At 69.6% G+C, this 57,671-nt stretch carries 51 protein-coding genes and 4 tRNA genes (2 of these 55 only partly in view); 36 read left to right on the forward strand and 19 right to left on the reverse strand.

Annotated elements, in window-relative coordinates; genetic code table 11:
• Positions 1-687 carry the 5' portion of a lipoyl synthase gene (lipA, locus tag HUJ41_RS05765; RefSeq protein WP_179873715.1) on the reverse strand. It extends 315 nt beyond the left edge of the window, so only the first 687 of its 1,002 coding nucleotides appear in the window; it begins with the start codon at positions 685-687; its stop codon lies beyond the left edge, outside the window.
• The gene (gene lipB / locus HUJ41_RS05770) at positions 684-1,337 is read right to left on the reverse strand and encodes a lipoyl(octanoyl) transferase LipB (RefSeq protein WP_179873716.1); all 654 of its coding nucleotides are present in this window, start codon (positions 1,335-1,337) and stop codon (positions 684-686) included. Before lipB ends, lipA begins: the two co-directional genes overlap by 4 nt.
• A 73-nt stretch (positions 1,338-1,410) precedes the next feature.
• On the opposite strand from lipB, the gene HUJ41_RS05775 reads away from it, so the two are divergent.
• Positions 1,411-1,812 carry an RDD family protein gene (locus HUJ41_RS05775; protein WP_179873717.1) on the forward strand — a complete coding sequence of 134 codons (402 nt, stop codon included), beginning with the start codon at positions 1,411-1,413 and terminating at the stop codon, positions 1,810-1,812.
• 45 nt (positions 1,813-1,857) lie between these two features.
• On the opposite strand, the gene HUJ41_RS05780 is transcribed toward HUJ41_RS05775, so the two are convergent.
• Entirely contained in the window at positions 1,858-2,571 is a 714-nt protein-coding gene (locus HUJ41_RS05780; protein ID WP_179873718.1) for a DUF4191 domain-containing protein, read from the reverse strand.
• A 131-nt stretch (positions 2,572-2,702) separates the two neighbouring features.
• Here HUJ41_RS05780 and HUJ41_RS05785 point away from each other — a divergent pair, with 131 nt between their 5' ends.
• Positions 2,703-4,196 carry a serine/threonine-protein kinase gene (locus HUJ41_RS05785; protein WP_179873719.1) on the forward strand — a complete coding sequence of 498 codons (1,494 nt, stop codon included), beginning with the start codon at positions 2,703-2,705 and terminating at the stop codon, positions 4,194-4,196.
• Here HUJ41_RS05785 and sucB read toward each other — a convergent pair.
• The 3 genes from sucB to HUJ41_RS05800 all read right to left on the reverse strand — a co-directional run bounded on the left by sucB (position 4,193) and on the right by HUJ41_RS05800 (position 8,693).
• Positions 4,193-5,656 (reverse strand): 2-oxoglutarate dehydrogenase, E2 component, dihydrolipoamide succinyltransferase, encoded by a 1,464-nt coding sequence (gene sucB, locus HUJ41_RS05790; RefSeq protein ID WP_179873720.1) that lies wholly within the window; start codon positions 5,654-5,656, stop codon positions 4,193-4,195. The genes HUJ41_RS05785 and sucB overlap by 4 nt on opposite strands.
• A 56-nt stretch (positions 5,657-5,712) precedes the next feature.
• The gene (gene lpdA / locus HUJ41_RS05795) at positions 5,713-7,086 is read right to left on the reverse strand and encodes a dihydrolipoyl dehydrogenase (RefSeq protein ID WP_179873891.1); all 1,374 of its coding nucleotides are present in this window, start codon (positions 7,084-7,086) and stop codon (positions 5,713-5,715) included.
• 110 nt (positions 7,087-7,196) lie between these two features.
• Positions 7,197-8,693, reverse strand: coding sequence for a leucyl aminopeptidase (locus HUJ41_RS05800; protein WP_179873721.1), 1,497 nt, complete (start codon positions 8,691-8,693; stop codon positions 7,197-7,199).
• A 113-nt stretch (positions 8,694-8,806) separates the two neighbouring features.
• Between HUJ41_RS05800 and HUJ41_RS05805 the strand changes: the two genes are divergently transcribed.
• The 4 genes from HUJ41_RS05805 (at position 8,807) to HUJ41_RS05820 (ending at position 13,440) form a co-directional block, all read left to right on the forward strand.
• Positions 8,807-9,733, forward strand: coding sequence for a proteasome assembly chaperone family protein (locus tag HUJ41_RS05805; RefSeq protein WP_179873722.1), 927 nt, complete (start codon positions 8,807-8,809; stop codon positions 9,731-9,733).
• 49 nt (positions 9,734-9,782) lie between these two features.
• Positions 9,783-11,108 carry an MFS transporter gene (locus HUJ41_RS05810; protein ID WP_179873723.1) on the forward strand — a complete coding sequence of 442 codons (1,326 nt, stop codon included), beginning with the start codon at positions 9,783-9,785 and terminating at the stop codon, positions 11,106-11,108.
• A 156-nt stretch (positions 11,109-11,264) separates the two neighbouring features.
• Positions 11,265-12,716 carry an RNA polymerase sigma factor gene (locus HUJ41_RS05815; protein ID WP_179873724.1) on the forward strand — a complete coding sequence of 484 codons (1,452 nt, stop codon included), beginning with the start codon at positions 11,265-11,267 and terminating at the stop codon, positions 12,714-12,716.
• 13 nt (positions 12,717-12,729) lie between these two features.
• On the forward strand, positions 12,730-13,440 hold the full coding sequence (locus HUJ41_RS05820) for a coenzyme F420-0:L-glutamate ligase (RefSeq protein ID WP_179873725.1): 711 nt from the start codon (positions 12,730-12,732) through the stop codon (positions 13,438-13,440).
• A gap of 12 nt (positions 13,441-13,452) precedes the next feature.
• Here the strand turns inward: HUJ41_RS05820 and HUJ41_RS05825 are convergent, their stop codons facing one another.
• The gene (locus HUJ41_RS05825; protein WP_179873726.1) at positions 13,453-14,475 is read right to left on the reverse strand and encodes a sugar-transfer associated ATP-grasp domain-containing protein; all 1,023 of its coding nucleotides are present in this window, start codon (positions 14,473-14,475) and stop codon (positions 13,453-13,455) included.
• On the reverse strand, positions 14,476-14,703 hold the full coding sequence (locus HUJ41_RS05830; RefSeq protein WP_152582935.1) for a DUF7455 domain-containing protein: 228 nt from the start codon (positions 14,701-14,703) through the stop codon (positions 14,476-14,478).
• Between the two features lie 285 nt (positions 14,704-14,988).
• Here HUJ41_RS05830 and HUJ41_RS05835 point away from each other — a divergent pair, with 285 nt between their 5' ends.
• A complete protein-coding gene (locus HUJ41_RS05835) occupies positions 14,989-17,070 on the forward strand; it encodes a DNA gyrase/topoisomerase IV subunit B (protein WP_179873727.1) in 2,082 nt (693 codons plus the stop codon).
• 226 nt (positions 17,071-17,296) lie between these two features.
• Here HUJ41_RS05835 and HUJ41_RS05840 read toward each other — a convergent pair whose 3' ends face one another.
• On the reverse strand, positions 17,297-19,762 hold the full coding sequence (locus HUJ41_RS05840) for a DNA gyrase/topoisomerase IV subunit A (protein ID WP_179873728.1): 2,466 nt from the start codon (positions 19,760-19,762) through the stop codon (positions 17,297-17,299).
• A gap of 12 nt (positions 19,763-19,774) precedes the next feature.
• Here HUJ41_RS05840 and HUJ41_RS05845 point away from each other — a divergent pair, with 12 nt between their 5' ends.
• Positions 19,775-20,905 (forward strand): alkaline phosphatase family protein, encoded by a 1,131-nt coding sequence (locus tag HUJ41_RS05845; protein ID WP_224744599.1) that lies wholly within the window; start codon positions 19,775-19,777, stop codon positions 20,903-20,905.
• Between the two features lie 31 nt (positions 20,906-20,936).
• On the opposite strand, the gene sepH is transcribed toward HUJ41_RS05845, so the two are convergent.
• Positions 20,937-22,004: a septation protein SepH gene (gene sepH / locus HUJ41_RS05850; protein WP_179873730.1), complete on the reverse strand. Its 1,068-nt coding sequence runs from the start codon at positions 22,002-22,004 to the stop codon at positions 20,937-20,939.
• 205 nt (positions 22,005-22,209) lie between these two features.
• Here sepH and HUJ41_RS05855 point away from each other — a divergent pair, with 205 nt between their 5' ends.
• The gene (locus HUJ41_RS05855; RefSeq protein WP_152582930.1) at positions 22,210-22,497 is read left to right on the forward strand and encodes a DUF4193 domain-containing protein; all 288 of its coding nucleotides are present in this window, start codon (positions 22,210-22,212) and stop codon (positions 22,495-22,497) included.
• A gap of 27 nt (positions 22,498-22,524) precedes the next feature.
• On the opposite strand, the gene HUJ41_RS05860 is transcribed toward HUJ41_RS05855, so the two are convergent.
• A complete protein-coding gene (locus HUJ41_RS05860; RefSeq protein ID WP_431356478.1) occupies positions 22,525-22,974 on the reverse strand; it encodes a DUF3093 domain-containing protein in 450 nt (149 codons plus the stop codon).
• A 39-nt stretch (positions 22,975-23,013) separates the two neighbouring features.
• Between HUJ41_RS05860 and dut the strand changes: the two genes are divergently transcribed.
• The 5 genes from dut (at position 23,014) to dxs (ending at position 29,849) form a co-directional block, all read left to right on the forward strand.
• Positions 23,014-23,481, forward strand: coding sequence for a dUTP diphosphatase (dut, locus tag HUJ41_RS05865; protein ID WP_179873732.1), 468 nt, complete (start codon positions 23,014-23,016; stop codon positions 23,479-23,481).
• A complete protein-coding gene (locus tag HUJ41_RS05870) occupies positions 23,478-24,113 on the forward strand; it encodes a DUF3710 domain-containing protein (RefSeq protein ID WP_152582927.1) in 636 nt (211 codons plus the stop codon). The genes dut and HUJ41_RS05870 overlap by 4 nt, the downstream gene beginning before the upstream one ends.
• A complete protein-coding gene (locus HUJ41_RS05875) occupies positions 24,110-24,853 on the forward strand; it encodes a DUF3159 domain-containing protein (protein ID WP_152582926.1) in 744 nt (247 codons plus the stop codon). Before HUJ41_RS05870 ends, HUJ41_RS05875 begins: the two co-directional genes overlap by 4 nt.
• A 125-nt stretch (positions 24,854-24,978) precedes the next feature.
• Positions 24,979-27,792, forward strand: coding sequence for an aconitate hydratase AcnA (acnA, locus tag HUJ41_RS05880; protein WP_179873733.1), 2,814 nt, complete (start codon positions 24,979-24,981; stop codon positions 27,790-27,792).
• 110 nt (positions 27,793-27,902) lie between these two features.
• Positions 27,903-29,849 (forward strand): 1-deoxy-D-xylulose-5-phosphate synthase, encoded by a 1,947-nt coding sequence (dxs, locus tag HUJ41_RS05885; protein WP_179873734.1) that lies wholly within the window; start codon positions 27,903-27,905, stop codon positions 29,847-29,849.
• Between the two features lie 22 nt (positions 29,850-29,871).
• Here the strand turns inward: dxs and HUJ41_RS05890 are convergent, their stop codons facing one another.
• From HUJ41_RS05890 to HUJ41_RS05905, 4 genes are all read right to left on the reverse strand, one after another.
• The gene (locus HUJ41_RS05890; RefSeq protein ID WP_179873735.1) at positions 29,872-32,040 is read right to left on the reverse strand and encodes a 3-hydroxyacyl-CoA dehydrogenase NAD-binding domain-containing protein; all 2,169 of its coding nucleotides are present in this window, start codon (positions 32,038-32,040) and stop codon (positions 29,872-29,874) included.
• Positions 32,037-33,239 carry a thiolase family protein gene (locus HUJ41_RS05895; RefSeq protein WP_179873736.1) on the reverse strand — a complete coding sequence of 401 codons (1,203 nt, stop codon included), beginning with the start codon at positions 33,237-33,239 and terminating at the stop codon, positions 32,037-32,039. Before HUJ41_RS05895 ends, HUJ41_RS05890 begins: the two co-directional genes overlap by 4 nt.
• A 91-nt stretch (positions 33,240-33,330) precedes the next feature.
• Positions 33,331-34,545, reverse strand: a complete 1,215-nt coding sequence (locus HUJ41_RS05900; protein ID WP_431356481.1) for an HRDC domain-containing protein — start codon at positions 34,543-34,545, stop codon at positions 33,331-33,333.
• 37 nt (positions 34,546-34,582) lie between these two features.
• Entirely contained in the window at positions 34,583-35,182 is a 600-nt protein-coding gene (locus tag HUJ41_RS05905) for a DUF3000 domain-containing protein (protein ID WP_431356479.1), read from the reverse strand.
• Between the two features lie 94 nt (positions 35,183-35,276).
• On the opposite strand from HUJ41_RS05905, the gene HUJ41_RS05910 reads away from it, so the two are divergent.
• Positions 35,277-36,458 carry an alpha/beta hydrolase family protein gene (locus HUJ41_RS05910; protein WP_179873737.1) on the forward strand — a complete coding sequence of 394 codons (1,182 nt, stop codon included), beginning with the start codon at positions 35,277-35,279 and terminating at the stop codon, positions 36,456-36,458.
• On the opposite strand, the gene HUJ41_RS05915 is transcribed toward HUJ41_RS05910, so the two are convergent.
• The 3 genes from HUJ41_RS05915 to HUJ41_RS05925 are packed head-to-tail and all read right to left on the reverse strand — an operon-like array spanning position 36,442 to position 38,516.
• On the reverse strand, positions 36,442-37,176 hold the full coding sequence (locus tag HUJ41_RS05915) for a dihydrofolate reductase family protein (protein WP_179873738.1): 735 nt from the start codon (positions 37,174-37,176) through the stop codon (positions 36,442-36,444). The genes HUJ41_RS05910 and HUJ41_RS05915 overlap by 17 nt on opposite strands.
• Positions 37,173-37,607: a SufE family protein gene (locus tag HUJ41_RS05920; RefSeq protein ID WP_179873739.1), complete on the reverse strand. Its 435-nt coding sequence runs from the start codon at positions 37,605-37,607 to the stop codon at positions 37,173-37,175. Before HUJ41_RS05920 ends, HUJ41_RS05915 begins: the two co-directional genes overlap by 4 nt.
• A 9-nt stretch (positions 37,608-37,616) precedes the next feature.
• Positions 37,617-38,516: a sulfurtransferase gene (locus tag HUJ41_RS05925; RefSeq protein WP_179873740.1), complete on the reverse strand. Its 900-nt coding sequence runs from the start codon at positions 38,514-38,516 to the stop codon at positions 37,617-37,619.
• A gap of 172 nt (positions 38,517-38,688) precedes the next feature.
• On the opposite strand from HUJ41_RS05925, the gene zapE reads away from it, so the two are divergent.
• The 4 genes from zapE (at position 38,689) to HUJ41_RS05945 (ending at position 43,721) form a co-directional block, all read left to right on the forward strand.
• A complete protein-coding gene (gene zapE, locus HUJ41_RS05930; RefSeq protein WP_179873741.1) occupies positions 38,689-39,714 on the forward strand; it encodes a cell division protein ZapE in 1,026 nt (341 codons plus the stop codon).
• Between the two features lie 70 nt (positions 39,715-39,784).
• Positions 39,785-41,149 (forward strand): Na+/H+ antiporter NhaA, encoded by a 1,365-nt coding sequence (gene nhaA, locus HUJ41_RS05935; RefSeq protein WP_179873742.1) that lies wholly within the window; start codon positions 39,785-39,787, stop codon positions 41,147-41,149.
• A gap of 193 nt (positions 41,150-41,342) precedes the next feature.
• On the forward strand, positions 41,343-42,554 hold the full coding sequence (locus tag HUJ41_RS05940; protein WP_179873743.1) for an ammonium transporter: 1,212 nt from the start codon (positions 41,343-41,345) through the stop codon (positions 42,552-42,554).
• 99 nt (positions 42,555-42,653) lie between these two features.
• Positions 42,654-43,721, forward strand: a complete 1,068-nt coding sequence (locus tag HUJ41_RS05945; protein WP_179873744.1) for a hypothetical protein — start codon at positions 42,654-42,656, stop codon at positions 43,719-43,721.
• Here the strand turns inward: HUJ41_RS05945 and HUJ41_RS05950 are convergent.
• Positions 43,698-43,770: transfer RNA gene (locus HUJ41_RS05950), tRNA-Val, on the reverse strand. The two genes, HUJ41_RS05945 and HUJ41_RS05950, sit on opposite strands and share 24 nt — an antisense overlap.
• Before the next feature lie 139 nt (positions 43,771-43,909).
• Between HUJ41_RS05950 and HUJ41_RS05955 the strand changes: the two genes are divergently transcribed.
• From HUJ41_RS05955 to secF, 17 genes are all read left to right on the forward strand, one after another.
• Positions 43,910-43,981: transfer RNA gene (locus HUJ41_RS05955), tRNA-Gly, on the forward strand.
• A gap of 37 nt (positions 43,982-44,018) precedes the next feature.
• Positions 44,019-44,089, forward strand: a tRNA-Cys gene (locus HUJ41_RS05960).
• A 36-nt stretch (positions 44,090-44,125) separates the two neighbouring features.
• Positions 44,126-44,200 (forward strand) — tRNA-Val (locus tag HUJ41_RS05965).
• Positions 44,201-44,381: 181 nt separating this feature from the next.
• A complete protein-coding gene (locus tag HUJ41_RS05970; RefSeq protein ID WP_179873745.1) occupies positions 44,382-46,262 on the forward strand; it encodes a glycosyltransferase family 2 protein in 1,881 nt (626 codons plus the stop codon).
• Positions 46,246-47,427, forward strand: a complete 1,182-nt coding sequence (locus HUJ41_RS05975) for a hypothetical protein (protein WP_179873746.1) — start codon at positions 46,246-46,248, stop codon at positions 47,425-47,427. Before HUJ41_RS05970 ends, HUJ41_RS05975 begins: the two co-directional genes overlap by 17 nt.
• A gap of 152 nt (positions 47,428-47,579) precedes the next feature.
• Entirely contained in the window at positions 47,580-49,493 is a 1,914-nt protein-coding gene (thrS, locus tag HUJ41_RS05980; protein ID WP_246299356.1) for a threonine--tRNA ligase, read from the forward strand.
• 8 nt (positions 49,494-49,501) lie between these two features.
• Entirely contained in the window at positions 49,502-50,074 is a 573-nt protein-coding gene (locus HUJ41_RS05985) for an HIT family protein (RefSeq protein WP_218925671.1), read from the forward strand.
• A 76-nt stretch (positions 50,075-50,150) separates the two neighbouring features.
• A complete protein-coding gene (pdxS, locus tag HUJ41_RS05990; RefSeq protein WP_179873747.1) occupies positions 50,151-51,041 on the forward strand; it encodes a pyridoxal 5'-phosphate synthase lyase subunit PdxS in 891 nt (296 codons plus the stop codon).
• Complete coding sequence (gene pdxT / locus HUJ41_RS05995; RefSeq protein WP_224744601.1) at positions 51,031-51,630, forward strand: pyridoxal 5'-phosphate synthase glutaminase subunit PdxT; 600 nt, start codon at positions 51,031-51,033, stop codon at positions 51,628-51,630. The genes pdxS and pdxT overlap by 11 nt, the downstream gene beginning before the upstream one ends.
• A gap of 47 nt (positions 51,631-51,677) precedes the next feature.
• Positions 51,678-52,286 carry a hypothetical protein gene (locus HUJ41_RS06000; protein WP_179873749.1) on the forward strand — a complete coding sequence of 203 codons (609 nt, stop codon included), beginning with the start codon at positions 51,678-51,680 and terminating at the stop codon, positions 52,284-52,286.
• Positions 52,287-52,323: 37 nt separating this feature from the next.
• Complete coding sequence (locus tag HUJ41_RS06005; RefSeq protein ID WP_179873750.1) at positions 52,324-53,091, forward strand: YebC/PmpR family DNA-binding transcriptional regulator; 768 nt, start codon at positions 52,324-52,326, stop codon at positions 53,089-53,091.
• A gap of 3 nt (positions 53,092-53,094) precedes the next feature.
• Positions 53,095-53,688: a crossover junction endodeoxyribonuclease RuvC gene (gene ruvC / locus HUJ41_RS06010; protein ID WP_179873751.1), complete on the forward strand. Its 594-nt coding sequence runs from the start codon at positions 53,095-53,097 to the stop codon at positions 53,686-53,688.
• Positions 53,685-54,326, forward strand: coding sequence for a Holliday junction branch migration protein RuvA (gene ruvA, locus HUJ41_RS06015; RefSeq protein WP_179873752.1), 642 nt, complete (start codon positions 53,685-53,687; stop codon positions 54,324-54,326). The genes ruvC and ruvA overlap by 4 nt, the downstream gene beginning before the upstream one ends.
• Positions 54,323-55,339 carry a Holliday junction branch migration DNA helicase RuvB gene (gene ruvB / locus HUJ41_RS06020; RefSeq protein ID WP_179873753.1) on the forward strand — a complete coding sequence of 339 codons (1,017 nt, stop codon included), beginning with the start codon at positions 54,323-54,325 and terminating at the stop codon, positions 55,337-55,339. Before ruvA ends, ruvB begins: the two co-directional genes overlap by 4 nt.
• An 88-nt stretch (positions 55,340-55,427) precedes the next feature.
• Complete coding sequence (gene yajC / locus HUJ41_RS06025; RefSeq protein WP_179873754.1) at positions 55,428-55,790, forward strand: preprotein translocase subunit YajC; 363 nt, start codon at positions 55,428-55,430, stop codon at positions 55,788-55,790.
• Positions 55,791-55,869: 79 nt separating this feature from the next.
• Entirely contained in the window at positions 55,870-57,618 is a 1,749-nt protein-coding gene (secD, locus tag HUJ41_RS06030) for a protein translocase subunit SecD (RefSeq protein WP_179873755.1), read from the forward strand.
• On the forward strand, positions 57,615-57,671 hold the beginning of the coding sequence (gene secF / locus HUJ41_RS06035) for a protein translocase subunit SecF (RefSeq protein ID WP_179873756.1). Its footprint extends 954 nt past the window's final position; only the first 57 of its 1,011 coding nucleotides appear in the window; it begins with the start codon at positions 57,615-57,617; its stop codon lies off the right edge, out of view. The genes secD and secF overlap by 4 nt, the downstream gene beginning before the upstream one ends.

The following is a 57,671-nucleotide window of genomic DNA, read 5'->3' on the forward strand; positions in this document are numbered from 1 at the left end:
CGTCTCGCCCATGCCGAGGATGAGGTTCGACTTCGTGATGAGCCCGTAGTCGCGCGCCTGGGTGATGACGTCGAGCGACCGCTCGTAGCGGAACGCCGGCCGAATGCGCTTGAAGATGCGCGGAACGGTCTCCACGTTGTGCGCGAAGACCTCGGGCCGGGAGTCGAAGACGACGCGCAGCAGGTCCGGGTTACCGCTGAAGTCGGTCGCGAGCAGCTCGACCCCCGTGCCGGGATTGAGCTCGTGGATCTGACGCACCGTCTCGGCGTGCAGCCACGCACCCTCGTCGGGCAGGTCGTCGCGCGCCACGCCCGTCACCGTCGCGTAGCGGAGGTTCATCTCGACGACCGACTCCGCGACGCGACGCGGCTCGTCGGTGTCGTAGTCGGCGGGCTTGCCCGTGTCGATCTGGCAGAAGTCGCAGCGACGCGTGCACTGGCTGCCCCCGATCAGGAAGGTCGCCTCGCGGTCCTCCCAGCACTCGTAGATGTTCGGGCAGCCGGCCTCCTGGCACACGGTGTGCAGCTGCTTCTCACCCACGAGAGCGCGCAGCGCGCTGAACTCGGGGCCCATCCTCGCGGTGGTCTTGATCCACTCGGGCTTCTTCTCGATGGGTGTCGCGGCGTTGCGCACCTCGAGCCGCAGCATCTTGCGACCCTCGGTGGGGGCGTGGGGCAGAGCGGTCATGCAGAAACCTCCTCGGTTCGGCCCACCGTGTCGAGCACGAGCGGGCGGAAATGGTGCTGGACGAGCGGGACGACATCGCCGGGCGTCACGGTGCGGCCGAGCTCGTGGGTGATGCTCGTCACTCCGGCATCGGCGAGCCCGCACGCGATGATCCGGCGGTAGGGCTCGAAGGAGTTGGAGCAGTTGAGAGCGAAGCCGTGCGACGTCACGCCTTGGGCGACGCGGATGCCGATCGCCGCGATCTTGTCGGTGCCGCGCATCCAGACTCCGCTGCGGCCGGGTACGCGATCGGCACCGACGATGCCGAGGTCGCCGAGGACGGCGATGAGCATGCCCTCAAGATGCCGCACGTACGCGACGACGTCGACGGGCTCCCGCAGGTGGACGATGGGGTAGCCGACGAGCTGGCCGGGGCCGTGCCAGGTGATCTTGCCCCCGCGATCCACGTCGATGACGGGCGTGCCGTCCGAGGGCCTCTCGTGGGGCTCGGTGCGCTTGCCCGCTGTGTAGACGCTCTCGTGCTCGAGCAGCATGACGGTATCGGGCGCCCGGCCCTCGACGACGGCGGCGTGCAGGGCACGCTGCTGCTCGAGACCCGACAGGTACGGCACGGAGTTGGCGCTTAGCCCCGTGACGACGTAGTCGATCACGAGGCCAGTGTACGTGCCGCGCTCCGGATCGTCTGCGAGCGGCCTCGCAGGCGAGCCCTCCTAGACTGCTGTCGTGACTCCCGATAGCGAGCTGCCCGACTGGCCGGGCCAGCGACTCGGGCTCCCCGCGAGCGGACCCCGCTCGGTCGCACGCATCGGCCGGCGCCTCGCGGCCATCGCGATCGACTGGGGCATCGCGGTGCTCATCTCGGTCGCGTTCTTCGACTACGACCCGCTCGCGACGCTCGCGGTCTTCGTCGGCATGCAGATCCTGTTCACGGTCGTCGTCAACGCGAGCGTCGGCCACCTGCTGCTCGGGATGCGCGTCGTCCCCATGGCCGGAGGCCTCCTGGGCGTGTGGCGGCCGGTCGTGCGTGCAGCGCTCATCGCGCTCGTGCTGCCCGCGGTCGTCTGGAACGTGGACCAGCGCGGGCTGCATGATCGAGCCGCCGGCACGATCCTGCTGCGTCGCTGACCGGCAGGGTCGTGCTGTCGCCGGTCGGCCCGTGGAGTCAGGCGACTATCGCGGCTGGCGCGGTGCGCGAACCTTCGTCGGATCGATTCCCTTGGGGATCGGCAGGCTCGACGACTTGCTGAGGGAGCTCAGGCGGTTGTTGACGGCGAGCACCTCGGCCTTCGTGAGCGTCTTCTTGTGGCCGTTGAGGGTCTTTGCGAGGCGCTCGAGCTTGGTCGACTCGGCGTCGGGGCCGACGTGGACGAAGTGCACGGGCACGTTCGGCACGATGCGGTTGACGTTGCGCCGCTCGTCCTCGAGCATCCGGCGGGTGCGCGACTGCGGGCCCTCGCCGATGAGCACGACGCCCGGCTTGCCCACGGCGCGGTACACGGCGTCCTGGGTGCGGGGAGAGACCGTGACGGGCATCTCGCTCGCCTGCCAGGCGCGGCGCAGTGACGACTTGAGCACGGCGCCCACGGCGCCCGGCTGACCCTCGATCTGCCGGTACGCGACGCGTTCAGCGCGGCGTCCGAGCACGATGAGGAAGACGAGGAGCCCGCCCATGAGGCCGGCGACCACGTACAGGATGATGCCGATGACGTTGTCGCCGGAGAGCACGATGGCGAGCACGATGCCCGCGGCGAGGGGCAGGACGAAGCCGGCGATCATGAACCACAGCGACGCGGGGTCCATGCGGCGGGTCATGGTGAAGACCTGCCACATCTGCTTCATGCGGCCGGGCTCTTTGGGGGGAGTCGAGGAGGAGGTGCGTGCCATGGTCTCTAGGATAGGGCCCCGCGCTGAGGTTCTCGGCGGCTGCTCCTCCCGATCGATCGTCGACACGGCCCTCCTCCCCACGCAGACGTGCGCGGGTCGGCGCCGCGGCGTGTGTGCTCGACAGTGGGGGAATGGTGTCGAGCGAGCCGACGGCGCAGGTCGCGGGATACACGATCGTGCGCGTGCTCGCGCGCGGCCCTCGGGCCGTCCTCCTGCTCGCGCATCACGATGGGCAGCCGCGCGTGCTGCGCATCGTCGCGGAGGGGCACGACGTGGCTCAGCTGGACGGCGAGATCGACGCTCGCGCTCGGGCGGCCCAGGAGCACGCTGCGACGGTGCTCGATCTCGCGACGATCGACTCCGGCGCACCGGTCGTCGTGCTCGAGCACCTCTCCGGCCCGCGACTCGACGAGCTCCTCGCTGCCCGTAGGGGCGACCTGTCGGCGGGAGAGGCGGTCACGCTCATCGTGCCCGTGCTCGAGGCGGTGGCGTCGGCGCACGATCGCGGGCTCACCTTCGGCGGGCTCACGGCCGAGGGGATCCGGCTCCGGTCCGACGGAGCGCCGGTGATCACCCGGTTCAGTACAGCACGAGCGGGAGCCGTGCTTCCCGCGCACTTCCGAGGCCGCGTCGCCGAGTACGGTGTCGATCGCGACAGCGCCCTGTCTCTCGCCGCGCTCGTGGCGGGCCATGTCGCGGCTCCGTCGGGCGACGATCTCGTGGCGGCGCTCGAGGGCGGCCAGGCGGTCGACCTCGACCCCGGGTTCCGGTCCACGATCGCCGCGCTCTTCGACTGCGCAGAGCCCACTCCGGTGCGCTGCGCTCCGGGCTCACCGCTCGCGGGCGGCACCGGCGTGCGCGACCGTGGTGTGCTGGACCCCCCGGGCGCGGGGGAATCGGGTGCGCGGGCCCCGGGGCCGAATCACGGGGACGTGGCGCCACGGCCGCCCGAGCAGAGTCGGCTCGCCCCGCTCCTTCACCGTCTGGCTCTTCCCGACTCCCTCGTGCAGCCCGTGCTCGCGTTCGAGGCGCGGCTCGCGGCGCTCGGCGCAGCGGTGCGAGTGAGGCCGGGAGGAGGCGTGAAGCCCCGCACCGTCGCGCTCGGCGCTGCTGGCGGCGTCTCGGCGCTTCTTGCGCTGCTGCTCGTGGGCGCCGGAGCCCCTGACGAGGGTCCCGGGGCAACGGGAGCCCCGATCGCCTCCGCCTCGCCGCTCTCGGAGCAGCATGCGCTGCCTGAGGAGCCGACTCCCCACCGGGATGAGGGCGGCGAAGCGCCGGAGCGCCATCTCACTCCGGAACCAGAGCAATGGGTTGACGTCGTGGGCGACCTCGTCGAGCGCTGGCTGAGCTGTCGCGAGCGAGCAGCCGCGGCGACGTGCGCGCACGCGTCGACGCAGCCAGGGTCGTCGGCCGAGGCGGTCCTTCACGCTCCGGGGGAGGGCTCAGTGACCGGTCTGCGGGGGTGGCTCGAGGGCGACCGCGAACTCGTCGTCGTCGAACGCATGGGGGCGGCCGTCATCGTGGATCTCGTCGGGCCGGAGACGACGACGGCCTCGCTCCTGCTGATGAGGAGCGAGGCCGGCTGGCGTCTTCGCGACGTGCTCGTGGAGCCGTCGGGAGGCTAGATGCCTAGGTCGCCGTCGAAGTCCGCCTCTTCGAGGCGCTCCTTGATCGCGGTCAGGAAGCGTGCAGCGTCGGCGCCGTCGATGATGCGGTGATCGTAGGAGAGCGCGAGGTACACCGTCGAGCGCACCGCGATCACGTCGGAGCCTTCGACCGTCATGACGACGGGCTTCTTGGTCACGACACCGGTGCCGAGAATGGCGACCTGCGGAAGGAACACGACGGGGGTGTCGAAGAGAGCGCCGCGCGAGCCCGTGTTCGTGAGCGTGAAGGTGCCGCCCGCGAGCTCGTCGGGCTTGAGCTTGTTGTTGCGCGTGCGCTCGGCGAGGTCGGCGATCTCGCGGGCGAGATCGGCGATCGACAGGTCGCCCGCGTTGCGGATGACGGGGGTCAGGAGCCCGCGCTCGGTGTCCACCGCGATGGAGAGGTTCTCCGACTCCGGGTAGACGATCGTGTCCTCCTCGACCGTCGCGTTGATGATCGGGAAGGCCTGCAGCGCCTCGGTCGTCGCCTTCGCGAAGAACGGCAGGAAGCTGAGCTTGAGGCCGGTCGCCGTGAGGAAGGTGTCCTTCACGGCAGTGCGGAGGGCGGCGACCTTCGTGACATCGACCTCGACGACGGTCGTGAGCTGCGCGGTCGACTGCATCGAGACGACGGCCCGCTCGGCGATGACCTTGCGCAGGCGCGACATGGACTCGCTCGTGCCGCGCAGCGGTGAGGCCTCGAGGGGCTTCCGCGTGGGCGCGCTCGCGGTCGCCGCGCCGCCACTCTGGGCGGCGTCGAGCACATCCTGCTTGCGGATGCGCCCGCCGACGCCGGTACCCGAGACGGTGGAGAGGTCGACGCCGCGCTCCTGAGCGAGCTTGCGCACGAGCGGCGTGATGTAGCCCGCGGCGCTCGCGTCAGGTGCACTGCCCTGTGCCGGTGCAGAGGGCTCTGCGGGTGCGGAGGGCTCGGCAGGAGCGCTCGGCTCGGCGGGCGCCGACTGCTGGGCCGGGGCAGACGGTGCAGCCGGGGCGGACGGCTCGGCGGGTGCGGAGGGCTCGGCGGAAGCGGAGGGCTCGGCGGGAGCGGAGGGCTCGGCCGGAGCGGAGGGCTCCGCCGGGGCGGACGGCTCAGTGGGTGCGGATGGCTCAGCAGGTGCGCTGGGCTCCGGCGGGGCGGAGGGCTCGGCGGGAGCGGATGCGGCTGGTGCCGACTCTGCAGGCGCGGAGCCGCCCCCCTCGCCGTCACCGATGCGCACGAGCGCCGTACCCACCTCGACGGTCTCATCCTCGGCGACGAGGATCTCTTCGACCACGCCAGCGATGGGGGAGGGGATCTCCGTGTCGACCTTGTCGGTCGACACCTCGAGCAAGGGCTCGTCGACCTCGACGCGGTCTCCCACGTTCTTCAACCATCGGGTGACCGTGCCCTCGGTGACGCTCTCGCCGAGCGCCGGGAGGTTGACGGATTCGCTCATCAGTAGTTGCTCCTTCGAAGCCTTGAGTGTCTTTAGCCTAGTGACCGGTCTGCGGTTCAGGCGCTGTGCAGGGGCTTGCCCGCGAGGGCGAGGAATGCCTCGCCGAGGGCCTCGTTCTGCGTGGGGTGCGCGTGCAGCAGCGGAGCGATGTCCTCGGGGTACGCGTCCCAGTTGACGATGAGCTGCGCTTCACCGATCTGCTCGCCCACGCGGGCGCCGATCATGTGCACGCCGACGACGGGGCCGTCCTTCACGCGGATGACCTTGATGATGCCGGAGGTCTCGAGAATGTGGCTCTTGCCGTTCCCGGCCAGGTTGTAGTCGTAGCTCGCGATGGCGTCGTCCCCATGCACCTCCTTGGCCTTCGCCTCGGTGAGGCCGACGGAGGCGACCTCGGGCTCGCTGTACGTGACCTTGGGCACGGTGACGTCGTCGATCACGACGGGCTTGAGCCCTGCGAGCTCCTCGGCCACGAAGATGCCGTGCTGGAAGCCTCGGTGGGCGAGCTGCAGACCGGGAACGATGTCGCCGACCGCGTACAGGCCCGGGATGCTCGTCTCGAGTCGCTCGTTGGTGAGCACGAAGCCGCGATCCATCGTGACCCCGACCTCCTCGAAGCCGAGGCCCGCGGTCGAGGGGCCGCGGCCGACGGCCACGAGCAGGATGTCCGCCTCGATCGTCGTGCCGTCGTCAAGCGTCACGACCACGCCGTTGTCATCCTGCGTCACGCCCTGGAATCGCTTGCCGAGCGTGAACTCGATGCCGCGCTTGCGGTAGGCGCGCTCGAAGAGCTTCGAGATCGCCTCGTCCTCCATGGGCACCAGGTGCGGCAGCGCCTCGATGATGTGAACCTCGGCACCGAAGGAGCGCCAGACGCTCGAGAACTCGACGCCGATGACGCCGCCGCCGAGGACGGCGACCTTCTTCGGCACGTGGTCGAGCTGGAGTGCCTGCTCGGAGGTGATGACGCGCCCGCCGATCTCGAGCCCGGGCAGGGTGCGCGAGTAGGAGCCGGTCGCGAGGACGACGTTCTTGCCCGTGATCGTGTCGTCGCCGACCTCCACCGTCGTCGGGGAGGTCAGTCGACCCTCGCCCTCGAAGGTCGTGATGCCGCGCGCCTTGATGAGGCCCTGGAGTCCCTTGTGCTTGCTCGAGACGATCGATTCGCGGTACTTGGTGACGCCGGGAATGTCGATGCCCTCGAGGGTCGCGTTAATGCCGAACTGCGCGGAGTCCCTCGCCGCGTCGGCGATCTCGGCGGCGTGCAGCAGGGCCTTCGTCGGAATGCACCCGACGTGCAGGCACGTGCCGCCCACCTTGTTCTTCTCGATGAGGCCGACGCTCATGCCGAGCTGGCTGGCGCGCAGCGCGGCGGCATAGCCCCCGCTCCCGGCTCCGAGGACGACAAGGTCAAAATTCTGGTCCGACACCGGCAGGTACTCCCTCAATGATCAGGATTCTCGTGCGGAGGCCGACAAAAGAGTGTCGAGCGCCGGCCCGAGGCAGCGGGCGCAACTCTCGCGCCCGGGTGTCGAGCCTACTACTTGGCGGCGTAGGACTCTGCGAGGGCGATCAGCAGACGCACGGCTACACCCGACGGCCCCTTGGGCGTGTAGCCGTACGCGCCGGATCCGTTGTTGGCCGCGCCCGCGATATCGAGGTGGGCCCACGGGATGACCGGCGCGTCCTCCTCGTCGCTCGCGCGCCCGACGAACTCGCGCAGGAACACACCGGCCAGGAGCATGCCCGCCGCCGTGTTGCCCGGCTTCGCGTTGGCGATGTCGGCGACCTCGGTCGCGAGCAGCGGTCGCAGCTCGGCCGGCAGCGGCATGGGCCAGACGAGCTCGCCCGTGGCACTCGCCGCGCGCTGGACGCGCTCGATGAGCTCCTCATCACCCATGACGCCGGCGTAGCGCTCCCCGAGTGCGACCCGTGCGGCTCCCGTGAGCGTGGCGACGTCGATGATGGCGTCGGGGTGCTCCTCGCTCGCGCGCACGATGCCGTCGGCGAGCACGAGACGGCCCTCCGCATCGGTGTTGAGCACCTCGACGGTCTTGCCCCCGCGCATCGTGAGCACGTCGTTCGGGCGGATCGCCGTCGACGACGGAAGGTTCTCGGCGAGGCACAGCCACGCGGTCATGCGCAGCGGCACGCCGAGGCGGGCCGCTGCGATGATCGTGGCGAGCACCGTCGCGGCCCCCGTCATGTCGTACTTCATGCCCACCATCGAGGCGGCAGGCTTGAGCGACAGTCCGCCCGAGTCGAAGGTAATGCCTTTGCCGACGAGGGCGAGGTGCGGGGCATCCTCACCGGCGCGGTAGCGCACCGCGAGCAGTCTGGGGGGCCGGGAGGATCCCTGGCCGACGCCGAGGATGCCGCCGTAGCCGCCCTCGCGCAGCTCGTCGACGCCCCACTCCTCGAGCTCGAGGTCGAGGCCGTCGGTGAGCTCGCGGGCGCGCTCCACGAAGCTCGCGGGGTAGAGGTCGTTCGGCGGCTGGTTGACGAGATCGCGCACGATCGTGACGGCTTCCGAGGTGATGGCGGCGCGCTCGGCGGCCTCGTTCGCTCCCGGCACGCTCGTGACGACGGTCACCTCGGTGAGAGTGGATGCTGGCGCCGTCGCTGTCCGAGCGACGTACTTGTATCCGCCGAGAGCGGCACCCTCGAGCACCGCCTGGGTGTCGTCGAGGGTCTCGGTGGGAAGGGCGAGCGCGAGGCGGGCGGCATCGCTTGCGGCGCGCGCGGCCGACCCAGCGGCGGATCGCAGCGAGTCGGGGGTGGGCGCGGTACTGCCCAGGCCGACGAGCAGCACGCTGCGGGCCGACACGCCCTCGGGAGACGAGAGGCGCTGGGTGGTGTCCACGGCCCCTGTGACGCCGACCGCCGTCAAGTGGTCCGTGCTGAGTGTGGATCCGCCGAGGGGCGACTCGCCCGCGAGGCGAGGGCCGTCCGCGGTAGCGAGCACCCCCACCACGAGCACGTCGGCGTCGAGATCGGCGGGGGAGAGGTCGGTCGTGGAGAGCGTGGGGGAGGGCATCCGGCCATGGTATCGACGCAGCCGGGGCTCTCCTGGACGCGGTGGTCGGGGTGTTCGCTCAGGGCGCTCGCCCGTGGTGCCGGGCGTTCAGGGCGCCGCCCTACCATGGAGGCATGCGATCGCCGGACGAGCTCTACACCGTCATCCTGCGGGAGGACGAGGTGCCTGCCGGGCTGCCGCTCGTCGTCGGGCTCACCGGCTTCGCGGACGCCGGCGGTGCCGTGGGCCAGGTCTCCGAGTACCTCGTCGACGAGCTGAGTCATCGCGACGTCGTCGTGTTCGACAACGACGAGCTGCTGGACTACCGCGCCAGGCGACCCGTGCTGTTCTTCGACGAGACCCGGCTGACAGAGTTCCGCAAGCCCTCGCTCGCCCTGCGACTCGCGCAGGACGACGTCGGCTCGCCCTTCCTCCTCCTCACCGGCTACGAGCCCGACTTCCAGTGGGAGCGGTTCACGCAGGCGGTCGAGCAGCTCATCGCGCGGTACGGCATCGCGTCGACGACATGGGTGCACGCGATCCCCATGCCCGTGCCGCACACGCGGCCCATCGGCGTGACCGTCAGCGGCAATCGGGAGGACCTCATCGAGACCCTCTCCGTGTGGCGACCGCGCACGCAGGTTCCCGGCAACGCGCTGCACCTCCTCGAGTACCGGCTCACCGAGAGCGACCACCCGCTCGCCGGGTTCGTCCTCCTCGTGCCGCACTACTTGGCCGACACCGAGTTCCCGTCCGCGGCGGTGACGGCGCTCGAGAGCATCACGGCCGCCACGGGCCTGCTCTTCCCCACGGACCAGCTGCGGGAGGACGGGCGCGAGTTCCTCGCCAAGATCGAGGGCCAGGTGGAGGGCAACGCCGAACTCGCGCGTATGGTCGGCACGCTCGAGGAGCGTCATGACAGCTATATGGAGGACAACCCGCTGCGGTCACCGCTCATGGACGAGGACGGCGAACTGCCCACTGCCGACTCGATCGCGGCCGAGCTCGAGAAGTTCCTCGCGTTCCGTCGCGGCAGCGACGACGACCGCGGCGACCGCTGACGCGGTCGCTCCGCACGGTGGCGTGACCCGCCGACTCTAGGCTGTCGGTGTGGATTCCCGCCGCGCGATCGTCGTCCTCGTCATCGCGTGCCTCGCCTACGTCGTCGCGATCCTCCAACGCACCTCGATCGGCGTCGTCGGTGTCGACGCGACGACGCGGTTCTCGATCGACGCGACCGCGCTCTCCACCCTCGCCGTCCTTCAGCTCGGCGTCTACGCATCTCTGCAGATTCCGGTCGGTGTGCTCATCGATCGCTTCGGCCCCCGCGTGCTCATCGTCGCCGGCGCCCTGTCTATGGCGCTCGGGCAGGCCGCGGTGGGTCTCGCGAGCGATCTGGGGCTCGCGGTCGTCGGCCGTGTACTCGTCGGGGCCGGCGACGCGATGACGTTCCTGTCAGTACTGCGGCTGCTGGGCGCGTGGTTCTCACCGCGGCGACTGCCTCAGCTGCAGCAGTGGGTGGGAACCCTCGGGCAGTCCGGCCAGCTGCTCTCAGCCGTTCCCTTCGCGGGTCTCCTCGGGCTGGCAGGCTGGACCACGGCCTTCCTCTCTGCGGCCTCGCTCTCGCTCCTTGCGGGCCTGCTCGTGACCGTGGCTGTCCGGGACGCGCCGTCCGGCCACGTCGATGAGCGCGCGCTCACGGTGCGTATCGCGTTCACGCGGCTGGCGGAGGCGCTTCGCCGGCCTGGCACACGACTGGGGTTCTGGGCGCACGCGGTCACGCAGTCCTCGCCCACCATGTTCGTGCTGCTGTGGGGCTATCCGTTCCTGTCGGTAGGGCTCGGGTACAGTCGCGAGGTGACGGGCTGGCTTCTCGGACTCATCGTCCTGGCAGGGGCACTCGCGGGGCCGGTCATCGGGTTGCTCTCCGCACGATTCCCGCTGCGCCGGTCGAGCATCGTGCTCGGCATCGTGGCGATGACCGCGATCGCGTGGGCTGCGCTGCTGCGCCCCGAGAACCCGCCACCTCTGCCCGCGGTCATCGTCTTCCTCACGATCCTCGCCGTGGGCGGACCCGGGTCGCTCATCGGCTTCGACTTCGCGCGCACCTTCAACCCGTCAGCCAGTCACGGCGCGGCCACGGGCTTCGTGAACGTCGGTGGGTTCGTGACGACTCTCGTGCTCGTGCTCGTCGTGGGCCTCGCGCTCGACGCCGTGAGCGGTGGGACGACGCCGGCGGAGCTGTACGCCTGGCAGAACTGGCGTGTCGCGTTCGCCGTGCAGTACCCGATCATCGGCCTCGCGGTCATCGGTCTCATCGCCGCCCGGCGTCGGACGCGGCGGAGGCTCGTCGAGGAGGAGGGCATCGCGGTCGCGCCGCTGTGGACGGCGCTCGTCGTGAACTGGCGTCGGCGTGGCGGCCGGAGGCGCGGCTGAGTGCACGATGGTCGGGCCGGGCCCCGGCGCGTGCAATAATAAGTCCTCACGACCCAGTCGGTCGACGAAGCATCCCAGAGGCCCTGAGCTTCTCGAGGAGTTCGCGACTTGACATGGGTCGTTGTACTGCCCGGAGAACGCGGAAAGAAGGGGCCCATGGCTACCCGAACAACCACCACGCCCGCGAAGAAGAAGTCCGCCTCGTCGTCCGACGACGCGAAGACCACGACTGCGACGAAGGCTGCTGCCACGAAGGCTGCTGCCACGAAGGCGCCTGCCAAGAAGGCGCCGGCGAAGAAGGCTGCCGCTCCCGCGAGCACCGCGACGAAGACCGCTGCGACGAAGAGCTCTGCGCCCAAGGACCCCGCGGCGAAGACCGCATCCGCGGCCACCAAGAAGCCTGCCGCCTCGAAGGCCTCCGGTGCGACGACCACCAAGCCTTCGCGTACCAAGAAGGCCACGTCTGCGGCTGGCTCCTCGGCGGGCTCGGATGACGACGAGGAGGAGACTTCGACGGCTGCCGTGGCAGACAGCACGGACGCTCCCGAGAGCGCGGACGATACGGGCGATGCCGAGGAGGGCGCGGACGACGACGGCGACAAGGCCGCTGCGGGCCCGCTGCCGACCGGCGCGATCGTGCTCAGCAACACTGAGGACGACGAGGTGCCGGTCTACTCGACGACCATCACGGGTGCGACCGCGGACCCCGTCAAGGACTACCTCAAGCAGATCGGCAAGGTTCCCCTCCTCAACGCCGCGGAAGAGGTCGAGCTCGCCATGCGCATCGAGGCCGGACTCTTCGCCGAGGAGAAGCTCTCCTCCATGACGGAGAAGGAGAAGCGCACGGCGGCGGGGCGCGACCTCGCCTGGGTCGCCCGGGATGGTCAGCGGGCCAAGAACCACCTGCTGGGCGCCAACCTCCGCCTCGTCGTCTCCCTGGCCAAGCGCTACACCGGCCGCGGCATGCAGTTCCTGGACCTCATCCAAGAGGGCAACCTGGGCCTCATCCGCGCCGTCGAGAAGTTCGACTACACCAAGGGCTTCAAGTTCTCGACCTATGCGACGTGGTGGATCCGCCAGGCGATCACGCGCGCGATGGCCGACCAGGCGCGCACCATCCGCATCCCCGTTCACATGGTCGAGGTCATCAACAAGCTCGCCAGGGTGCAGCGCCAGATGCTGCAGGATCTCGGTCGAGAGCCCACCCCGGAGGAGCTGAGCCGGGAGCTCGACATGACCCCCGAGAAGGTCATCGAGGTGCAGAAGTACGGCCGCGAGCCGATCTCGCTGCACACGCCCCTCGGTGAGGACGGCGACAGCGAGTTCGGTGACCTCATCGAGGACACCGAGGCGGTCGTGCCGGCCGACGCAGTCGGCTTCACGATGCTGCAGAAGCAGCTCGAGAGCCTCCTCGACTCCCTCTCGGAGCGCGAGGCTGGGGTCATCCGCATGCGCTTCGGTCTCGGAGACGGCATGCCGAAGACGCTTGACCAGATCGGGGACACCTTCGGCGTGACGCGTGAGCGCATTCGCCAGATAGAGTCCAAGACCATGGCGAAGCTGCGCCACCCCTCGCGCTCGCAGGCACTGCGCGACTACCTCGAATAGGAAGCGCGACTCCATGGCAGGCGAACCCAACGAGGGCAAGGCGCTCGACGTCGATGTGGCCGGGCAGCGCGTGCGGCGCATCCCGATCAAGACGCACGTCGTGACGACGGACGACGACATCGTCGAGGTTGTCACGCGCTATGCGAGCCCGGTGATCGAGCCTGGCGATCTTCTCTTCGTGACCGAGAAGATCGTGGCCATCGCGCAGGGTCGTTCCTACGCGGTCGACTCGATCGAGGCTCGCCCGCTCGCGCACTGGCTTTCGCGGCGCGTGACGAAGACCTCGCACGGCATTGGCCTCGGGATACCCGAGACCATGGAAATGGCACTGCGCGAGTGCGGCACGCCGCGCATCGTGTTCGCCGCCGGCGTGGCCGCCGTCACGAAGGCCCTCGGACGACGGGGCGACTTCTACCGCATCGCGGGGTCCAAGGCCCGCGGCATCGACGGACCCACGTCGGGCACGATTCCTCCCTACAACACGCAGGTCGTGCTCGTACCGGAGAGACCTCGCCAGGTCGCGCGCGACCTCCAAGAGGCTCTGGCGACCGTCGCACCCGTAGATGTCGCCGTGGTCGACATCAACGACTTCGGCGGCAACATTCTGGGGTCGACCCTCGACGCGGCGGGGGAGCGTCGCCTCGTGAGCATCCTCGCCGACAATCCGCTCGGTCAGGGGCACCAGAGCACGCCACTCGGCGTCGTCCGCTTCGTCAGTGCTTAGGAGCCGATCGGCCTAGAAGCCGATCGCCTCGCGGTACACCGGCAGCAGGCCCGTGCGCACGCCCGTCGCCGTCGGCTTGAGCTGGAACACGCCGGTGTTGTAGTTGCCCTCCACGACGACGGGGCCCTCCGGTGTGATCGCGATGTCCCAGCCGACGTAGGGGATCTCCGGCACCTCGCGAGCGAGGGAGTCGGCGAGCCGTCCGACCGCATCCCACTGGGGAACCTGGAAGCCGAGGATCGAGGCTCCCGTGAGGGGGTGCACGCTGAAGACTCCGCCGAACTCGTCGAAGGCGGGGTACCGGGCGACGCCGTCGGCGTCGAGGATCGTGTACATGCCGCCGCCGCTGAAGTTGTCGATGTCGCCGCCGTTGCCCATCTTGAGCACGCGCACGAGCGTGCGCACCTCGTCGCCGTCGCGGAAGGTGACGATTCTCAGGGTGTTGACGCTCGTGGGGCACAACCGGGCCATCTCGGCGTCCTGCGTGAGGAACTCCTCGAGGAGGAACTGACGGCGCTCGAGGCGTGCACGGCGGAACTCGGCCGGGTCCGAGAGGGCGACGGCCGTGTCGAAGGACTCCACGCCGTCGCCACCCAGACTGTCGGGAACCTTCGCCATGACGCGGTCGTGAGACCGGAGGAACGCGCCGAGCGCGTCATCGCTCGCCGTTCGCAGATCGAGCCACGCCCGGCCGATGTAGTCAGCGAAGCGGACGTTGAAGAGCGACTTGTCGCTGAACTGCGGTCGATGCTCGACCGCGTTGAGCTTCTGGGCGAGGTGGTTCGACTTCGGGTGCGTCATGAACGTGCGCCGCTCGCGCCGGTTCAGCGCGTGGAAGTCCCAGTCGAAGTAGTCCTGGAAGGCAGCCTCGTGCCGCACCGCGCACCACAGCATGTCGAGCGCGATGAGCGGTCGAGCGCGCCCCGTGCTGCGGGAGAGCTGTTCCGAGAGAGTCGCGAGCTTGCTCGATCGGACCGCCCGCGCCCTTGCCGCCAGGTAGCGTGCACGGCGCGCCAACCCGAGGGATGCCGCCACTCAGGCGTCGTTCTCGTCGTGCAGCCGGCTCGACTCGTCGTGCCAGGCGAGGGCGGAGCCGACGAGCTTCTCCTTGAAGCGCGAGGCGTGGTGAGCGCAGAACAGCAGCTCACCCGTCGCCAGAGTCACGCGCACGTACGCCTGCGCGCCGCAGCTGTCGCAGCGGTCGAGCCCCGTCAGGGGTGCGGTCGACGCGAGGTTCGGGCTCTCGGTGGTGATCTGCGTCATGGTGTGCCTCGTGCCTTCCCTCATCAAGTCGAGTCGCTTCTCATCGGATCGCTCGGGTGTTCGGACGATCGTCGAGTCGGTCGATGCTCCATTGCACCACACGCATGCCTGCACCTCGTGACAATGCGCTCCCATTTCGCTGAACGCGAAGACCCCGGCGGCGCGCGCGAGCCTGAGCGGTGTGGCGACGAGACCGCTCAGGGTGCGCGGAATAGGCTGACGGCGGTCGCGGCAGTCCTGCTCGACCGACCGTGTTCCCAGCAACGATCTCGCGAGGCGCTTTCCGTGGCCAGTTCCGACTACTCCGCTCGTCATCTCTCCGTGCTCGAGGGTCTCGAAGCCGTCCGCAAGCGCCCGGGCATGTACATCGGCTCGACGGACTCCCGTGGTCTCATGCACTGCCTGTGGGAGATCATCGACAACTCGGTGGACGAGGCGCTCGGCGGCCACGGGTCGACGATCGACCTCGTGCTGCACCCCGACGGCAGCGTCGAGGTGCGCGACAAAGCGCGCGGCATCCCCGTCGACATCGAGCCTCGCACGGGGCTGAGCGGCGTCGAGGTCGTCTTCACCAAGCTGCACGCCGGCGGCAAGTTCGGCGGGGGATCGTACGCCGCATCCGGTGGCCTGCACGGGGTGGGCGCCTCGGTCGTCAATGCGCTCTCGGAGCGGCTCGACGTCGAGGTCGATCGTGACGGCAAGACGTGGGCGATGTCGTTCCACCGCGGCGAGCCGGGCGTGTTCGACGACGGGCCGGAAGGTCCGCGCCCCGACGCCCCGTTCAGCCCCTTCGTCTCTGGCAGCGAGCTGCGCGTCGTGGGCAAGGTGGCGAAGGCGGTCACCGGCACGCGCATCCGCTACTGGGCCGACCCGCAGGTCTTCACGAAGGGTGCCGACTTCCTCACGGATGAGCTCATGTCGCGCGTGCGGCAGACGGCGTTCCTCGTGCCCGGCATCACGCTCACCGTGCGCGACGAGCGGCCGGAGGCGCCGGTCACCGAGTCCTTCCACTTCTCGGGAGGCATCAGCGAGTACGCCGACTACCTCGCTCCGGATGCTGCGCTCACGGATACGTGGCGCATCACCGGCAGCGGCACGTTCAGCGAGACGGTGCCCGTGCTCGACTCGATGGGGCACATGACGCCGACCGAGCTCGAGCGCGAGTGCGTCGTCGACATCGCGCTGCGCTGGGGCACCGGCTATGACACGACCTTCCGCAGCTTCGTCAACATCATTGCGACTCCCAAGGGCGGCAGCCACCAGCTCGGTTTCGAGCAGGGACTGCTGAAGTTCCTCCGGGCCGAGGTCGAGAAGAACGCGCGCCGACTCAAAGCGGGCAACGACAAGCTCGAGAAGGACGACATCCTCGCGGGCCTCACGGCCGTCCTCACCGTCCGGATTCCCGAACCGCAGTTCGAGGGTCAGACGAAGGAGGTGCTCGGTACTCCCGCTGCGCGCGCGATCGTCGCGAAGGTCATCACCGAATCGCTCGCGGAGCGCTTCCGCTCGAGCAAGCGAGACGACAAGGCCCAGACGGGCCTCGTGCTCGAGAAGGTCGTCTCCGAAATGAAGAGTCGCATCTCGGCTCGAGCGCACAAGGAGACGCAGCGTCGCAAGAACGCGCTTGAGAACTCCTCGCTGCCGGCGAAGCTCGTCGACTGCCGCTCGAGCGACGTCGAGCAGAGCGAGCTGTTCATCGTCGAGGGCGACAGCGCTCTCGGCACGGCGAAGCTCGGGCGCGACAGCGAGTTCCAGGCTCTCCTGCCCATTCGAGGCAAGATCCTCAACGTGCAGAAGGCCTCGGTGAGCGACATGCTCTCCAACGCGGAGTGCGCGTCGATCATCCAGGTCATCGGCGCGGGATCGGGCCGCACCTTCGACCTCGCGTCGGCGCGCTACGGCAAAGTCATCATCATGGCTGACGCTGACGTCGACGGCGCCCACATCCGCACTCTCCTGCTCACGCTCTTCTTCCGCTACATGCGGCCCATGATCGACGAGGGGCGGGTCTTCTCGGCCGTGCCCCCGCTGCACCGCGTCGTCGTCATGAACCCGGGGTCGAAGCCCAACGAGACGGTGTACACGTACAGCGAGAAAGAGCTCGACGGCGTGCTCGCGGCACTCAAGAAGGCCGGCAAGCGCTACCAGGATCCGATCCAGCGCTACAAGGGCCTCGGTGAGATGGACGCCGATCAGCTCGCGGACACGACCATGAGCCGCCGGCACCGCACGCTGCGCCGGGTGCGCGTGACCGATGCCGAGGCGGCCTCGCGCATGTTCGAGCTGCTCATGGGCAACGAGGTGGCACCGCGCAAGGACTTCATCATCGCCGGGCAGGGTCTCGACCGAGACCGCATCGACGTCTGACGGGCACCGTGGCCGAGCGCTCGGCGTGAGCCCAGCATCCGCCCGCCCCGGAGACCCCGCCCCGGAGACCCCGCGGAAGTATCTCCACAATTCAGGAGACCGCGCTCTGCAAGCCCCGCGACACGCCCGGGCCGACCCCCTGAGGGGAATCCCGCGATCACCACTCCTGAATTGTGGAGATCGGGATGCTCGGCGCGGGCCGAGCGGCGGATCGCAGCAGCGCGGGCTAGGCGACCGGGCGACCGACCGAGCCGATGACGGCGTCGAGCGGGGTGCCGGAGCCGTCGCGGCGGGAGCCTCCCTCGGGCAGTGCGCGCTGGGATCCGTCGGAGCCGACGGCGAGCGGGTCGGAACCCACCCAGGCGAGCTGCAGGGCATCCTCGCCCTTGAGGAAGGCGTGGCAGCGCACGCCGCCCGTCGCGCGGCCCTTGCCGGGGAACTCGGCGAAGGCCGACACCTTCGCGCGACCCGGGTCGGTGCCGGCGATCGTCTGGGTAGATCCACTGATCGTGACGACCTGCGCCCCGGCCGGGTCGATCGCGCCGAAGAAGATGACGCGCGCACCTGCGCCGAGCTTCATGCCCGTCATACCGCCCGCGGCGGCGCCCTGCGGACGCACGCTCGCGGCGCTGAAGTGCAGCAGCTGGGCTGCCGAGCTGACGAACACGAGCTCCGCAGAGTCGTCGGCTGGCGCGGCGCCCACGAGTTCGTCACCCGCCTTGAGGCCGATCACCTCGCCTTCGGGACGGCTCGGCAGCGACCCTGGCGCGAGGCGCTTGACCACGCCGTCCCGGGTGCCGAGCGCGAGCGGCGTGCTGCTCGCGGGATCCGCGATCGCGACGATGCGCTCCTTCGCGTCGGTCAGGCCGACGTAGTCGCGCAGCTTGGCGCCCGCGGCGAGCTGAACCGAGTTCGGGGGCACGCTCGGCAGGTCGACGGGCGTGAAGCGCACGAAGCGACCGCGGCTCGTGAGGGCGACGAGCTCGCCGCGCGTGGTGGAGTCGAGTGAGACCTGCACGGCATCGTGCTTGCTGCGGCGGGTGGGTCGGGTCACCGTCACGCCCTCGGCGAGGTCGACGCGCACGGCACGGCCGGTCGTCGAGAGCAGGACTCGGCACGGGGAGTCGGCGATCTCGAGCGAGACCGCCGAGGCGCCTCGACCGCGCGTGGTGGCGACCGACGGCGCGGCCTCGGTGAGGAGAGTTCGGCGCGGCGTGCCGAAGCGCTCGGCGGTGGCATCGAGCTCCTCGCCGACGACGGCGCGCACGCGAGCGGGGTCAGCGAGCAGTGCCTCGAGCTCGGCGATCTCGGCGCGCAGCTGATCGCGCTCGGCCTCGAGCTCGATGCGGCTGAACTTGGTGAGCCGCCGCAGCCGCAGCTCGAGGATGTACTCGCTCTGCACCTGCGAGAGGTCGAACACCTCCATGAGGCGCGTGCGCGCGGTGTCGGCGTCATCGGAGGAGCGGATGACCTGGATGACCTCGTCGATGTCGAGGATCGCGATGAGCAGGCCCTCCACGAGGTGCAGGCGCTCGCGTCGCCGGTCGAGACGGTAGCGGCTGCGCCGCGTGACGACCTCGATGCGGTGGTCGACGTAGACCTGCAGGAGCTCCTTGAGCCCGAGGGTCTTCGGCGATCCGTCGACGAGGGCGACGGCGTTGATCGAGAAGCCGTCTTCGAGCGGGGTGTAGCGGTAGAGCTGCTCGAGTACGGCCTGGGGGCTGAACCCCGTCTTGATGCCGATCACGAGCCGCAGGCCGTTGCGCCGGTCGGTGAGGTCGGTGACATCGCTGATGCCAGCGAGCTTCTTCGACTGCACGCCGTCCTTGATCTTCTCGATGACCTTTTCGGGCCCGACGAGGTAGGGCAGCTCGGTGACGACGATGCCGGTCTTGCGTGCCGTCACCGGCTCGATCGAGACCTTCGCACGCGTCTTGAAGCTGCCGCGCCCCGTCGCATAGGCATCGCGCACGCCGTCGAGGCCGAGGATCGTGCCCCCCGTCGGCAGATCCGGCCCGGGAACGAAGGCCATGAGGTCGTCGAGGCTCGCGTCGGGGTGGTCGAGCAGGTGGTGGGCAGCGGCAGAGACCTCGATGAGGTTGTGCGGCACCATGTTGGTCGCCATGCCGACGGCGATGCCGCTCGCGCCGTTCACGAGCAGATTGGGGAATGCGGCGGGCAGCACGGCCGGCTGGGTGAGCTGATTGTCGTAGTTGGGCACGAAGTCCACGACGTCCTCATCGAGGCTGTCGACCATCGCGAGGGCTTCCGCGCGCAGCCGCGCCTCGGTGTAGCGCGCGGCCGCGGGACCGTCGTCGAGGGAGCCGAAGTTGCCGTGGCCGTCGACGAAGGGCACGCGCATCGTGAAGTCCTGCGCGAGCCGCACGAGGGCGTCGTAGATGGCGGTGTCGCCGTGGGGGTGCAGCTTGCCCATGACCTCCCCGACGACGCGCGCCGACTTCACGTGACCCCGGTCGGGTCGCAGGCCCATCTCGGCCATCTGGTAGAGGATGCGACGCTGCACGGGCTTGAGCCCGTCGCGGGCGTCGGGCAGCGCGCGCGAGTAGATGACGCTGTAGGCGTATTCCAGGAACGAGCCCTGCATCTCGTCGGCGAGCTCGATGTCGTCGATGCGTTCGCCGTCGGGGAGGGGCTCGATCCCGCTCGGAAGGGTGGGGGATGGCGGAGTCATAGGATGGCGCCCATGCTACCGGCGCCTCGCTCCGATGCGGCGTCACTCGCCGACGTGTTGTCGGGTGCTCTCGCCTCGCTCACCGCACAGCCTTCGCGGCTCGCCCTGCCCGCGGCGCGCTCTGCCGCGGTGCTGCTCGCCGATGGCCTCGGGATGTCTGCCCTCCGCGCGCGCGCGGGCCATGCCCGGCGCCTCCTGGCCGCCATCCCACCCCGCGGGGGAGCCATCGACGCGGGCTTCCCGACGACGACCGCGTCGGCGTTGGCCTCGCTCACGACCGGCCTCGCCTCGGGTCGGCACGGCATGGTCGGCTACACCGTGCGCGATCCGCAGCGTGACGGAGTCGTGCAGCAACTCGGCCAATGGCCGTCCGATCTCGACCCGGTGCAGTGGCAGCCGCACACCACCCTCTTCGAGTCGGCCAGGGCGGCCGGCATCGACGCCGTCGTCGTCGCCGCCTCCCGCTACCGGGATACCGCGTTCACCGACGCCGTACTGCGCGGCGCGCGGTTCGTCATCGCGCCCACGATCGCCGAGCGCGTCGAGGCGACGATCGACCTGCTGGCCGGCGCTGAGCCCACGCTCGTCTACACGTACGTCCCGGAGCTCGACATGGCCGGTCACGCCTCCGGTGCCGAGTCGACCGCGTGGCTCTCGGCTCTCGAACAGCTCGATGCGGCTCTGGATGCTCTGACACGGCTTCCTCGCGGCACAGGCGCCCTGCTCACGGCCGACCACGGGATGATCGATGTGCCCGCCCACGCGAGGCTCGTCGTGCCCGCTGCGAGCGAGCTCTGGCGGGGAGTGCGCCACGTGGCGGGGGAGCCGCGGTGCCTGCAGCTGCACGTGGAGTCCGAGGGCGAGCTCGGCGGAGTGCTCGAGCGCTGGCGCGACGCGGAGAGCGGGCGCGCCTGGGTCGTGTCACGCGACGAGGCGATTGCCGCCGGATGGTTCGGCGGGCCTGTCGACGATCGGGTGCTCCCGCGCATCGGCGATGTCCTCGTGGCTGCTCGCGCGCGCATCGCGTACTACGACGAGCGACAGGCGACACCCCGCGCCCTCGCCATGGTGGGCCAGCACGGCTCGCTGTCACCCGAGGAGATGCGCATCCCTCTCGCACGCTGGGGAGCGTTTGCGACCTGATGGTGCGACCGCAGGCTCGCGCCGGGACGGCTCAGGCGGGATCGTCGTCCGGGCGTGCGCCGAAGACGATCTCGTCCCAACTGGGCATGGCCGCCCGGCCACGGCGGCCTGCCGACTTCCTCGCCTCGGGTGCGGGGTCGTCGGTCGCATCGGAGTGCTCCGCGGACTCGGTCTGACCCGACACGGAAGTCTCGACGGGCGGCGCAGTCTCCTCGGGCGGATCGTCGAGAGGTATGTCGACGATCCTGATCGACCCGGTCGAGGGGTGTGCGGCGCGCGCGGACTCGCGATCCTCGTCCGGCGGGTGCGCCGACTCACGCTCGCCTCTGCGCTTGCGCAGTGCCTCGAGAAGGTCGGCGGTCTGGTTCATCGGCGAGTCGGAGTCGTTCTTCGCGGAGGTGTGAGGAGCGCTGGGCGCGCCGATGCGGGACGGCGCAGCGTCGGCGTCCGGATCGTCATCGAACTCGAAGGCGCCACTGTCGAACCGCGAGCTCGTCGCGCGGTCCTCGGCGGGTACCGCGCGCAGGCGCGGGACGACGCTCGCCGGTGCTTCGCCCTGCTGCGAGAGAGACTGCGCCTCGTGGTTGGCCGGCGCGAGCGACCCCTTCTTCGGGTCGAAGGTCCACTGCGCCTCACGAGCGACGTCGTCGTCGACGAAGCTCACCGCGAGCGTCCACTGGCCCGCGCGCTTCGCCGTCGTCCACCGCACGTCTCTTGCGGAGAGCTCGGCCAGGCGCTCGTCGATCACGGCGCCGAACGTCTGCAGCGCCCCGGTCTCGCCCTCGGCGGCGACCGCGACGGTGATTCCGCGCGCGGAGGCTATGACGTACTCGCGCTCAGCCAGGACGGGGCCTTCGAATCGCTCGATGTACTCGAGGGGCTCTCCGGTCGCCGCGGCGACCTCGGTCGCGGACTGCCCGGCGCGGATCGCCGCCTGGATGTCCTTCGGCCCGACACGATGCGCCGGCGCACCGGAGGGACGGTGCTGGCGCAGCGCCGCGTGCAGTCCCTCCGTGATGGGAATGCGGAAGCGATCGCCCGCGGAGGAGACCACGATCAGTGCGCCGTCCTCGGCGCCGACCACCGTGAGTTCATCCATGCGCAGGCCCTTTCCTCGTGCCGCGAGTGCGCCCAGCATCGCACGCTGGAGCCCCGCAGTCGGGGAATAGAGCGGGCGTGCCGTGCGTTTGGCGTGACAGCAGCGCCGCGGGGGCCCCGAGCATGCGGTTTGCGTTTCGGGCGACCATCCTGCAAACTGTGCGCGCCGAACGCGGCGCCCGAGCACCGACGAGAAGTGGAATGGCATGGCAACCGACTACGACGCCCCCCGCAAGACGGACGAGGAGACCGACTCGATCCAGGCCTTGCAGGAGCGGGTTCCCGACAAGATGTCGGGTGTCGTCGACGCCGACGATGCCGATAACCCTGGCTTCGAACTCGCGGGCCAAGACCTCGCCGACCTCGACCTCGACGTCGTGGTGCTGCCGCCTCAAGCTGACGAGTTCACGTGCGTCAGCTGCTTCCTCGTCAAGCACCGTTCGCAGCTCGATCACCAGGAGAAGCTCGGCGCTATCTGCCGCGAGTGCGCGTGAGCTGATCCCCGGCCCCGCGGTCCGAGCTCAAGAATGACCCTCGGCCGCTGGCGCTGAGCTGATCGCGATGGCGAGATCCTCCGGTCGGCGGCTCGAGATGAGCCAATAGGGCGTCGGGTCGTCCGCATCGGCGATCTCGATGCGCACGACGGGGTCGACGTCGCCCCGCAGCAGAAGCCAGGCGCGAGCATCCAGACCGGGCCCGCGAGCCTGGCGCGCCTCCTCGCCGCGCGCGATCTCCACCGAGCCGAGGAGTCGCAGCGAAATGCGCGCACGCCCTGCCGTGAGCACACCCTCCGCGATCTCGATCACGGGAGCGAGCGCCCACAGGAGCAGGATGAGCCCGCCGCTCAGCACGACCCCCGTGACGACCCCGGCGGGCAGACTCACGGGTGCCAGGACGAGCATGCTCGCGGGGAGGGCGAGCAGCGCCACGAGGTGGAGCCAGGGGGAGGGGTGCAGTCGCTCTCGAAACACGGGCATACCCCTATTCGACCATGCACTAGCCTCGACGGCGTGCCCGCTACCGTCGATGTGCTGCTGACTGGTTCACCGCTCCCCGCCTACGCTCACCCCGGTGACGCCGGGGCCGACCTCTGCGCAGCGGAGGCGGTCGTGCTCGAACCCGGCGAGCGCGCGACGATCGGAACAGGGTGCGCGATCGCGCTCCCCGACGGCTTCGCCGCCTTCGTCGTGCCGCGCAGCGGCCTCGCCTCGAAGCACGGCATCACGATCGTCAACTCGCCCGGCACCGTCGATGCCGGCTACCGGGGCGAGCTGCGCGTCACCCTTCTCAACACGGACGCGCGCGAGAGCTACTCGATCGCGGTCGGCGACCGCATCGCGCAACTCATCGTCTGGCCCGTCGTGCGGGCGCGCTTCGTTCCCGTGGAGTCTCTTCCCGGTTCGCATCGTGGTCAGCGCGGATTCGGCTCAACCGGCTACGGTGAGGGGCTGGAATCGACCGAAGGAGCCTCCGCGTGACCGATCCCCTGCTCGCCGACGGGCCGCTGCCCGACGACGCGAAGTCCGCCCCGGCCGACCGGGCCGAGTCCGGCCCTCTCGACGAGAGCGAGGCCAACGCGGTGCGGCCCTACGTCGATCTCGGCGGCGTGAAGCTCGTACCGCGCACCGATCTGCAGCTGCGCCTGGAGGTCGACGAGTCCAGCAAGCGCGTCGTGGCGGTGAGCATCGACTACAGCGGTTCGACCCTGCAGGTGCAGCCGTTCGCCGCGCCGCGGTCGAGCGGTCTGTGGCACGAGATCAGGGCGCAGATCGCCGAGCAGGTGCGGTCGCAGGGCGGTGAGGTGACCGAGCGCGAGGGCGCTTTCGGCCCCGAGCTCGTCGCACGCATTCCCGTCGCTGGAGGCGAGAGCGGCACGACCCGCCTCGCGCGCTTCATCGGGGTCGACGGCCCGCGCTGGTTCCTGCGCGGGGTCGTCGCGGGGCAGGGCGCGGCTGATGCCGCCGCCGCCGAGGCGATCGACGATGTCTTCCGCAGCATCGTCGTCGTGCGAGGGACAACACCGATGCCGCCGCGCGACCTGATTCCCCTCCACGTCCCCCAGGGGGCGACGGCTCCGGGCGCGCCGTCAGCGCCGACAGTCGGCTCGTGAGCGACGCTTCGACCCCGTCGCGCGACGAGCCTGCGGATCCGGATGTCCGCGCCGCCCTGACCGAGGCGGCGCGCCGCTCGGGTTTCGGCCGCGTCGAGCCTGGTGAGCGCCCCACCGCGCACGCTCTGTGGGGCGCCGTGGGCGGTGTGCGGGGCCTCATCGAGTCGCTTCTGCCCGGCTTCCTCTTCCTCATCGTGTTCACGATCACGCAGGAGGTCGCGCCCTCGGTGCTCGTGCCGCTCGGCATTGCGGTCGTCTTCGTGCTGGTGCGCGCGCTCACGCGCTCGCCGATCGCCCCCGCCGTCATCGGGCTCGTGGGCATCGGTCTGTCGGCCGGTCTCGCCCTGTGGACGGGTCGGGCGGAGGAGAACTTCCTTCTCGGCTTCGTGATCAACGGCGTGTGGCTCGCCGCGCTGCTCGTGAGCCTTCTCGTCCGTCGACCCCTCATCGGCGTCATCACGGCGCTGCTCACCGGTGATGCCGAGTGGCGGGCGGACCCGGCGAAGCGCACCGTCCTCACGGTCGCGACCTGGCTGTGGGTCGGGATGTTCGTCCTCCGGCTCGGCGTGCAGGTTCCCTTCTACGTGGCGGAGCAGGCGGCCGCCCTGGCGGCGACGAAGCTGCTCATGGGCTTGCCGCTCTACGCCGCAGTCCTGTGGGTCACGTGGCTCATGGTGCGTGCCGTGTATGCGCGCGGTGCCGCCTCGACGGCGCCCGCAGGCGATGCCGCGCCCGAGTGATAGTGTCTTTTTATCTCGACATCAAGATAAATAGCGCAGTGCGGCGCGGCGACTAGGCTGGCGGCGTGCTGGACGCGACGCCGTGGGCATTGGCGTCGCCACCATTTCGTGTAAGGAGACCTGACGTGTCTGCAGTGAACAGTTTCGACGCCCTCGACACCCTCGACGTGGCCGGTACCGAGTACCAGGTGTTCCGCATCGACAAGGTTCCCGGCTACGAGAAGCTTCCCTTCAGCCTCAAGGTGCTGCTCGAGAACCTGCTGCGCACCGAGGACGGCAAGAACGTCACCGATCAGCAGATCCGAGCGCTCGGTGCCTGGCAGCCGACCGCCGAGCCCGACACCGAGATTCAGTTCACGCCCGCCCGCGTGGTCATGCAGGACTTCACGGGCGTGCCCTGCATCGTCGACCTCGCGACGATGCGAGAGGCGGTCGCCGAGCTCGGGGGCGACCCGCACAAGATCAACCCGCTCGCGCCTGCAGAGCTCGTCATCGACCACTCGGTCATCGCCGACCTCTTCGGCACCGAGGACGCCCTGGAGCGCAACGTCGAGATCGAGTACGAGCGCAACGGCGAGCGCTACCAGTTTCTGCGCTGGGGCCAGACCGCGTTCGACGACTTCAAGGTCGTGCCGCCCGGCACGGGCATCGTTCACCAGGTCAACATCGAGCACCTCGCCAAGGTCACGTACACGCGCGAGGTCGACGGTGCGCTGCGCGCCTACCCCGACACGTGCGTGGGCACCGACTCGCACACGACGATGGTCAACGGGCTCGGCGTGCTCGGCTGGGGAGTGGGCGGCATCGAAGCCGAGGCGGCGATGCTGGGCCAGCCCGTGTCGATGCTCATTCCCAAGGTCGTGGGCTTCAAGCTCACGGGAGCGATCCCGACGGGCGTCACCGCGACCGATGTCGTCCTGACGATCACCGAGATGCTGCGCAAGCACGGTGTCGTCGGCAAGTTCGTGGAGTTCTACGGCGACGGTGTCGCCCAGGTTCCCCTCGCGAATCGCGCGACCATCGGCAACATGAGCCCCGAGTTCGGGTCGACCGCGGCGATGTTCCCGGTCGACGAGGTGACGCTGGACTACCTGCGCCTCACCGGCCGCTCCGAGAACCAGGTCGCGCTCGTCGAGGCCTACTCGCGCATGCAGACGATGTGGCACGACCCGAGCGTCGAGCCCGTCTTCAGCGAGTACATCGAGCTCGACCTCAGCACGGTCGTCCCCTCGATCGCGGGACCCAAGCGCCCGCAGGACCGCATCGAGCTGACGAACGCGCAGACCGCCTTCGAGACGGTGCTCGGCGAGTACACCTCGACCGACCACTCCGGTGTCGACGCCGCCGTGGAGGGCACCTTCCCGGCCTCCGACCCCGTGGGCTTCACCCCTGACGACGAGGAGTCGGCGCACCGCATCGATCACCGCCACCGCTCGCAGGCCCCGCGCGCCGCGTCGAACCCGATCGACGTCACGGTCGACGGCAAGGAGTTCACGCTCGACCACGGTGCCGTGACGATCGCGGCGATCACGTCGTGCACCAACACCTCGAACCCCTCGGTCATGCTCGCGGCCGGCCTCCTGGCCCGCAATGCGGCCCGCAAGGGACTCACGGCGAAGCCGTGGGTCAAGACGACGCTCGCTCCCGGTTCGAAGGTCGTGACCGACTACTACGAGAAGGCCGGTCTCACCGACGACCTCGAGGCGCTCGGCTTCTACACGGTCGGCTACGGCTGCACGACCTGCATCGGCAACTCGGGCCCCCTCGCCGACGAGATCTCGGCGGCGATCGCCGAGAAGGATCTCGCGGTCACGGCCGTTCTGTCGGGCAACCGCAACTTCGAGGGGCGCATCAACCCCGACGTGAAGATGAACTACCTCGCGAGCCCGCCCCTCGTCATCGCCTACGCCCTCGCCGGGTCGATGAACTTCGACTTCGAGAGCGACCCGCTCGGGCAAGACCAGGAGGGCAACGACGTCTACCTGCGCGACATCTGGCCGGAGGCCAGCGAGGTGCAGTCGACGATCGACTCCTCGATCGACACGAGCATGTTCACTCACCAGTACGCCTCGGTCTTCGAGGGCGACGAGCGCTGGAAGTCGCTGCCCACGCCCGACGGCGCGACCTTCGAGTGGGACGCCGACTCGACGTACGTGCGCAAGCCCCCGTACTTCGAGGGCCTCACCCTCGAGACGACCCCCGTCTCCGACATCGCCGATGCCCGCGTTCTCGCGAAGCTCGGCGACTCGGTCACGACCGATCACATCAGCCCGGCCGGCTCGATCAAGGCCGACTCGCCCGCGGGCCGGTACCTGACGGAGCACGGCGTCGACCGCAAGGACTTCAACTCCTACGGCTCGCGCCGAGGCAACCACGAGGTCATGATCCGCGGCACGTTCGCGAACATCCGTCTCCGCAACCAGCTGCTGGATGGTGTCGAGGGCGGCTTCACGAGGGACTTCACGAAGCCGGATGCTCCGCAGGCGTTCATCTACGACGCAAGTGAGAACTACCAGGCCGCGTCGATTCCTCTCGTCATCCTCGCCGGCAAGGAGTACGGATCGGGCTCGAGCCGCGACTGGGCCGCCAAGGGTACGAGCCTGCTGGGCGTGAGCGCCGTGATCGCCGAGAGCTTCGAGCGCATCCACCGGTCGAACCTCATCGGCATGGGTGTGATTCCTCTGCAGTTCCCGGCAGGCGAGACCGCCGAGTCGCTCGGCCTCGACGGCACGGAGGTCATCGCGATCTCCGGCATCGAGGAGCTCAACGAGGGCCGGACGCCCCGCACGGTGCGTGTCGTCGCGACTCCGAGCGAGCACTCCGCGCAGGGCAAGGAGCCCGTCGAGTTCGACGCTGTCGTGCGCATCGACACCCCCGGCGAGGCGGACTATTACCGCAACGGCGGCATCCTCCAGTACGTGCTGCGCTCGCTCGTGTAGCACCCGCGCCCCTGACCCGTCGAGCGTCTCCGCTCGACGGGTCACGGGTCGCGCTGAAGGCCCACCGGGCCTTCAGCGACAGCTCCACCGTGCTCGCGTAGAGTGACGTAGTGGCACTACTCGAGACCGTTCACGGCCCCCGCGATCTTGACCGTCTGACCCCCGCCGAGCTCGTCGAGCTGGCGGAGGAGATCCGGCGCTTCCTGGTTGCCGAGGTGTCGAAGACGGGCGGCCATCTGGGCCCGAACCTCGGTGTCGTGGAGCTCACGATCGGCATCCACCGCGTGTTCGACTCGCCGCGTGATGCGATCGTGTGGGATACGGGCCATCAGTCCTACGTGCACAAGCTCCTGACCGGGCGCCAGGACTTCAGCCGGTTGCGCATGAAGGGCGGCCTCGCCGGGTACCCGCAGCGGGCCGAGTCGGAGCACGACATCGTCGAGAGCTCGCATGCGTCGAGCTCGTTGAGCTGGGCCGATGGCATCTCGCGCGCGTTCTCCATGACCGGGCAGGGTGATCGTCACGTCGTCGCGGTCGTGGGCGACGGCTCGCTCACGGGCGGCATGACGTGGGAGGCCCTCAACAACATCTCGGACGACAACATCCGCAACCTCGTGATCGTCGTCAACGACAACGGCCGCTCGTACGCTCCGACGATCGGCGGCATGGCGCGCTTCCTCTCCGACGTGCGCACGCGGCGCTCGTACTACCGCTTCCGCCGCAGCACCGAGCGCGCCTTCGGATACCTCGGCGCTCCGGGGCGTGCCGTCTATCGCGGGGTGCGGGGTGGCCTGCACGGCTTCCTCTCGCGCGTGAGCAACAACGAGTCCCTCTACAGCAATCTCGACATCAAGTACATCGGCCCCGTCGACGGGCACGATCTGGGCGACATGGAGCGCGCACTGCGCCAGGCCAAGGAGTACGAGGCGCCCGTGATCGTGCACGCGATCACCCAGAAGGGCAAGGGCTACGAGCCCGCCCTCGCCGACGTCGCCGACCAGTTCCACGCTGTCGGGCAGATCGACCCCGAGACGGGCGAGCCCGTGGAGTCCGCGAGCAAGCCGTCGTGGACGTCCGTCTTCGCGGATGAGATCGTGAGCCTCGCCGATCGCGACCGGCGCATCGTCGGCATCACCGCCGCGATGCTCCGCCCGACGGGGCTGCACAAGCTCGCGGAGAAGCACCCGGACCGCATCATCGATGTCGGCATCGCCGAGCAGCACGCCGTCACCTCCGCCGCGGGACTCGCCTACGGCGGCATGCACCCCGTCGTCGCGCTGTACGCGACCTTCATCAACCGCGCCTTCGACCAGGTGCTCATGGATGTGGCTCTGCACCGCGCGGGCGTGACGTTCGTGCTGGATCGCGCGGGCGTGACGGGGCCCGACGGCGCCAGCCACCACGGCATGTGGGACCTCGCGATCCTGCAGGTCGTGCCGGGCATCCGCCTCGCCGCTCCGCGGGATGCAGCGCGCTTGCGCGAGGAACTGGCCGAGGCGGTCGCCGTCGACGACGCTCCGACCGTGCTGCGTTTCTCGAAGGGATCGGTCGGCACCGAGTTCGAGGCCGTGCGTCGCACGAGCGACGGCGTCGATGTGCTGCGGGAGGCCCCGCACAAGGACGTGCTCATCATCACCGTCGGCCCCATGGCGAAGATGGGCCTCGAGGTCGCCGAGCGTCTCGCCGACCAAGGCATCGGTGCGACCGTCGTGGACCCGCGGTGGGTCGTGCCCGTCGCCTCGAGCATCATCGACTTCGCGCGCGAGCACCGCATCGTCGTGAGCATCGAGGATGGCGTGCGCGTGGGCGGCATCGGCACGCGCATCCGTCAGGAGCTGCGCGCGGCGGGAGTGGACACCGCCGTGGACGAGCTCGGGCTGCCCGACGAGTTCCTGGAGCACGCGAGCCGCGAGGAGATTCTCGAGCGCGTCGGCCTCTCCTCGCAAGCGATCGCACGAGACCTCGTGGCTCAGGTGCTCGGCACGCGCATCCCGGTGGCGCGCCCGCTGCCGGAGGACGCCTCGATCTCCGTCGACGAGGACGAGCGCTCGCGCTGAGCGGCGCCCGCCCTCCCCGTCGCTAGCGCACTCCGCGAATCGGCGGGTGGTGGAAGGTGTCTCCGAACGCGCGCTCGGAGGCGCCGACCCGATCGAGGAACGGCGTGATGCCGCCCATCTGGAACGGCCAGCCTGCACCGAGGATCATGCACAGGTCGATGTCCTCCGGCGCGGCGACGACGTCATCCTCGAGCATGCGGTGAATCTCGTCAGCAAGGCCGTCCTCGAGTCGCTGCGTGAGCTCGTCGAGCGTCCAGGGGGTCGCGTCCTTCGGGCGGTGCTTCGCGACAATCGCGATCGCCTTCTTGTCGATGCCCTTCGGGTTGCCCTTGGCGTCCTTCTCGAGCAGCACTCCCGCCTCGGCGAGCTCGTGGAGCGCGCGCGACTCGAAGAAGCGCTCGGGGAACGCGCCGTGGTGCGTGTCGAGCACGTGGGCGCCGACCTTGAGGCCCACGAGATCGAGCAGCACGAACGGGTCCATCGGCAGCCCGAAGTGACGCTGCGCCTCGACCACGGTCTCGAAAGGCGTGCCGATCTCGACCGCGTGCATGGCTTCGCCGAGCAGCTTCGCGAGCACGCGGTTCACGACGAAGCCGGGGGAGTCGGCGGTGATGACGGCGTTCTTGCGCAGTTTCGCCGCGACGGCCATCGCGGTCGCGAGGCTGGCGTCGTCGGTGCGCGGAGCGTTGACGACCTCGATGAGCGGCATGACCGCCACGGGGTTGAAGAAGTGGAACCCCACGAGACGCTCAGGGTGCTGCAGCTTCTCGCCGATCCTCTCGACCGAGAGGGAAGACGTGTTGGTGGCGAGGATCGCCTCGGGGGAGACGATGGCTTCGATCTCCTCGAAGAGGTCCTGCTTGATCGTGAGCTCTTCGAAGACGGCCTCGATGACCCAGTCGCAGTCGGCGAAGTCGCCCTTGTCGATCGTGCCCGTGACGAGGGCGCGCAGCCGGTTGGCCTCGTCGGCGTCGATGCGCCCCTTCTGCTCGAGCGCGGAGATCTCGCCGCGAATGTAGTCGAGCCCCTTGTCGACGCGCGCCTGGTCGAGGTCGGTGATGACGACGGGAACCTGCAGCCTGCGCACGAAGAGCAGGGCGAACTGGCTGGCCATGAGACCCGCGCCGAGCACGCCGACCTTGGCGATGGGCTTCGCGAGGTCCTTGTCGGGAGCCCCCGCGGGCTTCTTGGCCCGCTTCTGGACGAGGTTGAAGGCGTAGATCGAGGCGCGGAACTGGTCGCCGGAGACGAGATCGGCGAGGGCCTCGTCCTCGGCCGCGAACCCGGTGGCCTTGTCGGTGCTCTTGGCGGCCTTGAGGAGGTCGAGAGCGACGTACGGCGATCGGGCGACCGTGCCGATGCGCTTCTCGAGCATCGATCGGGCGATGCCGATCGCGGCGTCCCACTTGACGGTGCGCTCGATCTTGCCCGGGGCGTTCTTGCGCTTGACCTTGGTCGCGCCCGTGATGACGCCGTCCGCCCAGCGGATCGAGTCCTCGAGGAAGGTCGCGGGGCCGAACATGACGTCCGCCATGCCGAGCTCGAAGGCCTCGGCCGGCTTGAGCGTGCGGTTGTTCTTGAGCGGGTTCTCGACGACGACCTTGAGCGCGTTCTCGATGCCGATGAGGTTGGGCAGCAACCAGGCGCCGCCCCAGCCGGGGATGATGCCGAGGAAGACCTCGGGCAGGGCGAGCGCTGCCGCGCTCGAGTCGAGCGTGCGGTAGTCGGCGTTGAGCGCGATCTCCACGCCGCCACCGAGCGCGAGTCCGTTGATGAAGCAGAACGACGGGATGCCCAGCTCGCCGAGCTTGCCGAGCGCGTAGTGGCCCAGCTGGGCCATCTGGCGCCCCGCCCCATGGTTCGGGATGTCGCCGACCTTCGACAGGTCGGCGCCCGCGGCGAGGATGAAGGGCTTGCCCGTGATCGCGAGGCCCTGAATCTCGCCAGCGGCGCCGCGTGCCTTCTGCTCGTCGAGCACGCGCGCGAGCTCGAGCAGGCCCTGCGGCCCGAGCGTGCTGGGGCGCGTGTGGTCGCGGCCGTTGTCGAGCGTCACGAGGGCGAGAGTGCCTCCGCTGGGCAGCGGGACGTCGTGCACGTAGGAGTGCGTGACGACCTCGTCGTCGCTCAGGGCGAGGAGCTCGGTGAACTGGTCGGCGGAGTACTGGCTGGTCGCAGGTGCAGACGGAGTCACTTCTTCTTCTTTCCGGTGTAGTGCGGGTTCTCCCAGATGACGGTGCCGCCCTGGCCGAGGCCGACGCACATGGCCGTGAGGCCGTACTGCACCTCGGGGTGCTCTTCGAACTGGCGAGCGAGCTGGATCATGAGGCGCACACCCGAGCTGGCGAGCGGGTGGCCGAAGGCGATGGCACCGCCCCAGGGGTTGACGCGGGGGTCCTCGTCGTCGACGCCGAAGTGATCGAGGAAGCTCAGTACCTGGACCGCGAAGGCCTCATTGAGCTCGAACAGTCCGATGTCGTCGATCGACAGCCCGGCCTTGGCGAGCGCCTTCTCGGTCGAGGGGATGGGGCCGATGCCCATGACCTCGGGGGCGACGCCCGCGAAGGCGAAGCTCACGAGGCGCATCTTGGTCGAGAGCCCGAGCTCTTTGGCCGCATCGGCACTCGCGAGCATGCTCACGGTGGCGCCGTCCGTGAGAGGCGAGGCGTTGCCCGCGGTGACACGACCGTGCGGGCGGAAGGGCGTCTTGAGACCCGCGAGACCCTCCATGGTCGTCTCCGGCCGCAGGCCCTCGTCCATCGTCGCGAGACCGTAGCCGCTCTCGCTGCGCAGGGCGACGGGGATGAGGTCCGGCTGGATCTTGCCCGCCTCGTAGGCGGCCGCCACCTTCTGCTGGCTGCGCATCCCGTAGCGGTCGGAGCGCTCCTTGGTGAGCGAGGGGAAGCGGTCGTGCAGGCGCTCCGCGGTGATGCCCATGTTGAGAGCATCGGCGCTCACGAGCTTCTCGGCGAGGAAGCGCGGGTTCGGGTCAGCGCCGAGCCCCATCGGGTGCCTGCCCATGTGCTCCACACCGCCGGCGATCGCGACGTCGTACGCGCCGAAAGCGATGCCGCCTGCGGTGGTCGTGACCGACGTCATCGCCCCCGCGCACATGCGGTCGATCGCGAAGCCGGGAACGGAGAGCGGCAGCCCCGCAAGGATCGCGGCCGTGCGACCGAGCGTGAGGCCCTGATCGCCCTGCTGCGTCGTCGCGGCGATCGCCACGTCGTCGACGCGCTCCTTCGGCAGGGAGGGGTTGCGCTCGAGCAGCCCGATCATCGCCTTGACGATGAGGTCATCAGCTCGGGTGCCCCAGTACATTCCCTTCTCGCCCGCGCGACCGAACGGGGTGCGCACCCCGTCCACGAATACAACGTCGGCTCGCTTGGCCACAGTGCCTCCCAGTGCGATGGTGGTGCTCGATCGAATGTCTGCGCCCAGCCTAGGGAGAGCGGCTGGGGGCGCTCACATCGCCTGCGTCTTCCTACGAATCCTCCGCGGGCGCCTCGGCGAGGGCTTGGTGGGCATCCACAAAGGCTTGGGCGATCGGCTGTGCAGTCGCGGCAATCTGCCAGGGCCGCGCGCCCAGCTCCTCAAGCCGCTCGGCGAGGGCGCGCTCTCCCGCGTCGCCGGGCGGCGACCAGGCCAGGCGGCGCACGTGATCGGGCGTGAGGAGGTTCTCGAGGGGCAGCTGGTACTCCTCGGCGACGGAGGTGAGGGCCTGTCGCGCGGCCTTGAGCCGGGCATCCGCCTCGGGGTTGCGGTCGCTCCAGGCGCGCGGGGGCGGTAGCGAGTCATCCCGCACGCGCAGGGCGGGCAGATCGTCGGTCGCCAGACCCGTGGCGATCGCCGCCCACCAGCGATCGAGCTGCGATCGGCTGGCACGGCCGTGGAAGCCCGAGAGGCTCGCGAGCTCGCCCTTCGAGGCGAGCGTCGCCTTCGCCGCCGTCACGATCGAGGAGTCCGGCAGGAGACGACCCGGAGCCGTGTCGACCTCCTGCGCATACTCGTCGCGTGCGCGCCAGAGCTCTCGAGCGACCGCGAGCCCCCGCTGACCGCGCACCGAGTGCAGGCCGGAGAGGCGGCGCCAGGGCTCGGCGCGCGGTTCTGGCGCCTCCCGCTCGAGAACGGCGGTGAACTCCTCCTGCGCGAGCACCATCTTGCCCTGCTCGGCGAGGCGCGTCTCGATGACGTCGCGTACGTCGAGCAGCAGCTCGACATCGAGCGCGGCGTAGGTGAGCCACGAGGCGGGAAGGGGACGCGTGGACCAGTCGGCGGCCGAGTGCTCCTTCGCGAGGTGCAGACCGAGGGTCTCCTCGACGATCGCTCCGAGCCCTACACGCGGGTACCCCGCGAGGCGGGCGCCCAGCTCGGTGTCGAAGATCTCGTGAGGTTCGAGACCCAGTTCGCGCAGGCACGGGAGGTCCTGGCTCGCGGCGTGCAGCACCCACTCCTCGTGACCGATCGCGTCCTGCAGCTCGGCGAAGGAGCCGATCGCGGGCGGATCGAAGAGCATGGCCTCCGTGCCGCGCCGGAAGACCTGGATGAGGTACGCGCGCTGGGAGTAGCGGAACCCGCTCGCCCGCTCCGCGTCCACGGCGACGGGGCCCGAGGCCGCGCGCAGTCGGTCGACGGCGGCGAGGTAGTCCTCCCGAGAGTCGATCACGCGCGGGCTCGACGCCGGCGTCGCGCGCGGCAGCGGCGCGGTCTCCTGCTCGGGCGGCGCGTCCTCCTGCTCAGTCACGCGGTGCCCGTCTCGGCGGCAGCACCGCCACACCCTCGGGCGCCGGCGGGTAGCCAGCGACCATGCACAGCAGCTCCGCCCAGCCCTCGACGTGCGGCCGCAGATCGGTGTCCAGGGGGCTCCAGCTCGCGCGCAGCTCGAGCTGCGCGCCGCTGCCCTGCTCGGCGAGCTCGCCGTACCCGGTCGAGAGCACCTTCGTGGCCGTGCCGCTGATGGCGGTGTAGGCGGCCCCGCGCGCGCCCAGTGCGTCCACGAGCCAGGACCACGCGACATCCGCGACGAACGGGTCGAGGCCGATCTCGGTCTCCAGGGGAGCCTGGGCGAAGGCCACGACGCGCACCGGCCCGCCCCAGCCCTCCGGCTCCTCAGGGTCGTACAGGATCACGATGCGCCCGGTGCCGAGGTCGGAGTCGTCAGCGTGCCGGGCGGGATTCACGTCAGCTGCGAAAGCGATCGAGTAGGGAGCGAGACCCGTCGGCGCGGGAATGTCGCGCACGTCGAGCTCGTCGCGCAGCGACGACCGGTCGATCGAGGCGACGAGCGAGTCGAAGATCGCTCCCGGCGTCGGAGCGGAGGTCGTGGCGGGAGGCACGAGTGCAGACTAGGCGCTCTTGCTAGGTTGACGGCGTGAGACTCGCCGTTCTGCCGCGCCGCGCCGCCCCCACTCCGATCGTGGAGGAGTGCTGATGTCGAGCCTGCGGGGATCGTGGGCACGGGCATCCCTCGCGATCGCCGCCGTCGGCCTCGCCGTCACGGGCGCCGCCGCGGTCGCCCTGGCCGTCTCCGTCGCGCGTCGTGTGGTGACGCCTCCGACGGTGCGCGAGGAAGACGTGCGCATCCTCGCGGTGGACGAGCGGGCGGGCACTCTGACCCTCGCGCCGACGCCCGAGACGGTCGTGCCCGGCCGGTACGGCATGTGGTTCTCGCGCGACGCCGGCTATCTGCGCGTCGGCACGGTGCTGAGCGCGGATGACCACGCGGTCGTGCGCCGCCTCGAGAGCGTCGTGCACGGCACGCTGGGCGAGGCGACCAGAGGGCGCTGGAGCGGCTGGTACTACCTGCAACCGGAGGAGCTCGGCCTGCCCTTCGTGGAGGCGTCCGTGCCGACCGAGCTCGGCCCGGCGCCAGCGTGGCGCTTTCCCGCGCCCGACGCGGCCGAGCAGGGCGTAGGGCGCTCGCGATGGGTGATCCAGATGCACGGGCGCGGGGTCACGCGCTCGGAGCCGCTGCGCGCCGTGCCCGTCTTCCACGAGCTCGGCTTCACGAGTCTCCTCATCAGCTACCGCAACGATGGCGAGGCGCCCGCCAGCCATGATGGTCGCTACTCTCTCGGCGACTCCGAGTGGCGCGATCTCGAGGCCGCCGTGCTGTTCGCCCGTGAGCAGGGAGCGCAGCGCATCCTCGTCATGGGGTGGTCGATGGGGGGAGCGTCGACGCTGCAGTTCGTCACGCGATCGGAGCTGTCGAGCGCGGTCGAGGGGATCATCCTCGAATCGCCCGTGGTCGACTGGATCCGCGTGCTGCACGCGCAGGCGGCGCAGCAGGGCCTGCCCGACTCCGTGCGCTCCGTCGCGCTCGGCGTGCTCGGCAGCGAGTGGGCTTCCGGCTGGGCGGGACGATCGGAGGCCATCGACTTCGACAGGCTCGACCTCGTGGAGCGCGCGAGCGAGCTGCGCACGCCGACGCTCATCCTCCACAGCGACGGCGACACGTTCGTGCCGATCGACGGCAGCCTCGCCCTCGCCCGCGCACGGCCCGACATCGTGCGCCTCGAACGGTTCATCATGGCGCGGCACACGCGGCTGTGGAACTACGACTCGCGGCGATGGGAGCGCGCCATCCGCGCGTGGGTCAGCGCTCTGGGCTGAGGCCCCAGCGCCCGTAGAGCACGCCGGCCTCGTCGACGAGCAGGAGGCGGGGCGTCGCGTGCAGGGAGACGGCGGCATCGATGATCGGGATGCCCGTCCCCGCGATCCTCGGAACGACCGTGAGGCAAAGCTCGTCCACGAGGTGCTCGGCGAGCAGGCTCGAGGCGAGCGCGGGTCCGCCCTCCGCGACGATGCGGTGCAGGCCGCGCTCGCGCAGAGCGGCGAATACGGTCTCGAGGGGGAGCGGGCCCGAGTCGTCTCCCTCCAAGACGAGCACATCGTGAGGAGTCGTGGCCAGGGTGCGCCGCGCACGCTCGGCGCCGCGGGGGGTCGTGACCACGAGAACGTCGGCCCGCGGCTCGCCCTCGCGCGTGGTGGTCGAGTCGAAGCCGTGGCCGGTCAGGTCGCCGCTCCCGCTCAGCACGACGAGGGGAGTGCGACGGGGGCGGCCGAGGGACTCGGTGCGCACCGTGCTCGCCCCGACGAGCACGGCATCCGCGCTCTGACGGATCACGCCGAGGATCATGCGATCGGTGCGCGTCGTGAGCGTCTCGGAGGTGCCGTCGTTGCCGGCCGCGCGACCGTCGAGGGTCGTCACGAGGTTCAGGCGCACGGACGAGCCCGGGTCAGGCTCGTAGTCGTCCAGCAGTGCTTGGCGTGCGCCGGGAGCATCCGGGTCGACGCTCGCTCCCGGGGGTAGGACGCGCTGCAGGCTCACGCCGCAGACTTCTCGCGCACCTGGCGCTGGATGCGCCCGAGCATGCCCGTCATGCCGCGCAGCCGCAGCGGGCTCACGGCCGAGGTCAGGCCGAGGTCGAAGGCAAAGTCGGCGGGCACGGCGAGCACGGCGTCGACCGAGAGTCCGCTGAGACCCTGCACGAGGATCGAGGCGAAGCCGCGCGTGGTGGGTGACTCCGCGGGTGCCGTCGCGTGCACGTGCACGATGCCCCCGCCCACGTCGACGAGAAGGAAGACCGGCGACTGGCACTCTTCGACGCGCTCGAACAGGTCGGTGCGGTCGCGGTGCTCGGGCGGCAGCTCGGGCAGCTCGTTCGAGAACTCGAGCAGAAGCTGCAGGCGGTCCTTCTCCCCGAGCGCGTGGAAATCGTCACGGATCTCGGCGAGGGAGTCGGGAAGTGCGGTGCTCACGGCTCCACGCTATCGGGCGGGAAGCTCGCCGGGCTCGGCGCCCGTCGTGATGGGCACGCGCACGGCGCTGCCCCACTCGGTCCACGAGCCGTCGTAGTTGCGCACGCGCGGCACGCCCAGGAGGTGCGTGAGCACGAACCAGGTGTGGCTCGACCGCTCCCCGATGCGGCAGTACGCGATGACGTCCTCCGCCTCGCCGATCGCCGCCTCGTCGCGGTAGATCGCGGCGAGCTCCTCGGCCGAGCGGAACGTGCCATCCTCCGCGGCGGCGCGTGCCCAGGGCACGCTGCGCGCGGTCGGGATGTGGCCGCCGCGCAGGGCGCCCTCGTCGGGGTAGGCGGGCATGTGGGTGCGCTCCCCGCTGTACTCCTCGGGCGAGCGCACGTCGATGAGGGGCTTGCCGAGGTGGGCGAGCACGTCCTCCTTGAAGGCGCGAATCTCCTCGTCGTGGCGCTCGACGACGGGGTAGTCGGTGGGCACGGGGGCGGGGTGCTCGGTGGTGAGGGCGCGACCCTCGGCGATCCATCGGTCGCGTCCGCCGTCGAGCAGGCGAACGTCCTCGTGCCCGAAGAGGGTGAAGACCCACAGCGCGTACGCGGCCCACCAGTTGCTCTTGTCGCCGTAGACGATGATCGTGGCGTCTCGGTCGATGCCCTTGGCGCTCATGAGCCGGGCGAATCCTGCACCGTCGATGTAGTCGCGCACCACGGGATCGTTGAGCTCGGTGTGCCAGTCGACCTTGACCGCACCGGGGATGTGCCCCGTCTCGTAGAGAAGGACGTCCTCATCGCACTCCACGATCACGAGACCCGGGGTCTGGAGGTTCTGCTCGAGCCACGCGGTCGTGACGAGTCTCTCGGGGTGCGCATAGGACTGCAGCTTGGCGTCGGGGTCGATGGGAGCGGTCATGGGAGCCTCTCGAGTGGGTGGTACCGGGGTGCGGGGCGACGGCGGGCCGGCGCCGGGACGGTAAACTGGGGTCCACCGCCCACCGACGAATCTACGCACTCCGACTGGGCGTCGCCCGCAGGGTCAGCCATCAGTCAGGCATCGGAGTGCGGCACCCAGAGGTAGTGGCGGAATGAACGCGGAGAACACCACGGCGAGCGCCACGCGGCTCGTCGACCGGCATCCCGGGATGACCGCTTCCGAGCTCGTGGAGCATCTGGTGCCGCCGCGCCAGTTCGCCGCCGCGAGCTTCGACAACTACATTCCCGACGATCGCTACCCCTCGCAGGCGGCAGCGGTGGAGACGATGCGTGCTTTCGCTCAGGGTGGTGGGTCGGGTCGCGGCGGTGGACTCTTCCGCCGCCGCGCCGCAGAGCCCGTGGAGCGCCCCGGCGTCTACCTCGACGGCGGGTTCGGGGTGGGCAAGACCCACCTTCTCGCCGCGCTCTGGCACGCGACGACGGGACGTACCTTCTTCGGCACCTTCATCGAGTACACGGCGATCGTGGGGGCGCTCGGCTATCGCGAGGCCGTTGCGCACTTCCGCGGCGCAGCGCTCATCGCGATCGACGAGTTCGAACTGGACGATCCGGGCGACACGATGGTGATGTCGCGACTTCTCGGCGAGCTCGTGGCGAGCGGCACGCGCATCGCGGCCACGTCGAACACCCCGCCTCACGCGCTCGGCGAGGGTCGCTTCGCCGCGCAGGACTTCCTGCGCGAAATCCACGCTCTCGCCGATCGCTTCACGACCGTGCGCATCGATGGGGAGGACTACCGCAAGCGCGACATCGAGGGGCACGCGGTGACGCTCGACGACGAGGCCTTGCACTCGCGCGTGAGCGCGCACGACGGCACCGTGACCGTGGACCCGTTCGCCGACATCCTGCGACACCTGTCGACTGTCCACCCGAGCCGCTACATCGGGCTCATCCGCGACGTCGACGCCGTCGCGATGACCGACGTCGCCGAGCTGCGCTCGCAGGCCGACGCCCTGCGGCTCGTGGCGTTCGTCGATCGGCTGTACGACGCCCAGATCCCGATCTTCGCGACGGGGGTGCCGCTCGACCAGGTCTTCCCCGACGACATGCTCGCGGGCGGGTACCGCAAGAAGTACCTGCGCGCCACCTCCCGCATGATCGCGCTCACCTCCGCCTGACCGGCCCCAGCAGCGGCCCTTTTCCGACGCCCGAGCGCTTCCTCCCGACACCGTGACGACGAAAGCGACCATGAAGACCCACTCCTCGCCGACGACCCCTCCTGCCCCGCTCTCGCCGGGAGAGGAGCGCTACCGCGAATCCCTGTGGATCGAGAGGATCCTCAGCAGAGAGACGGTCGGTGGTGTGCTGCTGCTCGCCGCGACGGTGCTCGCGCTCATCGTGGCGAACTCGCCGATCGCCGGCGACTACTTCGGCTTCCGCAGTACCTACCTGCAGGTGAGCTTCGGCGACCTGTTCTGGGAGATCTCAGTCGGCAAGATCGCCGCAGACGGCCTGCTCGCGATCTTCTTCTTCCTGGCCGGCCTCGAGCTCAAGCGAGAGTTCGTCGCAGGCGAGCTGCGCGACCCGCGCAAGGCGCTCGTGCCCGTTGTCGCGGCCGTCGGCGGCGTCGTCGTGCCCGCGGTGATCTTCTGGGTCATCGCGCGCAATGAAGGGCCGGAGATCCTGCGCGGCTGGGCGATCCCCGTCGCCACCGATATCGCCTTCGCTCTCGCGGTGCTCGCGGTCGTCGGCACCGCACTGCCGATGGCGCTGCGCACCTTCCTGCTGACCCTCGCGGTCGTCGACGATCTGCTCGCGATCGGCATCATCGCGTTCTTCTACACCGACGACCTCGCGCCGTGGTACCTCGTCGGGTCGTTCGCGATGCTCGCGGTGTACGGCCTGCTCGCGCAGCGCTATCAGGAGTTCTTCCACTTGCGCGCGGCGGCGGCATGGCTCATCCTCCTCCCGATCGGCGTCATCGTCTGGTTCCTGATGTTCTCGTCCGGCGTGCACGCGACGGTCGCCGGCGTGCTTCTCGCGTTCACGGTGCCGGTGCGCCGCAAGGGAGGGGACGAGGATGGCCTCGGCCCGCGCGCGGGCCTCGCCGAGATCTTCGAGCACCGGTATCGCCCGCTGAGCGCGGGTGTCGCCGTCCCGGTCTTCGCGTTCTTCTCGGCAGGAGTCGCGGTCGGAGGCTGGGACGGGTTCGTCGGCGCGATCACGAGTCCTCTCGCGATCGGCATCGTGGTCGGTCTCGTGGTCGGCAAGACGGTGGGGATCACTCTCGCGACGTGGCTCGTGACGCGCCTGCCGGGCTTCTCCCTGCCTCGAGGCATCCAGTGGGTCGATCTGCTGGGGCTCTCGCTGCTCGCCGGCATGGGCTTCACGGTGTCCCTCCTCATCAGCGAGCTCGCCTTCGAGCAGGGCAACCCCTTGGACGATGTCGGCAAGGTGGGCATCCTCATCGGGTCGCTCATCGCCGCCGCCCTTGCCGCCGTGCTGCTCGGCAGCCGCAATCGGCGCTATCGCCGCCAGCTGGCGCAGGAGCAGGTCGACGTCGACGGTGACGGCATTCCCGACGTCTACCAGAAAGACACGGCGACGTCATAGCCGCACATCGGCCGCGCGAAACGCGATGTTTACCTGCGGCCCATGGGCGTAACACTGGTGAAACAATCCGACACCCCTGCTGAAACCTCTTCGCTCGACACTGGGGTTCGTGACCGCGGTGGACCCCCTGCCGCACGGGTCCGCATAGCCCGACGGTCACGTCCCACGTTCCACTACGAGAGGTAACAATTCGATGGATACCGGCGAACTCGCTTGGGCCATTACGGCCAGCGCCATGGTGCTCTTGATGACACCTGGCGTCGCTTTCTTCTACGGCGGTCTGGTCAAGGCCAAGAGCGTCGTGAGCATGATGATGATGAGCTTCGGCGCCATGGGACTCATCAGCGTCCTGTGGATCCTGTACGGCTTCAACATGTCCGCCGTCGGCGGCCCGACCGAGCTGTTCGGGAACCCGTTCTCGGACTTCGGTCTCATGGGTCTCACCGGAGACAACGAGGGCCTCGTCGGTGCGACGTTCGGCGCGACCTTCGCGATCATCACCGTGGCGCTCATCTCGGGCGCCATCGCGGACCGTGCCAAGTTCGGCGCGTGGATGATCTTCGCCGGTCTCTGGGCGACCCTCGTCTACTTCCCGGTCGCCGCATGGGTCTGGGGCGGAGGCTGGATCCTCAACCTCGGTGACACGCTCGGCCTGCCCGGCGTCATCGACTACGCCGGTGGTACCGCTGTGCACATCAACGCGGGTGCTGCCGCTCTCGCCCTGGCGCTCGTCCTCGGCAAGCGCGTCGTGTTCGAGAAGGGTGCGCACAAGCCGCACAACGTGCCGCTCGTCCTCCTGGGTGCCTCGCTACTCTGGTTCGGCTGGTTCGGCTTCAACGCCGGTGCCGAGTTCCTCAACGACATGGCCCTCGTCGGCCTCATCGTCACCAACACGCTCGGCGCGACCGCCGCGGCGATCCTCGGTTGGCTCGTCGTCGAGAAGCTCAAGGACGGCAAGGCCACCTCGGTGGGCGCCGGCTCCGGTGCCATCGCCGGCCTCGTCGCCATCACCCCCGCCTGTGCGAACCTCGCCCCGGGCTGGGCTCTGCTGCTCGGTGTCATCGCCGGTGTGCTCTGCGCCCTCGCAGTCGAGCTCAAGTTCAAGCTCGGCTTCGATGACTCGCTCGACGTCGTGGGCATCCACCTCGTCGGCGGTGTGATCGGAACCCTGTACCTCGGCTTCTTCGCGATCGACACCGGCCTCTTCACCGGTGGCGACCTCGGTCAGCTCGCGGTCCAGGCGATCGCCGCCTTCGGTGTGCTGATCTACTCGTTCGTCATCGCCTTCATCCTGGGCTTCGCGATCGAGAAGACGATCGGGTTCCGCGTCAAGAACGAGGACGAGGTCGCTGGCGTCGACACCATCGTTCACGGTGAGTCGGGCTACGCGATCGTCAACGACTGACGCTGACGCTCACTCGACGGGGCGCTACTCTCGCAAGGGAGTGGCGCCCCGTTGGCGTTGCCGGGCGAGCATCGGTACCGAAAGCGAGGTGGGGGGAGCATGAGCGACCCGATCCTGCAGCTCGTGTGCGCGGCGCTCGTGCTCCTCGTGCCCGTGGGCGTGCAGCAGGGTCTGCGGCCGAGCTCGGTGCCGCGCATCCTCTCCCTTGCCGCCGTCGGCCTCGCCGCCGCTGTCGCGTCGCTCACGGCGGATGCCGTGACGGGGTTCGGGCCCGACCTCGCTGTCTCCGCCCTCGACGCCTGCTTCGCGGGCGCCGTCGCGACCACGGTTGCCCTCGTCGTCGCACAGCGGCTCGGTACCGCCGGGGGAGTCGCGTTCGGGCTCTCCTGGTCGATCCTGGTGTACCAGCCGGTGGCCGCGGCGGTGCTCGACGGCGTTCCTTCTCTCGTGCAGGTCGCCTTCGGCGCGATCGACTACGGCGGCGTGCTCGCGAGTCACGTGGCCGCGGGCTCCGCCCTGCTGGCTCTGTCGCTGCTGCCGGTCGCGCGACGTCCCCTCCGTGCGCACCCTGCTGAGACCGTCGCACACGGTCGTGAGTCGGTCTCCTGGGGGCGCGCGGTGGTGGGCGCGAGCCTCGTCATCGTCGGCGGTTCTGCGTGGCTGCTCGGCGTCGAGCGCGTGCTGACGGTCTCGAGCGGCAGAACCCTCGCCAACGCGCTGGCCGGCATGGCGCTCGGCGCACTCATCTGGATCGTCGTCGAGAAGATCGCTGTCGACCGGGTGGCGCCCGAGGGGCTCATCGCGGGCGCTCTCCTCGGCTGGGCGGCGGTCGGTGCAGGAGCCCCCTACCTGTCACCCTTCGCCCTCGTCGCCGCCGTCGCGGGCGCCACGGCGGCCGCTGTGGGTGCGGTGGCGAAGGCGCGAGCCCGAGGGGCCGGCGTGCTGCGCTGGGGCTCTGCGAGCATCCTCCTGGCCGTCGCTGTCGGCAGCGTGGTCATGACGCTCCTCGCCGACCGGTTCGGTCTCGCCGAGATGGCCACGATCACCTTCACGATCGAGCAGCTGACCGCGACCGTCGTCGTCGCCGTCGTGGCCGCTGCAGGCGGGATCGTGTGCGGCCTCCTGGCCTGGGGAGTGTCTCGGTGGGCGATACCAGACTCGAACTGATGACCTCTTCCGTGTGAAGGAAGCGCGCTACCAACTGCGCCAATCGCCCGTGGCCTCCATCCTGCCATATCCCGGATGCCGCGATGGCGCGACTCGAGCGGGGCGCGACACGGCCGAGCCCGTGGGTTTGGTCATCGCCGAACGGTTGGGCTAGAGTTTCGATGCGGCCAGCGACACCGGCCGCGAATGCGGATGTGGCGCAGTGGTAGCGCATCACCTTGCCAAGGTGAGGGTCGCGAGTTCGAATCTCGTCATCCGCTCGAGTGACACCCCTTGAGGTAGCGGGGAGTCACCCACGGTGGCGTGGCCGAGAGGCGAGGCAGCGGCCTGCAAAGCCGTATACACGGGTTCGAATCCCGTCGCCACCTCACAGCTACCCACCGGGCTCCCGCGGCCCTGACAGCGGGCGATTGGCGCAGCGGTAGCGCGCTTCCCTGACACGGAAGAGGTCACTGGTTCGATCCCAGTATCGCCCACCACGTTCTGCCCGAACCAGCGACCTCGAGATCGCTCGTCCGCGATCTCGCTGGTTCGATCCCAGTATCGCCCACCACGTTCTGCCCGAACCAGCGACCTCGAGATCGCTCGTCCGCGATCTCGCACTCCTCGTCACCAGTTGTGGGGAGAGCGCGCGGGAGGCAAGCGCGCTAGCCTGGCGTCATGACTCCGGGGGGAGGCGTCCGGGAGGCTCGGACCGCCGATAGCGACGCTTTCGCGGAGCTTCTGCTGAGAGCCCGCCTCGTCACTCCCGAGACTCTCGCGTACGCGCGCCAGGTGAAAGACCGCACGGGTGCGCACATCGACCAGGTGCTCATCAGCGAAGGCCTGCTCGACAGCGAATCGCTCCTGCTGGCCGAGGCGCAGGCGTGGGGCATCCACCCGATCGACCTCGAAGCGGTCAGCTTCGACGATGCGCTCGTGCGCCGATTCCCCGGCCAGACGTATCTCAGTGAGAACTGGCTGCCCATCCGGACGCTTGCCAATGGCACGATCATCGTGGCGACGGCGCGCGGGGTAGCCCCTCACCGGGTGGAGCGCGTGCGGGCCCTCCTGGGCGGCGCGCAGGTGCAGTTCGTCGCCACCACCTCGTGGGGCATCAAGAACGCCTGCCTGCGGCTGTTCCGCGCCGAGATCGCGGAGGAGGGCGCCAACGAGCTGTGGCGCCAGAACCCCGCGATGTCGGCTCGCGTGACCTTCAGCCGCGGGCAGAAGGTGGGCGGCGCCCTCGCTGCGGTCGGCCTCATCGTGCTCGCCGTGTTCTGGCCCGTGCAGGTCGTGATCGGCGTCATCGCGGCGGCGAGCCTCATCTTCCTCGCCGGTACGAGCTTCAAGTTCATCGTCGCCATGCGCGGCGCCCGCTACGACGTCGTCGAGCGCGTGAGCCGTCGCCAGGTCGCCGAGCTCGACGACCGCGACCTGCCGCGCTACACGGTGCTCGTGCCGGTGTTCCGCGAGGCCAACATCGTGGGACAGCTCATCACGAACCTCGGCAGCATCGACTACCCGACCGAGAAGCTCGAGGTGCTCATCCTCATCGAGGAGGAGGACCACGAGACGCGGGATGCTGTGCTCGCGTCGACGCCGCCCGCCCACTTCCGCATCATCACGATCCCGAAGGGCCACCCGCAGACGAAGCCGCGGGCCTGCAACGTGGGCCTGTACTTCGCGACCGGCGACTTCCTCGTCATCTACGACGCTGAGGACACCCCCGAGCCCGACCAGCTCAAGAAGGCCGTCGTCGCGTTCCGCCGCGGGGGCGACGCGACGGTGTGCGTGCAGGCGTCGCTCAACTACTTCAACGACAGCGAGAACGTGCTCACCCGCATGTTCACGCTCGAGTACAGCTACTGGTTCGACTACATGCTCGCGGGGCTCGACTACGGCGACCTGCCGATCCCGCTCGGGGGCACGTCGAACCACTTCCGCACCGATGCCCTCATCGAGCTCGGCGGCTGGGACCCGTACAACGTGACGGAGGACGCCGACCTCGGCATCCGCGCGAGCGCGCTCGGCTACCGCGTGGGCGTCATCAACTCGACGACCATGGAGGAGGCCAACACCTCCATCCCGAACTTCATCCGACAGCGGTCGCGCTGGATCAAGGGCTACATGCAGACCTCTCTCGTGCATGCGCGGCAGCCCATCGCCCTCCTGCGGCAGATCGGCATGCGCCGCTTTCTCGCCTTCGTGCTGCTCATCGCCGGCACACCGCTGACCTTCCTCGGCGTGATCCCGTTCTACGTCGTCACCGCTATCACCGTCGTCGCGCCCCTCGAGATCGTCGAGCAGTTCTTCCCCGTCTGGCTTCTGTGGATCACGCTCCTGAACTTCGTGATCGGCAATGTCGTCATGATCTACCTGTCGATGATGGGCCCGTACAAGCGGGGCACGTTCCACCTCGTCCTGTGGGCGCTCCTGAACCCTCTGTACTGGGTTCTGCACTCGATCGCGGCGTACAAGGCTCTCTGGCAGCTGCTCACGAACCCCCACTACTGGGAGAAGACCGAGCACGGATTGACGACCCATGTCCACAGCCACTGAGCCGAGGCTGCGGGAGCGCGACCGGCGACGCCGGCGCGCACCGCGCACTCGCCTTGACCGGTTCCCGCGTGACCCGATCGCCCGCTGGTCCCTGCGCATCGTGCTCATGCTTCCTGTGCTCGCGGTCGTGTTGCTCTCCGCCACGACCCCTGCGGTGGAGGGCACGCCCAACCAGTCGCTCGTGGCCGCACTGGCCCAGATCGACTGGACGCGCGGTGACGGGCAGTGGCTGGCGCTCCTGTATCCCCACGTCTCGATCCTCATCGCAGCCGCGAACCCCTTCGGGATGCTCGGCCTCGGTGTCGTCGGAGCGGTGGCGAGCGGCTTCCTGCTTCAGAAGGTCGCCGAGATCATCGCTCAGCGCGCGATTCCCCTGTCGACGGGCATCATCCTCACCCTTGCGCTCGCGGCGAACCCCCTCTACTTCTACTTCGCGAGCGAGAACCTGCCCGGCTTCCTCGCCTTCACGTTCTTCGGCCTCGCCATGGCCGACCTCGTGCGCTTCGTCAACTGGGGCAGCACCGAGTCGGGCTTCCGTGCCGGGCTGCTTCTCATGCTCTCGGCGTTCTCCGACCCGACAGGTCTCCTGTTCGCGGTCGTGGCGATCGTCGCCTCGCCGTTCCTCCGGCATGGCCGATCGGCGGCGCCTGGGCTGCGCGCCGCCAACATGCTCGTCATCGGGTTCCCCACGGCCGGTGCGTTCACGACGATCGTGCTGCTCAACCTGGCCTTCTTCGCCTCACCGTGGCCCGGCGGTTCTAGCACGAGCATCGGCGCGTATCCCGTGCTGCTGGACGACCTCATCGCCCTCTACACCACGCCCACCGGCTGGCTGCTCGCGGCGGCCGTCGTCAGCGCGTGGCTCGTGGCGATCGTTGTGCGGCGACCGCTCACGATCCCCGTCTCTGCACTCGTGTTCGTGCTCGTCAACGCCGCGCTGCTGCTCGGCATGATCCACCCGGGCGCCGCAGGCGTGACCTTCCTGCTGCTGACCCTGCTGGCGATCACGATCATCCCGGCCGCGAAGAGCACTCTCGCCAGCGTGCTCGTCGATCTCATCGCCGTGCTGCAGATCGGCATCGCCTGGGCGGCGGCACTCGATCGCGAGATCGTGCAGGACTGGATGATCAGCATCGCTCAGGCGCTGCTTCCGCTCTTCGGCTGAGCGCTCGGAGGCGTCCAGGAGCACCCGCGAGCCGCAGATAGAGTTGTGCGGTAGTCGACAGCGAGAGGACCACCGTGGCAGAGACCGTCGAGATCGTCGTGACCGAACCCGGAGACGGGTTCGGGTTGTTCACCGATCGGGCGGTGGTCGCCATGCGCGTGAATGGCGAACTGCGCGACCTCGCGCACCGCCTCGAGCCAGGGGACCGCGTGAGCGCGGTCGCGATCGACTCGCCCGACGGGCTCGACATCCTGCGCCACTCGACCGCGCACGTCCTCGCGCAGGCGGTGCAGTCGCTCCATCCGCAGGCGAGGCTCGGCATCGGCCCGCCCGTGACCGACGGCTTCTACTACGACTTCGGCGTCGAGTCGCCCTTCACGGTGGACGATTTCGGCCCGTTGCAGAAGGCCATGGAGCGCATCATCCGTCAGGGTCAGCGATTCCAGCGCCGCGTCGTGACGGAGGACGAGGCACGGGCAGAGCTCGCCGACGAGCCGTACAAGCTCGAGCTCATCGGTCTCAAGGGCGGCGTGTCCGACTCGAGCGACGGGGAGAGCGTCGAGGTCGGCGGGGCCGAGCTGACGATCTACGACAACGTCGACGCCAAGACCGGCGAGGTCTACTGGAAGGACCTCTGCCGCGGTCCGCACCTGCCGAGCACGCGCATGATCGGCAACGGCTGGGCGCTCACGCGTGTCGCCGCAGCCTACTGGCGGGGCAGCGAGAAGAACCCGCAGCTGCAGCGCATCTACGGCACGGCGTGGGCGTCCAAGGATGCCCTGCGCGAGCACCAGTCGCGCCTCGAGGAGGCCGCCAAGCGCGACCACCGCAAGCTGGGAGCCGAGCTGGACCTGTTCTCCTTCCCGACAGAGATCGGGTCGGGCATGTCGGTGTGGCACCCCCGTGGGGGCATCGTGCGCCTCGAGATGGAGCAGCACGCGATGCGTCGCAACCGCGAGGCGGGCTACAGCTACGTCTACACGCCTCACATCACCAAGAGCGCTCTGTTCGAGCAGTCGGGGCACCTCACCAACTACGCCGACAGCATGTTCCCGCCCATGACGCTCGACGTCGTGCATGACGAGGCTGGCGAGGTGGTCTCGCCCGGGCAGGACTACTACCTCAAGCCCATGAACTGCCCGTTCCACATCCTCATCTATCGCGAGCGGCCGCGCAGCTACCGCGAGCTGCCGCTGCGCTACAGCGAGTTCGGCGCCGTCTACCGCAACGAGCACTCGGGTGCGCTGCACGGGCTCACGCGCGTACGCGGCCTCACGATGGACGACGCCCACCTGTTCGTGCGACCCGACCAGCTGGAGGCGGAAGTCGCGAGCACTCTCGAGCTCGTGCTCAGCATGCTGCGCGACTTCGGCCTCACCGACTTCTACCTCGAGCTCTCCACGCGCGACGACGTCAAGGACAAGTGGCTCGGCGACGACGAGATGTGGCAGACCACGACGGAGGCTCTGCGCCGTGTCGCGGTCGCGTCCGGTCTCGAGCTCGTCGACGATCCCGGCGGGGCCGCGTTCTACGGCCCCAAGATCTCAGTGCAGGCCCGTGACGCCATCGGGCGCACGTGGCAGCTCTCGACCGTGCAGATCGATCCGAACCTGCCTGAGCGATTCGATCTCGAGTACACCGCGCCGGATGGCTCGCGCCAGCGCCCGATCATGATCCACCGCGCCCTGCTCGGCTCGATGGAGCGGTTCTTCGCGATCCTGCTCGAGCACTACGCGGGCGCCTTCCCGGCATGGCTCGCCCCCGAGCAGGTCGTCGGCATCCCCGTCGCCGAGGAGTTCGCCGACTACCTCACGGACGTCATCGATCAGCTGCGGGCTCGTGGCGTGCGCGCGCACGTCGACGACTCGGACGACCGCATGCCGAAGAAGATCCGCACGCACACGAAGGCCAAGGTCCCGTACCTGCTCATCGCGGGCGAGGAGGATCGCGCTCAGGGTGCCGTGAGCTTCCGCTTCCGCGACGGCACGCAGCTCAACGGCGTTCCCGTCGCCGAGGCGATCGAGCGCATCACGGGCGTCATCGAGCGCCGGTCGCAGGAGCTCTAGGCGCGCCCGTGGAGGACTCCGAGCACGCGATCGACGGCGTCCCCGCCGAGCCGGGGGAGCGCTTCGCTGGCATCCCCGATGCCTTCCAGCGACTCTGGACGCCGCATCGGCTCGTCTACATCGAGCACGGGCAGCAGCCGCACGATGACGCGTGCCCGTTCTGCCGCGCTCCAGAGCTCAGCGATGAGGAGTCGCTCATCGTCGCGCGCGGCGAGCACGCCTATGTGCTCCTCAATCTCTACCCGTACAACAGCGGCCACCTTCTCGTGTGCCCCTATCGGCACATTGCGCAGTATGACGAGGCCTCGCCGGAGGAGGTCGCCGAGATCGGCGAGCTCACGCAGACCGCCATGCGCGTACTGCGCACGGCGGCGCGCTGCGACGGATTCAACCTCGGCATGAACCAGGGGCGCATCGCCGGCGCCGGAATCGCGGGGCACCTGCACCAGCACATCGTGCCTCGCTGGGCTCTCGACGCGAACTTCTTCCCGATCATCGCGGGCACGAAGGCCGTGCCCCGTCTGCTGGGGGAGACCCGCGCCGAGATCGCGGGCGCCTGGCCTTCAGGCACGCGGCGTTAGACTGGCGCGCGCCGCCACTCACCATCTCTCACCTCGCGGTATCGCGCGCGTTGCGCGCAGGAAAGGGTCCACAGCAATGACCGAGAAGACTCAGGGAACCAGCCGCGTCAAGCGCGGCCTCGCCGACATGCTCAAGGGCGGCGTCATCATGGACGTCGTCACTGCCGAGCAGGCGCGTATCGCCGAGGACGCCGGCGCCGTCGCCGTCATGGCGCTCGAGCGGGTTCCCGCCGACATCCGTGCCCAGGGTGGTGTCGCGCGCATGAGCGACCCCGACCTCATCGATGCGATCCGAGCGGCAGTGTCGATCCCCGTCATGGCCAAGGCCCGCATCGGGCACTTCGTCGAGGCCCAGGTGCTGCAGTCGCTCGGCGTGGACTACATCGACGAGTCCGAGGTGCTCAGCCCCGCCGACTACGTCAACCACATCGACAAGTGGCCGTTCACCGTTCCGTTCGTCTGCGGGGCGACCAACCTGGGCGAGGCCCTGCGCCGCATCACCGAGGGCGCCGCGATGATCCGCTCGAAGGGCGAGGCCGGCACCGGCGACGTCTCCGAGGCGACGAAGCACATCCGCACCATCCTCGGCGAGATCCGCGCCCTCTCTGCCAAGAGCCCTGACGAGTGGTACGTCGCCGCCAAGGAGCTGCAGGCTCCCTACGAGCTCGTCGCCGAGGTCGCGCAGTCGGGTTCTCTGCCCGTCGTGCTGTTCACCGCCGGTGGCGTCGCGACGCCCGCCGATGCGGCCCTCATGATGCAGCTCGGCGCCGACGGCGTCTTCGTCGGCTCGGGCATCTTCAAGTCGGGCAACCCCGAGGCGCGCGCCGCGGCGATCGTGAAGGCCACCGCGGCCTACACCGACCCCGCCGCGATCGCGGATGCCTCCCGAGGCCTCGGCGAGGCGATGGTCGGCATCAACGTCGCCGACCTTCCGGCGCCGCACCGTCTCGCCGAGCGTGGCTGGTAGTCAGCCGCCCGTCGGGGTCTTCGCACTGCAGGGCGACGTGCGCGAGCACCTCGCCGTGCTCGCCTCCCTGGGGGCGGATGCACGACCCGTGCGCCGCCCCGAGGAGCTCGACGAGGTCGCGGGGCTCGTGATCCCCGGCGGGGAGTCGAGTGTCATGGACAAGCTCAGCCGCCTGTTCGGGCTGCGCGAGCCTCTGCGGCAGCGCATCGCCGCGGGCATGCCGGTCTATGGCACGTGCGCGGGGCTCATCATGCTCGCGGACAGGCTGCAGGACGGCATCGCGGGCCAGCAGACCCTGGGCGGGCTCGACATCGTCGCGCGCCGCAACGCCTTCGGCACGCAGTCCGACTCCTTCGAGACCGATCTGACCATCCCGGCGCTCGGCGACGCTCCCGTCCACGCCGTCTTCATCCGTGCCCCGGTCGTCGAGGAGGTCGGCGATCGGGTCGAGGTGCTCGCGCGTCTCGATGGCGGCGACATCGTCGCGGTCGAGCAGGGCGCCTTGCTCGCGACGGCCTTCCACCCCGAGATCACCCACGAGGACCGATTCCATCGCCGCTTCCTCGAGCACGTGGCCGTACGGGCCTGACTGTCTCGCGGTCGACGGGGCCGAGCGGCACGGGCCAGGATGGGCTCATGCTCTATTCCCAGTACCCCGTCGCACGCACGCGGCAGATCATCGCGGACGTCCTCGGTCTTCTCACCACGATCGCCGTCATCGCGATAGGCCTCGCCGTCACTGCGGCGATTCGCACTCTCGGGCAGTTCGGCCGCGACCTCGAGACGGCGGGGGAGGGATTCCAGGAGGGACTCGGGGAGGCGGCCGAGAACCTGGGTGACGTGCCCCTGATCGGGGGCGGCATCCGAGTGCCGCTGGATGCCGCGGCATCCGCGGGCGGCGCCGTCGCCGAGGCCGGCCGCGGCCAGCAGCAGTTCGTCGAGCTCGTCGCCGTCGGAGCGGGCTGGGCCGTCGTGCTGTTCCCCCTGCTCGTACTCGCCCTCGTGTGGGTGTGGCCCCGCAGTCGTTTCGTGCGGCGCTCTGCGGCCATGCGGCGGCTGCTCGAGTCGGGCATGACGGGCGACACCCTCGCGGTGCGCGCCATGGCGCGTGCCCCCCTCGCCGAGCTTGCGCGCGTGCATCCCGACCCGGGAGCGGCCTGGCGCGCGCAGGATGCCGAGGCGATCAGGGCCCTCGCGGCGCTCGAGCTGCGGCGTTCGGGAATCCGTCCGCAGAGGCTCCCGTAGACTGGCTCAGTTGTCCCCGTCCTAACCGAGGAGTGAGATGTCAGGGCATTCCAAGTGGGCGACCACGAAGCACAAGAAGGCGATCATCGACCAGCGCCGTGCCAAGTCGTTCGCCAAGCTCATCAAGAACATCGAGGTAGCCGCCAAGATCGGCGGCGCCGACATGAGCGGCAACCCGACGCTCGTCGATGCCGTGCAGAAGGCCAAGAAGACCTCGGTGCCCAACGACAACATCGACCGCGCCATCAAGCGCGGCGCGGGTCTCACGGGCGAGACGATCGACTACCAGACGATCATGTACGAGGGCTACGGCCCCGGCGGTCTCGCGCTGCTGATCGAGTGCCTCACCGACAATCGCAACCGTGCCGCGGCGGAGGTGCGCACGGCGATGACGCGCAACGGGGGGACGATGGCCGACCCCGGGAGCGTCGCCTACAACTTCGCCCGAAAGGGCGTGATCTCGATCACCAAGACCGACGACGTGACGGAGGACGACATTCTGCTCGCCGTGCTCGACGCCGGCGCCGAGGAGGTCATCGACCAGGGCGGCGGCTTCGAGGTCGTCACTGACCCGTCGCAGCTGCTCGAGGCGCGCTCTGCGCTGCAGGAGGCGGGCATCGAGTACGACTCGGCGGAGCCCGAGTTCGTGGCAAGCGTGCAGATCGAGGCTGACGCGGAGACCGCGCGCAAGCTCTTCCGCCTCGTCGACGCGATGGATGAGCTCGACGATGTGCAGAACATCTACACGAACGTCGCCCTGACCCCTGAGGTGCGCGCCGAGCTCGACACCGACGACGACGAGTAGCGCGTGCCGCTGCGGGTGCTCGGCGTCGACCCCGGACTGACGCGGTGCGGGGTGGGCGTCGTCGACATCGATGCGCGACGCCGCGCGAGCCTCGTCGCGGTGACCGTCATCAGGACCGAGCCAGACCTGCCGCTCGAGCAGAGGCTGCTGGCGATCGGCACCGAGCTCGCCGATCTGCTCGACGAGCACCGCCCGCACGTCGTGGCTCTCGAGCGGGTCTTCGCCCAGCACAATGTGCGCACCGTCATGGGAACAGCGCAGGCGAGCGGCGTAGTTCTGCACGCCGCGGCGGCGCGCGGCCTTGCGGTCACTCTGCACACGCCGACCGAGGTCAAGGCTGCGGTCACCGGGCACGGTGGTGCCGACAAGAAGCAGGTGACGGCGATGGTGCAGCGCATCCTGCGTCTGGATGCTCCGCCGAAGCCCGCGGACGCCGCCGATGCGCTCGCCCTCGCGATCTGCCACGGCTGGCGGGGAGGGCCTGCGACCCACAGCGACCCGGCAGACAGCGGTGCCGGAGCCCAGCGCTCGACTCCGGCGCAGGATGTGTGGCGCGCCGCCGAGAAGGCGGCGGGCGCCCGTAGGCTCGAGCGGTGATCGCCAGCCTCCGCGGAACCATCGTCGCGCTCGCGACCGGTCGACTCGTGCTCGAGGTCGCCGGCGTGGGCTATGCCGTCGCGATCACCGAGCGCCATGCGCGGGAGCTGCGCGTCGGCGACACCGTGCGACTGCACACGGCACTCGTGGTGCGGGAAGACGACCTGAGCCTGTTCGGCTTCGTCGACGAGGTCGAGCTGGGGCTCTTCGAGCTGCTGCGCACCGTCTCGGGGGTCGGGCCGAAGTCCGCGCTCGGCGTTCTCGGCTCGCTGGACGCCGACGCGATCGCGCACGCGATTGCGAACGATGACGACGCCCCCTTCCGCGCCGTGGGCGGCATCGGCCCCAAGACGGCGAAGCTCATCGTCGTCACGCTCGCCGGCAAGCTGGACGCTCCGCGCACGCCCGGGCGCGGAGGCGCAGCGGGGGAGCCCTCGCGCGCGGAGACCGCGCCGCGCACGGCCCTCGTCGCGGCACTCACCGGGCTCGGATGGCCCGAGCGCACGGCGCTCGAGGCCGCCACCGCGGTCATCGAGGAGGCGGAGGAGGCACCGCTGCCCGAGCTGCCCGTGCTGCTGCGGCGCGCGCTCGCGCAGCTCGGCCCGGCCCGCGACGCTCGCGGAGGCTCGGCGCGATGAACGACGCGGTCGTGCGACCGGACCCCGAGTCCGAGGCGGAGCTCGCCTTCGAGGGCGCGCTGCGCCCGAGCAGCCTCGAGGAGTTTGTCGGCCAGCAGAAGGTGCGCCGCCAGCTCGAGCTGCTGCTCGAAGCAGCCTCGTTGCAGAACCGCAGCCCCGATCACATCCTCCTCGCGGGCCCGCCCGGGCTCGGCAAGACCACCCTCGCGATGATCGTCGCCCACGAGGGCGATCGGCCTCTGCGCATGACGAGCGGCCCGGCCATTCAACATGCCGGCGATCTGGCCGCCGTCCTGTCCTCCCTCGTCCCCGGCGAGGTGCTCTTCGTCGACGAGATCCACCGCATGGCGCGCTCCGCCGAGGAGATGCTGTATCTCGCGATGGAGGACTTCCGCGTCGACATCATGGTCGGCAAGGGGGCCGGCGCCACGAGCATCCCGCTCGAGCTCGCACCCTTCACCCTCGTCGGCGCGACCACGAGATCCGGGCTGCTGCCGAACCCGTTGCGCGACCGCTTCGGCTTCACCGCGCATCTGGAGTTCTACGAGCCGGAGGAGCTCTTGCGGGTCATCACCCGTGCCGCAGCACTGCTGCGCTTCGACATCGGGGAGGACGCCCTCACCGAGATCTCCGGTCGCTCGCGCGGCACACCGCGCATCGCGAACCGCCTGCTGCGGCGTGTGCGCGACTTCGCACTCGTGCACGGAGGCCCCGCGGACCGGGGCGCTGTCCAGGCTGCTCTCGAACTGTACGACGTGGACGAGCGCGGGCTCGACCGCCTCGACCGCGCCGTGCTCACGGCGATCGTCGACCGCTTCGCGGGAGGCCCCGTCGGGCTCTCGACACTCGCCGTGTCGGTCGGGGAGGAGGCTGAGACCATCGAAGCGGTCGTCGAGCCCTTCCTCGTGCGCACGGGTCTGCTCTCGCGCACGCCGCGCGGGCGCGTCGCGACGGCTCGCGCGTGGCAGCACCTCGGGCGGAGGCCCGAGCCGACCGTGCTCGATGACCTATAGTGGTCGGCAGGCTCTGGCGCAGCATCCGCATGCCCTCACGACGACCGCGTCGTCGAGCCGCTGAACTCCCCGAAAGGCGTCCCACCCCATGGATCCGTTGACTATCGTCATGCTGGCCGTTCTGGCCCTGCTCATCTTCTTCATGATCCGCAATTCGCGGAAGCGCCGCGCCGACATGGCAGAGCTGCAGGACAAGATGGTGCCGGGCGCTGAGGTCATGACCAACTTCGGCCTCTTCGGCACACTCCTCGAGATCGACGAGGAGTCCAACATCGCCGTACTCGAGACCGGCCCGGGCAGCACCGTGCGCGTGCACCGGCAGACCCTCGCTCGCGTTGTCGAAGACGACGTCCTCGAGGAGGAGGAAGCGGACGAGGTCGACGGCGACGACTCGACCGACGCTCCCCGCCTCAACGAATCGAGCGCCGACGCCAAGAAGTCGGACGACTGACCCCTCTCCGTCCCGGCCGCGTGGTGCGCGCCTTCTGACGCATGCCCGCAGATTCGACCGAAGAAATGAGTACCTAGAGGTGGCCCGAAGCACTCCCGAGCGCAACGCGATCCGCTCACTCGTCTGGCTGCTCGTCATCATCGTCGGCCTCATTGCCGCCAATGGCGCGAGCGTTCTGTTCAACAACGGGCAGTGGACGCCCAAGCTCGCCCTCGACCTCGAGGGCGGCACGCAGATCATCCTCGCGCCGCAGCTCGCCTCCGGAGACCAGGTCGACCAGGAGCAGCTCGAGCAGGCCGTCTCGATTATTCGACAGCGCGTCGATGCGGGCGGAGTGAGCGAGGCGGAGATCAACACGCAGGGCGGCGAGAACATCGTCGTCGCGATTCCCGGTGTGCCCGACCCCGCGACGATCGAGCGCATTCAGAGCTCGGCGAAGCTCGAATTCCGGCCCGTGCTGCTCGCCGATCTCGCCTCGAACCAGATTCTCGACGACCCCGAGGCGACCGACGAGGATTCTGCCGACGGCGACGAGACGGACGAGGCCGCGACCGACGACGAGGCTGCGGAGGGCGAGACGGCCGAGCCGACCCCGAGCGCCTCTCCCACCGACGCGAGCGACCCGGCGTGGATCACCGAAGAGCTCCAGCGGGAGTTCGACACCTTCGAGTGCTCGAGCCTCGACGTCGTGGGGGCGAACGTCGCGCCTGTCGACGAGCCTCTCGTGACGTGCGAGGCGGACGGCTCGATCAAGTACATCCTCGGCCCGGTCGAGGTCGAGGGTGAGGCCATCGCCGACGCGCGATCGGGGCTCATCGCCTCGTCGACGGGCGTCACCACGAACGAGTTCGGGGTCTTCATCGACTTCAACGAGGAGGGCACGGCGCAGTTCCGCGAGGTCACGGAACGCCTCGTGAGCTTGACCGGAATCCGCAACCAGTTCGCCATCGTGCTGGACGGGCGCGTCATCAGCGCCCCTCGTACGATCAGCGCGATCACCGACGGCTCTCCGCAGATCAGCGGAAACTTCACGCAGGAGAGCGCGCAGGTGCTCGCCGATCAGCTCAAGTTCGGCGCTCTGCCGCTCGGCTTCGAGGTGCAGAGCAGCGAGAACATCACGGCGACGCTCGGACTCTCCCAGTTGCAGAGCGGCATCATCGCCGGGCTCATCGGTATCGCTCTCGTCATCGGCTACGCGCTCATCCAGTACCGGGCCCTCGGCGGGGTGATCATCGCGTCCCTCGTCATCGCGGGCATCGTGACGTACCTCATCATCACGTACCTCTCGAACCAGCAGGGCTACCGCCTCTCCCTCGCCGGCGTCGCGGGCCTCATCATCTCCATCGGCGTCATCGCCGACTCCTTCATCGTGTACTTCGAGCGCATCCGCGACGAGCTGCGCGACGGGCGCAGACTCGATGGCGCGGTCGAGGCGGGCTGGAAGCGAGCCTTCCGCACGATCCTCATCTCCGACGTCATCAACTTCATCGCCGCGGCGGTGCTCTTCGTGCTCGCGGTGGGCAACGTACGAGGGTTCGCCTTCACGCTCGGTATCACGACGATCGTCGACCTCGTCATCGTGGCGCTCTTCACGCACCCGATGATGCAGCTCCTGGGGCGCACGCGCTTCTTCGGCGACGGCCACCCGCTGAGCGGTCTCGACCCCAAGGCGCTCGGCGCCGTCTACCGCGGCCGAGCGCAGTTCCGGCAGCCGCAATCGGTGCCAGCGGTCAAGCGCGCGAGCAGCAGCCGTGAGGCGCAGCGCCGTCAGACGATCGCCGAGCGCAAGGCCGCGGAAGCCCGCGGCGAAGGAGAGGACGCGCGATGAGCATGCTCACCCGGGTCGGCAACGACCTCTACACCGGTGCACGGTCCTTCGAC

The organism is Microcella indica (genome assembly GCF_013414345.1).
GTDB classification, from domain to species: Bacteria; Actinomycetota; Actinomycetes; order Actinomycetales; family Microbacteriaceae; genus Microcella; species Microcella indica.

Coding starts and splice junctions, on each gene's coding strand:
- HUJ41_RS05780 (WP_179873718.1), bottom strand. CDS start 2,571: ATGGCACGCACCTCCTCCTCGACTCCCCCCAAAGAGCCCGGCCGCATG.
- HUJ41_RS05785 (WP_179873719.1), top strand. CDS start 2,703: ATGGTGTCGAGCGAGCCGACGGCGCAGGTCGCGGGATACACGATCGTG.
- sucB (WP_179873720.1), bottom strand. CDS start 5,656: ATGAGCGAATCCGTCAACCTCCCGGCGCTCGGCGAGAGCGTCACCGAG.
- HUJ41_RS05800 (WP_179873721.1), bottom strand. CDS start 8,693: ATGCCCTCCCCCACGCTCTCCACGACCGACCTCTCCCCCGCCGATCTC.
- HUJ41_RS05805 (WP_179873722.1), top strand. CDS start 8,807: ATGCGATCGCCGGACGAGCTCTACACCGTCATCCTGCGGGAGGACGAG.
- HUJ41_RS05815 (WP_179873724.1), top strand. CDS start 11,265: ATGGCTACCCGAACAACCACCACGCCCGCGAAGAAGAAGTCCGCCTCG.
- HUJ41_RS05820 (WP_179873725.1), top strand. CDS start 12,730: ATGGCAGGCGAACCCAACGAGGGCAAGGCGCTCGACGTCGATGTGGCC.
- HUJ41_RS05830 (WP_152582935.1), bottom strand. CDS start 14,703: ATGACGCAGATCACCACCGAGAGCCCGAACCTCGCGTCGACCGCACCC.
- HUJ41_RS05840 (WP_179873728.1), bottom strand. CDS start 19,762: ATGACTCCGCCATCCCCCACCCTTCCGAGCGGGATCGAGCCCCTCCCC.
- HUJ41_RS05845 (WP_224744599.1), top strand. CDS start 19,775: ATGCTACCGGCGCCTCGCTCCGATGCGGCGTCACTCGCCGACGTGTTG.
- sepH (WP_179873730.1), bottom strand. CDS start 22,004: ATGGATGAACTCACGGTGGTCGGCGCCGAGGACGGCGCACTGATCGTG.
- HUJ41_RS05855 (WP_152582930.1), top strand. CDS start 22,210: ATGGCAACCGACTACGACGCCCCCCGCAAGACGGACGAGGAGACCGAC.
- HUJ41_RS05910 (WP_179873737.1), top strand. CDS start 35,277: ATGTCGAGCCTGCGGGGATCGTGGGCACGGGCATCCCTCGCGATCGCC.
- HUJ41_RS05925 (WP_179873740.1), bottom strand. CDS start 38,516: ATGACCGCTCCCATCGACCCCGACGCCAAGCTGCAGTCCTATGCGCAC.
- zapE (WP_179873741.1), top strand. CDS start 38,689: ATGAACGCGGAGAACACCACGGCGAGCGCCACGCGGCTCGTCGACCGG.
- nhaA (WP_179873742.1), top strand. CDS start 39,785: ATGAAGACCCACTCCTCGCCGACGACCCCTCCTGCCCCGCTCTCGCCG.
- HUJ41_RS05940 (WP_179873743.1), top strand. CDS start 41,343: ATGGATACCGGCGAACTCGCTTGGGCCATTACGGCCAGCGCCATGGTG.
- HUJ41_RS05945 (WP_179873744.1), top strand. CDS start 42,654: ATGAGCGACCCGATCCTGCAGCTCGTGTGCGCGGCGCTCGTGCTCCTC.
- HUJ41_RS05970 (WP_179873745.1), top strand. CDS start 44,382: ATGACTCCGGGGGGAGGCGTCCGGGAGGCTCGGACCGCCGATAGCGAC.
- HUJ41_RS05975 (WP_179873746.1), top strand. CDS start 46,246: ATGTCCACAGCCACTGAGCCGAGGCTGCGGGAGCGCGACCGGCGACGC.
- thrS (WP_246299356.1), top strand. CDS start 47,580: ATGCGCGTGAATGGCGAACTGCGCGACCTCGCGCACCGCCTCGAGCCA.
- pdxS (WP_179873747.1), top strand. CDS start 50,151: ATGACCGAGAAGACTCAGGGAACCAGCCGCGTCAAGCGCGGCCTCGCC.
- HUJ41_RS06000 (WP_179873749.1), top strand. CDS start 51,678: ATGCTCTATTCCCAGTACCCCGTCGCACGCACGCGGCAGATCATCGCG.
- HUJ41_RS06005 (WP_179873750.1), top strand. CDS start 52,324: ATGTCAGGGCATTCCAAGTGGGCGACCACGAAGCACAAGAAGGCGATC.
- ruvB (WP_179873753.1), top strand. CDS start 54,323: ATGAACGACGCGGTCGTGCGACCGGACCCCGAGTCCGAGGCGGAGCTC.
- yajC (WP_179873754.1), top strand. CDS start 55,428: ATGGATCCGTTGACTATCGTCATGCTGGCCGTTCTGGCCCTGCTCATC.